Below are 56,289 nucleotides of genomic sequence, written 5' to 3'. Positions count from 1 at the left end.
TTGCAGATGAGCTTCGTCTGCTTTGGTGTATTTTCGGTTACTTCGCAGTATTAAACGATGTATATTTCTTTAGTACATCGCACTTTTCATATTATTTTTAGCGTTCCATCATTTATAATTCATATACGAGCAAAAATGATAAATTTGGGATCTGCTCAAGCTCAAAAATTCTTCAACTGCAACGGAAAAAAACAAAATCCCGCCAACAAACAATGGCGAAGTAGTTCCGAATTTGTGAAAATTGCGGTGGCGCGCTCGGGAAGATTCGAACTCCCGACCCCCAGATTCGTAGTCTGGTGCTCTATCCAGCTGAGCTACGAGCGCGTCGGCGGAGGGCAATGCCTGTCCGCGAGGCGTCTAACTAATCCTTTCGATGGCGGAATGCAAGCGCTGTCGTGCGAATTTTTTCGACTATTTCGACAAAGCCGGAAACGGTGCTTCGACGGGTGCGGTTTCCCACCCCCGCGTTGCGAACCGGCCTATTCTCCAACCTCTTTCATGGCGACGGGTTCGGCCGGGTCGGGGCAGATGCCGGCGCCGTTCTGGTTCGGCAGCGTTATGCGGAACCGCGTTCCGGAGCCTGCCTTGTCCACGAGTTCGATGGTACCGCCATGGGCACGCACCAGCTCGTTGGCAATGGCAAGGCCAAGGCCCGTGCCGCCGGAGCGCGCAGAACCGTGGAACGCGGTAAACAGGTTTTCGCGCGCCTTTGGCGGCATTCCGGGACCGGTGTCGTCGATATCGATGGTAGCCGTTCCGTTTTCGACCGCCGCAGATACCGTAATCCTGCGCACAATGGCGAGATCATCCGCACCGTCTGCCGTGAGCGCCTGAACGGCGTTGCGGCACAGATTGTGAATGACCCGGAAGAACTGTTCGCTGTCGACCTCGAGTTCAAGCCCCTGCGGCACGTCAATGACAAAGTCGATGCCGGCACTGCCCGAGGCCTGTTCGCCTTCGGGCCGCAATTCGGTTTCGACGATCAGCATGTCGCGCACATCCGCAACAAGCGCCGCGAAATCGATCAGCCGCCGATTGGGTTCAGCCTCGCTGGCACGGCCATAATCGAGCACCTCGCGGGTATAGGCGACGGCCCGGTCCATGGTGCGCAGGAGCTTCGGCGCAAACCGCTTGACCACCGGATCGTCGACCATCGCCAGCCGGTCGGACATCAGCTGCGCGGAGGCGAGAATGTTGCGCATGTCGTGGTTGATTTTGGAAACGGCGAGGCCGAGATTGGCCAGGTGCTGCTGTTTTTTCAGCGTGCCTTGCAGTTCGCTCTGCATTTCCTCCAGATGCCGTTCGGCAATGCCTATTTCATCGTTGGTCGCACGCGGCTCGATGATGCGCGCCGGATCGCCGGGATCGCGCGAAAAATCCTGCATGCTGGAGGTCATCCTGCGGATCGGGCGGATCATCATTGAATTGATGGCGACGAAGACCAGTCCGGCGGTGAAAAACGAAATCAGCAACGACAGGAAAAACACGTTGCGGCCATAGATCAGCATGGCATTGCGCAACGGGTCCTCCTCCATGACGATATCGATCATCATGGTGCTGTCGCCGACCGGCCCGTAGACGCGGATGATCCGGTCGTCGGAAAAAAGCGTCACAAAGGCGTCGCGTATGGCGGCAAATGCCGAAACGGACGACAGGTTATATTGCTGATCGACCTTCGGCGGCATGTCGGATGTGGCAATTAGCCGGCTCATGTCGCCGGTTTTCAGGGCGATAGACTTGGTGCCGGTGGCCATCAGCGCGTCGTTCTGGATGGGACGCGGCAGCTCCATGTCCTCCCAGCCCTCGACGACAAGGCTGGCCGCGGCGGCGGTGCGCAGCCGGTCTTCCAGCCAGCGCATGCGCATATTGGCAACGGAAGGCACAAAGATCAGCACTTCCGCCACCATGACGAACAGAACCGTCAAAAGCAGCAGCTTTCCGGACAGGCTGTGCCACGGCTTTTGCTTGCCATTGGCATCCACCTTATGGAGCTTGTCCTTGTTTTCGCCCGAATCCATCACACTTCCCGGTTCACATCAGAACTCTTGGAGCAGGTTGTGCATACCATCTCAACCGCCGCTGGTTTGTGGGCATTGCTACACAAAAGGATGGGGCGTGCCTATCCAAATCGACGCATAAACCCGATAATACGGCGAACAAACGGTTTGCGTGTCATTGGACTATAATAGGTAATCGCAGCACGCTTTCCAATCTCGGCCATTGTCGGATAAGGGGGGACGTAGCCGCGCACATCCGAAAGCCGCATTTTATTGACGATCGCCAATGCCCACATATTGATCATCTCGCCGGCCCCGGCGCCGGCTATCGAGACGCCAACAATCCTGCCCTTTTTGTTGGTGATCAGCTTGATCAGCCCGTCGGTTTTGCGTTCCGCCAGTGCGCGATCGTTTTCCGCATAGGGCCAGCGCAGGACATGAATTTGGCCATGCTGCTTTCGCGCCTCCTCCTCGCTGAGACCGACATGGGCAAGCTCGGGATCGGTATAGGTCGCCCAGGGAACAATGCCGCGGTTTTCCTTTGCCGGCGCACGAAACAGGATCTGCTGCACCACGAGCCCGGCATGATAGCCGGCTACATGGGTAAACTGCAGGCCTCCGGCGACATCGCCGATTGCATAGACGCGCTTGTTGCTGGTGCGAAGATTCTTTCCGACCTTGATGCCGCCGCGGTCATAATCGATGCCGGCTTCCTTCAGCCCGATGCCTTCGACATTGGCCGCCCGGCCGGTTGCCACCAGTATGTGCGAGCCGGTCACCGTCTTTTCCTCTTCCGTATCGGTTTTGACCGTTACGCGCACGCCTGACTTGCCGTGTTTCCTGACTTCGGTGACGGTGGCGCCTTCCATGATCTCGACGCCCTCGGAGCGGATGCGCTCAAGCACGATCGCGGCGAGTTCCGGGTCGTCCTTGCCGAGCGCCTTCAGCCCCTCGATCACAGTGACTTCGGAACCCAGCCTGCGATGGGCCTGGGCCATTTCCATGCCGATCGGGCCACCGCCGATGACAATCAGGTGGCGGGCCTTCTGGGTGCGATCAAAGAGGGTCTCGTTGGTCAGATAATCAACCGTATCGATGCCGGGAATGGGCGGCACGAATGCGGATGACCCGGTGGCGACCACGAAGCGGCGCGCCTTTATCTCATAGTCGCCGGCAATAACGGTTTCGGGATCGGTGAATGCGGCGGCGTCCTCGATCACCTTGACGCCAAGGGCGGTGAAGCGCTCGACAGAATCGTTCGGGGCAATGGCACCGATGACCGAATGGATGTGCGCGTGAACCTTTCGGTAGTCAACCTTCACGTCGCCGCTGCTGACCCCGAAATGCGGCGCCTCGGCAATGGCGTGGGCATGTTTGCCGGCGGCAATGATCGCCTTTGAGGGAACGCAGCCATAGTTGAGGCAGTCGCCACCCATCTTGCCCTTTTCGATCAGCACCACCTCGACGCCGAAGGAGGCGGCGGCCGCTGCGACGGTCAATCCGCCTGATCCGGCTCCGATGACGCAGATATCGGGACGAAGCGTGGTGGTCATGACAACCTCTCCATTGGTGCGAAATGAGCCAGAGTATATGCGGTTCGCTTCGGTAAAGTGAACCGAGCCGAAAAAGACCCTGCGGATGAATAATCAGATTTGACGGCCCGAACGGACCTTTTTGATGATGAACGGAATAGCCGCGACGGCAGCGAGCGCGGCAAAGGCTATGGTCAGTTCCGCGGTCACCAGGTCGGAGAGCGATACGTCCTGTCCGGCTTCCTTGGCGGACAGGATAACGCTGTCGAGCCCCTGCCCGAGATAGGCATAAGCGTAGGTGCCGGGAAGGATGCCGAGAAAAGTAGCGGCCACATAAATACGCAGCGGCACGTTGAACAATGCCGGGGCTATGTTGATGACAAAGAACGGAAAGACCGGAGCAAGTCTCAGGACCAGGAGAAAGCCGAAGGCGTTTTCCTCAAAACTGTGGGCGAGTTTGGAAACTCCGGGACCGGCCATTTTCTGAAGGAAATCACCAAGCGCCGTGCGGGCCGCGAGAAAGATGATGGATGCACCGATGGTGGCGGCAAATGCGGTCAGCGTGCCAGCCAGGAACCATCCGAATAGAAACCCGCCCAGAATGGTCAGCCATGAGGCCGCCGGAAACGAGAACGCGACAGCAGCGATATAGACGCCGAGGTAAACGGCACTCGCCATGACGATATTGTCCATGACATGCATCTTGAGCGCATCGCGATGCTGAATCAGTGATTCAAAGGTCAGGAACTCGTGGAGGCCGAAAAAATAACCTAGGCCGAGGCCGGCAAGGATGACGGCAATCGGCGCAAAACGTTTTGTCTTGCCGCTGGGGGTGCTCGCTTTTGCGTTGTCGTCTTCTTCAATTGCCATATGCTGGTCGGCCCGTGCGCCCATATCGTGATCGGCGGGTTTGCTGTCAATCGTCATGGAGCGCTCCTGGTATTTTGTTTTGGATCCGGAATGCCTCCTGAGTCTCCGGGTCCCGCGAACCTAAGCACCGCATGCGTAAACTACCAATGAATTCCACTCCCTTTTTCGAAAGTGTATGTGACCTTGAGGGCTCTCGCGCTCACAATGCCGTGAACGGTCGCGGGTGCGGCAGCGGACAATTGATTAGCCGTTTAAGCGGCGTCATTCAGTGACCAGTCATAGACAAAACGTCCAAGGGATGCGGCTCTGATCGCAGCGCCGTGCTGCGGCGCTGCAAAGGCACCCCAATGCTGCTTGAGGCGCGGCTTCCCGCCAAAATCGGCGGCATACCAGGAGTAGATCTTGGAGGAGGTTATGCGCCCCGAACGCACTGAAACGCCGCGTTCATGATTGACATAGTCCCGCGCATTGCGCTGCAGCAGACCATCAAGATTGCTGCCGGTATAAGCGCTTGTCACGAGGTTGGGGCAGGAATAGGAAGCACAGTTCAGACCGTAATGAGACATCGGATCGGAAAATATCGGCCTGACAATCCGGTGTTCGATGTCATCGAGAGACAGTGCAGTACCTTCGACAGACAGGAAACGGCGGGACCAGGGACCGGACCCGAACAGGCCGCCACCGCCGAGATTGATTTTCTTTATCGAAGTGACCGGATAGTGGTCGGTCACGACATCCAATGTCGCGGCATTGTAGAGATTGATCCAGTAGGCGTGCGCCTCGTTCGCGGAAAATGTCGACGGTTTCGCATTCTGCAATGTGCCGAGATAGGATTTCAGTGCACCGTGTCCCGCAGCTTTCAGACCCCGGTAGTCGATCGTGTTGTAACCATTCGCGTCGCGTCTGACATAAGCGCGAAGGATCGCGTCAAAAGCCGAATGGCCGATGCCGCCGTTTCCCCCTGGCCGGAACTTGCCGATAGGGCCTGCAGCCGTCACGGGACTGATGCCGCAAATAAACACAGCGGTGATGGTTGTCGTGCCGGTCAGAAGCTGGCGGCGTGAAATTCCGGTCATGCGAAATCCTTGGTTCCATAATCGAATCCGATGGCCTGCCGGACAGGCAGGCCTGGTTGGAAAACTACGCGGCACGGCGCCGGAGGCAATGGCACCGGCGGCCATCTCACCGGCATGTGATTCAAGGTGATCGCTATCGGGGTTCACGGACAGTTGCCGAAGTGCGCATAACGGCAATCACGATCGCCGCTGCGCGATTGACTTGAGCGGGTCTTTCTGCGTATAAGCCGCGCACGTTCGGGTTTGGCAGTCCGGCGCATGTTTTATTGTGCTTTCGCCACCCAGACGGCAATCGAAACGCTACTGTTTTAACGACAGTCCGAAGAAGGGCCGCACACCGCGGTGTTTAAATAAATGACCAAGCGTACCTATCAACCGTCCAAACTTGTGCGCAAGCGCCGCCATGGCTTCCGTGCACGTATCGCAACAAAGGGTGGCCGCAAGGTAATTGCCTCTCGCCGGGCACGCGGACGCAAGCGTCTGTCGGCATAGACCGGGACCCTATTTAAAACCCGAAGAAGGGCCCATGCCGCCTATCAGGCTATCGCCAGGAATCGGACGATTGAAAAAGCGATCCGAATTTCTAGCCGTTCGCAATGGTGAACGGCGAAAGGGCCCCTTTTTTCTGCTTGAAGTGCTGAACCGCGGTGCCCCGGATGAGGAACCGCGGGTTGGCTATACCGTCACCAAGCGGCAGGGCAACGCTGTTGAACGCAACAGAATCAGGCGGCGCCTCAAGGAGGCTATCCGCCTACAGGCGGGGTTTGATATGAAGCCCGGCCATGACTATGTGGTGGTAGCCAGACGCGATGCGCTGAACGCGCCCTTTGCAGAACTCACCAAATCGCTTGTATCGCGTATCGGCCGGCCGGCAGGGGAAAGCCGCAAGCAGCGCCGCGCATCAGCGCCAGACAACAGGACCGAATGATGGAACAGAACCGAAATTATTTCATTGCCATTGGCCTATCGGTGTTGATCCTCATTGCCTGGCAGTTTCTGTACGTCAATCCGAAAATAGAGCGCGAACGCGCTGCCCAGGAAGCGCTCCAGCAGCAGCAGACCGAACAGCAGACACAGCAAAGCACGCAGCCGGGATCAAATACGCCAACCACGTCATCGGACATTCCGCAGGCAGGCACAACAACGACCGGTCTTCCTGGTGCTGCTTCAAGCGGCGGTGCAACCACCACTATCAGCCGCGACGCCGCGCTCGGCCAGGCAAAGCGCATTACAATTGACACACCGGCACTTTCCGGATCGCTCAATCTTTCCGGCGCGCGCTTTGACGACCTGAAACTGAAAAATTACCACGAGACTGTCGACCCCACGAGCCCGATCATCGAACTCCTGTCGCCGGCCAATATGGAAGCGGGTTATTTTGCCGAGTTCGGCTATGCGGGCAATGAGCTGAGTGGACAGGTTCCCGGCCCCGACACCGTCTGGACCGTCGACGGCAATCCGAAACTCACACCGGCAACACCGGTCGTGCTTTCCTGGACCAATGACAAGGGATTGACCTTTGAGCGCACCGTCAGCGTCGATGAAAACTACATGTTCTCGATCGCCGATGCGGTCACCAATAATTCCGAAGCCGCCGTTTCGGTGTCGCCTTACGGACGCATCACCCGGCTCTACAAGCCGCATCTGACCGGCATCTACGTTCTGCACGAAGGCATGCTCGGCGTTATCGGCGAAGAAGGCCTCAAGGAAATCGACTATGACGATGTCGAGGAAGACCGCACGATCGCGCCTGCGAAGGCGAGCACGGGCTGGATGGGCATTACCGACAAATACTGGGCAACGGCGCTGATTCCGGCGCAGGGCCAGCCGTTCCAGACACGCTTTTCCTACTATCAGGACGGACGTGCCCGCTATCAGACCGATTACTTAAGCGACGCCATCACCATCAATCCTGGCCAGACACAGACGACGGAGAAGCATCTTTTCGCCGGCGCCAAGCAGGTCCCGATCATCAATGCCTATGAGGAATCGTTCAATATCGAGAACTTCAACAAGATGATCGACTGGGGGTGGTTCCACTTCATCACCCGACCGATGTTCTGGGTGCTCGACTTCTTCTACAAATTCTTCGGCAATTTCGGCGTCGCAATCCTGGCAACAACCGTCCTTTTGAAGCTGTTCTTCTTCCCGCTGGCCAACAAGTCGTACAAATCGATGGCCAACATGAAGAAGGTCCAGCCGAAGATGGAGGAGATCAAGGCCAAGTATGGCGACGACCGGCAGGCCCAGCAAAAGGCCATGATGGAGCTGTACAAGAAAGAAAAGATCAATCCGGTGGCCGGCTGCTGGCCGGTGCTTCTTCAGATTCCGGTCTTTTTCGCGCTCTACAAGGTCCTCTACATCACAATCGAAATGCGGCATGCGCCGTTCTTCGGCTGGATCCAGGACCTTTCCGCACCCGATCCGACGACAATATTCAACCTGTTCGGGCTTATTCCGTTCGATCCGCCGACCTTCCTGATGATCGGCGTGTGGCCGCTTCTGATGGGCATCACCATGTTCCTGCAAATGCGCATGAACCCGACACCGCCCGATCCGACGCAGGCGATGATCTTCACCTGGATGCCGGTTGTCTTCACCTTCATGCTGGCGACCTTCCCGGCCGGTCTTGTCATCTACTGGGCATGGAACAACTTCCTGTCGATCATCCAGCAGGGCGTCATCATGAAACGTCAGGGCGTCAAGATCGAGCTATGGGACAATCTTGCCGGGCTTGTGAAAAAGAAACCGAAGGCGGCCGAATAGCCACCGCCGGATCCGATCATGACCGGTCAATTGCAAGACGTTTCCAGCGCCAAAACCCTGTTCGCGCGGCCTTGGGTGTTTATTCGCGGCGTGCCGGCAATGAAATTCCTGCCACCGGAAGGGCCGCCCGAAATCGCCTTCGCGGGACGCTCCAATGTTGGCAAGTCCTCGCTGATCAATGCGGTGGTCGGGCAAAAGGGCCTCGCGCGCACGTCCAACACGCCGGGACGGACCCAGGAACTGAACTACTTCGTTCCGGACGGCTATTCGGGGGCTGAGGGCAATCTTCCTCCAATGGCGCTTGTCGACATGCCCGGTTATGGGTTTGCCAAGGCGCCAAAATCTCAAGTGGATCAATGGACCAGGCTCGTCTTCGATTATCTGCGCGGCAGGGCGACGCTGAAACGCGTCTATGTGCTGATCGATGCGCGCCACGGCATCAAGGCCAATGACGAGGACGTGCTGAAGCTTCTGGACGTTGCCGCCGTTTCCTATCAGATCGTCCTGACCAAAATCGACAAGATCAAGGCTGCCGGCGTTCCCAGGCTGATGGAGCGCACCAGTGCGCAGATTGCAAAGCGCCCGGCCGCCTATCCTGAAATCATCGCCACATCTTCGGAAAAATCGTCCGGTATCGATGAATTGCGGCATGCGATCGTCGAAGCCACGCGCGGATAACACCCGATTTTATTTACGAATTTGTGGTATTGTCCGGCTGGTTGTCGACAGTGAAGGGTAGAAGATGGGCGACGGCGGCATGGACGACCAGAAGGGCGACAAGCACGAACCACAACAGGTGGCAATGGCCTGGGCGGTGCATGCGTTCACGGCCTCGGGAATTGTGCTCGGTTTTCTGGCTCTCGTTGCCATTTTGGACAATGACAAGACCGCCGTTTTCATGTGGCTGGGTCTGGCGCTATTTGTCGACGGCATAGACGGCACGCTTGCCCGCAAGGTGCGGGTCCGTGAAGTCACGCCGCAGCTTGACGGCACGACGCTCGACAACGTCATCGACTATTTCACCTATGTGGCGGTTCCGGCAATGATGGTCTACTGGTTCGGCCTGGTGCCGCCCGGCTGGGAAACCGTGACCGCGGCGACCATCATGGCGGTCTCATGCTATACATTCGCCAATACGGGCATGAAAACGTCGGACTACTACTTCTCCGGATTTCCGGCGCTATGGAATGTGGTGGTGCTCTATTTTCACATCCTGCAGACAAGCCCCTGGACCAATCTGATCGTCATCGCGGTCTGTGCGGTTCTGACTTTCATTCCGCTGAAATATGTCCACCCGTTCCGGGTCGCCGACTGGCGCAACGTCACCATTCCGATGACTGTCCTGTGGGCCGCGACAACCTTGCGTCTCGTGCTTATTCCATCGGATGTGACTACGGAGCAGAAAGCCTCGTCAATATTCTTCTGGCTCTGGGTGCTGTCGTCGCTCTATTTCATCGGCCTGTCGCTGTGGCGGTCGTTCAAGCCCGAGCCAAAGGATGATGAGGACGGTCAGGCGGCCTGAGCTTCAAAAACCATCGCAATGCCGTTGATGCAGTGGCGCAGGCCCGTCGGCGGCGGACCATCATTGAATATGTGGCCAAGATGTCCCCCGCAGCGGCGGCAGTGAACCTCCGTGCGCGGTATGAACAGCTTGAAATCGCGCCTGGTGCCGACGGCATCCGGCAGGGATTCGTAAAAGCTGGGCCAGCCGGTTCCACTGTCGAACTTGGTGTTCGAAGCATAGAGCGGCAGCGCACAGCCGGCACAATTGTATGTGCCTTCGCGCTTTTCGTAGAGAAGTTCGCTGGTAAAGGGCCGTTCGGTGGCTTCCTCGCGCAGAACGGCATACTGGTCCGGCGAAAGCAGTGTGCGCCACTCTTGCGGCGTGTAGGTAACCTCAAAAACCTCGTCTTCAGCCAGCGCCTCGGAGTTTGACGGTTTGAGGGCATAAAGGCCGCCCATGGAAGCAAGCGCGGCGCCGGAAAGCAGGAAAGTACGGCGGTTCATAGCAGACCTTTCAAAAACTGGTGTCGCCAATATAGCGGCTCACGCGATGAACTGCCCATGAACTTTTCGCGAGCATCGCGCGCCTTTCGGTGACAAAACGGTAATTGCCCTCATTGGGCTTTGCCGCTAAAACGCACAGGATTCAGAGGGATACCCATGACTGACACCGAAGCCGAGAACAGCGAGATCCAGGCAAAGCTGCTGTCGCAGGCCCTGCCCTATATGCAGCGCTACGAAGACTGCACCATCGTGGTCAAATATGGCGGTCACGCCATGGGCGATCCGGAGCTCGGCCAGGCCTTTGCACGGGACGTGGCCCTTCTAAAACAGTCCGGCGTCAACCCGATCGTGGTCCATGGCGGCGGGCCCCAGATTGCGGCGATGCTGACGCAGATCGGCATTGAATCCAAATTCGAGGGCGGCCTTCGCGTTACGGATGAAAAGACGGTCGAGATCGTCGAAATGGTGCTCGCCGGCTCCATCAACAAGGAAATTGTCGCGATGATCAACGCAGAGGGCGAATGGGCCATCGGCTTGTGCGGCAAGGACGGCAATATGGTGTTTGCCGAAAAGGCACACAAAACCGTCGTCGATCCCGATTCCAACATCGAGCGCATACTCGATCTCGGTTTCGTTGGCGATATCGTCGAGGTCGACCGCACCTTGATCGACCTCCTGGCGAAATCGGAAATGATCCCCGTCATCGCGCCGGTAGCACCGGGACGCGACGGCCATACCTACAACATCAACGCCGACATCTTCGCCGGCGCCATCGCCGGAGCTCTTTCGGCAACGAGGCTGCTGTTCCTGACCGATGTTCCCGGTGTCCTCGACGGCGACGGCAATCTGATCAAGCAGCTTTCCGTTGCAGAGGCGCGTGCGCTGATAGCCGACGGAACCATATCCGGTGGCATGATCCCCAAGGTCGAAACCTGCATCGAGGCGATTGAATCGGGTGTCGAGGGTGTCGTCATCCTCAACGGCAAGACGGCCCACGCCGTGCTGCTCGAGATCTTCACCAAGCACGGCGCGGGAACGCTCATCGTCCGCTGATTTCGGCAGGTTGCGTTTTTTGCACTTGCGGCTCACCCCTGGCGGCGGCGCCGACGGTCTTCATGAAATCATCCTTCATCAGGTATGATTTCATCGCCGGAAGTCCGATGGCCCGCAGCGTGATGACACCGGCCACGATGAGGGCGGCAGATGCGAGCGCGTCGAGGAACCATCCGACAAAGGGTGAAAGCGGCCCCCAATAGCCCGGAAGAGACGCCAGCGCCGGGATTGTCCACAATCCTGTGGCGGCATGCAGGGCAAGCGCAATCCAGAATCCGGCGCAATAGGCGCAGCGCCACTGCGCGTAAAGGGTCTGAAGCGGCTGCGGCAATTTGCCGAGCAGAGTGTTGAACCAGGTGCCCCACTCCGGCAGCTTCTCCCATACAAGGATGTGTATCGAAATACCGATCAGTACCAATTCAAAAGACATGTTTTCTCCTGTGTTTAAAGTTAGTTTGCTTGACTAACTATTTTGGCCAAATAAAAAGTCAGCTGTTTCGGGTTTCCGGCGGGATCGTGTCGACGTGCCCTTCAAGCTTTCTGTCCATGAATTCCGAACGCAACGCACCGGCCGCGGCTTCGTATATCCCTTCGCCAAGCTGCAGAAATTCCATACCTTTTTCCGTCAGAAGGATGTGCTGGGCCCGTGCGTCCATGCGGCACGGAACCCGCTCCACCAGACCGCGCTTTTCAAGCTTGACGATCATTGCACTGGCCGATGCCTTTCTAATGCCCATGGCGGCGACAACATCCTGGAGATGCTGGCCATGACCGTCCCCGCAGACTTTTTCCCCTTCCCGGTCCTTTATCGCACGCAGATATTCGAATTCGCTGTGGCTGATACCAAGGCGCGCGCCATCGACGATCCACTGGCGGTGTATCGCGCGATGAATATCTTCCAGCACTCTTGCGAATTTCATGACAGGCTCTATGTTAGTTAGGCATCCTAACTAATTTTCATTGCCTTCGGAGTCAAGACGGTTTTCCAGAAACCGGCAAATTTGTTGGCGGGAGTGGAGACAGATGAAGGATAAGGACCCTCAGCGAATAAACTGCCGCTTCGAGACAGAACGCCTTGTTGTGGCACCTTGGGACGAAAGCCTGGGCGATGGCACAAAATTCGCTGCAGAACTGTCGCCGCTCCTGGAACCACGGGTCCTGAAATACCTTCCCGCCCCCCTGCAGTGCGATACCGGCCCCGGAGCGGTCGAGCGCTGGATTGCGGCCCGGCACGCAGAAAGTGATGTTTTTACAGTGCGCGCCTCGCAAACGTCCGACCTGTTGGGGCTGCTCATTCTCGCGCCGTTCCCGGAAGACGACACAAATCTGACCATTCATCTCGGCTATCTCTTTGCCGAATGCGCCTGGGGCAAGGGTTATGCAACCGAACTCATAACAGGACTGGTGCAGTGGAGCGCGGGACAGCCCATTCAGATCCGGTTTCTCGGCGGCGTGGAAAGGGGAAACAGCGCTTCTGCCGCAGTCTTGCTCAAGGCCGGATTTGAAAAAACGGACGCGCTGTCGTCGGATGAGGCGGATATTTACGGGCTGCAATTGCACGGCAAAGGCGCCCGTTCGTGAGCATCAGGCCAATAGAACGAGAACGATCACGCCGGCCACAATCAGCACCGTCCCGGTGATTTCCAGACGGTTGACCGTTTCCTTGAAAATGAACACTGACGAGGCGAAGGTGAAGATAATCTCCACTTGCGCCAGAACCTTCACATAGGCTGCCTGCTGAAGCGTCATGGCCATGAACCAGCCGAACGAGGCTGTCGCGCCGGCCGCGCCCACAATGAAAGCAGGCTTCCAGGCGCGGCCTATGCGAACGATCTCACCGCGATCGCGCCATATCATCCATATGAGCATGACAAGTGTCTGGAAAATGATGACGAAGGCCAGCGTTACCGCGGCCTGCATCATGAAATTCGGCCCGCCAAGCGACAGTGACGCACCTCGATAGGCGACGGCGGCGATGCCGAACGCCATGCCGGACGCAAGTCCGATCAGCGCATTTCGGCTGAATACGGAGGTAATCAGGCTTTTCCAGCTGACCGCGCTTCGGGCGACCGAAATGAGCATGACGCCGATCACCGAGATGGCTATGGCGAACAGGCTGCCGCTTGTCACAGTCTCGGAAAGAAATATGAGGCCGAAGAGCGCCGCCTGCGCCGGCTCCGTGCGTGAATAGGCTGTGCCGACGGTGAAATTGCGGAACGAAAACAGGTAGACGAGCAGCATCGTACCGGCGATCTGCGCAATACCACCGACAAGCGCCCAAAAGACGAAGACCCGGTTCCAGGCGGGCAGTTCCATGCCGATGCCGAAATGCAGCACCGCGACGAAGAACAGCGCAAAAGGCGCGCCGAAGCCGAACCGCACAAAGGTCGCGCCCGTCGTACCCATGACACCCTTAAGGTGCTTTTGCATGGCGGAGCGTATGTTTTGCAGGAAAGCCGCAGCGATCGTGATGGGAATCCACAATTCCATGCGTGCCGTCTATCACGCCGACTAACAAATCTCCAATGCAAATGAAGATGCGCACGCCGCACATTTGTGCAATAAGGCCCCATGCCAAATCATCTGCCTGATATTGACGAATTCGATCACGTCACCGAATGGGTCTTCGACCTCGACAACACGCTCTATCCGCGTCACACGGATCTGTTTTCGCAGATCGACAAGAACATGACCTCCTATGTGGCGGATCTGTTGCGCCTGCCGCGCGAGGAGGCCCGCAAGGTTCAAAAGGAATATTACCGCGACTACGGGACAACGCTGAACGGACTGATGAACATTCACGGCATCGATGCCAACGACTTTCTGGAGAAAGTCCACGACATCGATTATTCCTGGGTCAATCCGGACCCGGATCTCGGCAAGGCGATCCGCGCCCTGCCCGGCCGCAAGTTCATTTTCACGAACGGCGATGTCGGCCATGCGGAACGGACCGCGACGGCGCTCGGCATTCTCGATCACTTTGACGAGATTTTCGACATTCTTGCTGCCGACCTCACACCAAAGCCGGCGGCCGAAACCTATGACCGGTTTTTGTCGCAACACAAGATCAACAGCAGCGAGGCGGCGATGTTCGAGGATCTGCCGCGCAATCTGACGGTGCCGAAATCACTCGGAATGCGCACGGTACTGATCGTGCCGCACAATTTCGACGAGGCAATGGGCGAGACCTGGGAGCAGGAAGGGCGCGACGGAGAGCATATCGACTATGTGACCGACAACCTTTCGGGCTTTCTCGGCCACTTTCTTGACGCCAGAGGCTGACAGAAGGACCGGCGCCGTTTGGCGCCGGGCCGTAATTCGACGGATCAGTTGGTCTTCGGTCCGTGATTCATCTTGCCATGGTCCATCGCCTTTGTTCCCGCCGGCATGACGGGCAGCATCAGCTCCACATCACCGGCCTTTTCAAAGGTCAGCACGACGGGCACCATAGCGCCTTCCTTGAAGGGTTCCTCGACGGCCATGAACATCAAGTGAAAGCTGCCGGGCTTCAATTTGACGGTTTCACCGGCTGGCACCGGCAGGCCATCGGCGAGCGGGCGCATTTTCATGACATCATCGACGATGGCCATTTCGTGGATTTCAGCACGGTCGGTTGTCGGTGTCTTGACCGCGACGAGCCGATCGTCCTCACCGCCCTTATTGGTGATTGTGACGAAACCGCCACCGACTTTCTGGCCGGGCAGCATGGCGCGCGTCCATTGTCCTGAAAGATGGATGTCACCCACCATCACCACCTCGGCCTTCATGTCATGTTTGTCATGGCTGTCGGCATTGGCGGAGTTTGCGGAGAGAGCCGCGACACCGATGACGGCGGCAGCAAGAAGTGTTTTTGAAATACGCATAATCGTTTCCGTTTGATCAGATCCATAGTTGCCGCAATCTGCGGCCTTGTTCGCTGTGATCAGACCGGCAAGGGAGGACCGCGTATATCGTAGGCGTCCGCCGGCGCATCGTCGCCGAGCGACCGGGACGGGCTCGCCAGCAACCAGCCGGAACCCAGATGGAGCTGTGGAAGTGTTTCCGCAGAACCCGTGTGAAGCGCCTTGAGGAGCTTTCCGGCAGCGAACATGCTGCACGACACGACGCAGGGGCAATCCTGCGGCATGGTGTCGGGAAGTCCGGACCCCGGGTCAGGAACGATGCCGGCTTGCGTGCATATGACAATATCCAGCCCGTTCTCTACCGCATGCGCCCGGGCAATCGGCTGTACAAGCGGGATTGCAAGCACCATCGCGCATAAAATGGCGAACGTCGCCATTTCCGCGCGCAATGCAGACATCAGTGTCGGCCGGTTGGTCATGCCGCTACCTATAGCGGCACGATTTCATCTTGCCAAAGGACAAATTGCAGCAGGCTGCCTATAGCTCGTAGTGATCCGCTATGATCTGCCAGGCTTCGTCTGCCGTTTCGACAAAACTGATCAGATCGAGATCCTCCGGCGAAATGGTGCCGAAATCCGCCAGTTCCTGAAAATCGACCACCTTGTGCCAAAAATCGGTGCCGAACAGTATGAAGGGTACACGCTCCATGCGTCCGGTCTGTATGAGGGTGAGCGATTCAAACATCTCATCCATCGTGCCGAAGCCGCCCGGAAAAACGGTTATCGCCTTGGCGCGCATCAGAAAATGCATCTTTCGAACCGCGAAGTAGTGAAAATTGAAGCACAATTCCGGAGACACATATTCGTTCGGAGCCTGCTCGTGCGGCAAAATGATGTTGAGTCCGATAGATGGCGCCGATTCCTCTGCAGCACCCCAGTTTCCGGCTTCCATGACACCCGGGCCGCCGCCGGTGACGACGACGAATTCACGGTTGTAGGTCTCGGTGGAATGGCGTGAACACAGCTGTGCAAATTTCTTTGCCTCGGCATAGTATTTCGATGCCGCCGTCAGATTTTTGCGCTGGGTTTCGTTTTTCGCCGCCCAGGCATCCTTGCCGGGCTCGGGAATACGTGCGCCGCCGAACATGACGACTGTTGACTTGATGCCACGCTCGCTCAACAGCATTTCCGGCTTCAGCAACTCAAGCTGGAGCCTTACGGGGCGCAAATCCTCCCGGCACATGAAGTCGTCATCGGCAAAGGCGAGTCGGTATGCCGGTGCTTCCGTTTGCGGTGTGCGCGGCACTTCGCGCGCGCGGATCCGGTCCGTTTTGTTGTCGAATAAGGGGTCCCAGACATCATCTTGGCGTTTTGCACCCATGTGTTCACTTTCACTCGTTTACCAATGACTGGCCGTCGCCGCCCGATTGACGACCCGTCGTTCCTCGCTTAGAGCATGTCCGGATAATGCTAACTTGCTTATCCGGACCGCCACTACGCCGCAAATGCACAAGCAAAAAAAGGCGCAGTACTACAGAATATGACATTGCCGGGGGGCAACAATGGCTTCCCACTACAATAATGCGTGACCGTTAAGGAATAACTCCAAGGACCTTCCCATGAGCAGAATCGACCTCGCCGAACTTGAATCAACGATCGACACCGCATTTGACGGCCGCGACAGCATCAATACCGGCACCCGTGGCCAAGTTCGCGATGCGGTTGACGAAGCGCTCAATCTGCTCGACCGCGGGGCAGTCAGGGTGGCTGAAAAGGGCGAAGACGGCAACTGGAAGGTGAACCAATGGTTAAAAAAGGCTGTTCTGCTTTCGTTCCGCCTGAATCCGATGGATGTCATCAGGGGCGGGCCGGGAGAGGCCAGCTGGTGGGACAAGGTGCCTTCAAAATTCGACGGCTGGAGCACCCATGAGTTCGAAAAGGCTGGTTTTCGCGCCGTGCCCAACTGCACCGTGCGACGCTCGGCCTATATTGCGCCAAATGTGGTTTTGATGCCGTCTTTCGTCAATCTCGGCGCTTATGTGGATGAGGGCACGATGGTCGACACGTGGGCGACCGTCGGTTCCTGTGCGCAAATCGGCAAGAACGTCCACCTTTCAGGCGGCGTCGGCATAGGCGGCGTGCTTGAGCCATTGCAGGCCGGCCCGGTGGTTATCGAGGACAATTGCTTCATCGGCGCACGCTCCGAGGTCGTCGAAGGCTGTATCGTGCGCGAGGGTGCGGTTCTCGGCATGGGCGTTTTCATCGGCCAGTCAACCAAGATTGTCGACCGTGAAACCGGTGAAGTCTCCTACGGCGAAGTGCCGCCCTACTCCGTCGTCGTCGCCGGCTCCATGCCCGGCAGCAAGCCGATGGGCGACGGCAAGCCTGCACCGCATCTTTACTGCGCGGTCATCGTCAAGCGCGTCGACGAAAAGACCCGCTCCAAGACCGCCATCAACGAGCTGCTTCGCGACTAAAAAAATGGACAAGATCCCGCAGGCGAAGAACAATCCGACCGCGCCGTCGATGCGCTGGTTTTTCTTCAGCCTGTCGGGACGTATCGGCCGGCTGCCCTATCTGCTGGGCAGCCTGTTCTTGACGGCGATCTTCGGAATTCTTGTCAGCCAGCTCGTGGCCTATCCGGAAGAAAGCGGACAATTTGCAGCCTGGAGCCTTGTTTTTGCCGGCTTTTCGCTTGTGTCGGTGTGGATGACCATTGCCATGTCGGTCAAGCGGCTGCACGACATGAATATTCCGGGCCCGGTGGTACTGTGCCTGTTTGTGCCCGCCGTATCCATTATCGCGTTCATTGTCATGTGCGTGTGGAAAGGCACTGACGGGCCTAACGACCACGGCGACGAGTACAACCGGCCAAAGAGCTGACTGCGTTGCAACATCACACGATTTGGTAGCATCACGGTTCTTTCCACCCGTGACAAAGCGCGCCGATTTGTCTAAGCCTCGGACATGACCGATCCTATCGCAAATCTGTCCGCCCTCATCCATTGCGCCTCCGTCACTCCGAAGGATGACGGCGCGCTCGGTGTGCTTGAAAACATACTCAGGCCGCTTGGATTCGCGGTGGAGCGCATCACATTTGAGGAAGACGGCACCGAACCGGTCGACAATCTTTATGCGCGGCTCGGAACCAGGGGGCCGCATATCATGTTCGCCGGCCATACGGATGTGGTTCCGGCCGGAGATCCCGACGATTGGTCGCATCCGCCATTTGGTGCAAAGATTGCCGGTGGCGAAATGTATGGCCGCGGAGCTGTCGACATGAAGGGCGGCATTGCCTGCTTTGCCGCTGCAGTCGCGCGTCATATCGAAAACCACGGACAGCCGGATGGCTCCATTTCGCTGCTGATTACCGGAGACGAGGAGGCTGCGGCGATCAATGGCACGGTCAAGCTGGTCGAATGGGCAGCGCAAAAAGGGGAAAGCTGGGACGGATGCATTGTCGGTGAACCGACAAACCCCAACGCTCTGGGCGATATGATCAAGATCGGCCGGCGCGGATCGCTAGCCGGGTCCATCCTTGTGCACGGCGTGCAGGGGCATGTCGCCTATCCGCATCTGGCCGATAACCCCGTCGGCGCCCTGCTGCCGATGCTCGAATGCCTGATCGATCCGCCCTTTGACGCGGGAACCGACAGGTTTCCCCCGACCAATCTGGAAATCACAACGGTTGATATAGGCAATCCGGCGGTCAATGTGATTCCGGCGAAAGCCACCGCGTCTTTCAATGTACGTTTCAACGATTGCTGGTCGGCGGACACGCTGAAGGCAGAGATCATCAACCGTCTCGACGCTGCTTCCGGGAACGACCGGTTCCGGCCGGGCCGCGACAAGGCCGCCTACGAGATTAGCTGGCGGGAGCGCCCGGCTCCCGTCTTCCTGACCCGCGACGAAGCGCTGATCGACACCCTTTCTGCCGCCGTGGAGGCGCGTACGGGCCGCAAACCGGAGCTATCGACCACTGGCGGGACGTCCGATGCCCGCTTTATCAAGAACTATTGTCCGGTTGTGGAATTCGGCCTTGTCGGACAGACCATGCACATGGTGGACGAGCGCGTGGCGCTTTCAGACCTGGAAGGGCTGACCGGCATCTATGAGGAATTCCTCCAACGCTGGTTTGACCGGTGACTATACCGTCACTCAATGAGGTGGCCGCCTATCTGACGGGCGTCGTCAAGATGGTGCGCGGCGAGACGGAGGGATTGAATTATCTCGACCTGTCGTGGCGCGGCTTCTGGCGCTCGTTCTGGGCGTTCGCATTTTCACTTCCCGCCTATGGCGTCTTCTGGATGTCGGAACGTAACAGCCTCCTTGCCAGCAGTCCCGATATCGAACTCGGCGCAGGCTTTTTCCTCAGGGCAGCGGTCTCGGATGTAGCTGGGGTGATCGCCGCAATTTGTGCCGTGGCAATTGCCGCGCGTCCGCTTGGCATCTCCGACCGTTTCGTTCAGTGGGTGGTCGCCGGGAACTGGCTGTCTTTGCCGCTATCTTATGCCACCGCCGCAGTGACGCTCGTTTCACTCGGCGCTGTTGGATCGCAAGGCGCGGCAGCGCCTCTTTTGCTGATCGTCGTCCTGGTTTCGCTGGTTATCACATGGCGCGTTTATCGTGTTGCGTTGGATGGCGACGGTCTGCTGGCGCTTATTCTGCTGGTCATATCGGAATTCGTTTTTGTTCTCGTCTCGCTGGTAATCAGCTGACGCGATAACGGAAACACCGGTTCCGTTTTGCGGACAGCTCTGCTTGTGCACTGGCAACCAAACGGTTTATCGTCAGCCGGTGGCGGAGGTTGGTGCATGAGTGACGGTTACATACAGACAGACTACGAAGCTGTTGACTGGATAGCCCACCACGCAGCCGCAACTCCCGACAAAACGGCGATGATCGAGCTGCCAAGCGGCCGGCGTCTGAGCTATGCACAGGTGGACAATCGGGTTGGCAGGCTGGCCGCGCATCTCAAACACATTGGAATAAGACAAGGCGACCGGGTCGGGTTTCTGGCCCTCAATACCACAGATATACTGGAACTTGCCTTCGCCACCTGGCGCCTCGGCGGCATCGTTCTGGCGTTGAATTTCCGCCTCACCGCGTCCGAGCTTGAATTCATTGTCGAAGACTCATCGCCGCGTGTCATTATTCACGACGGAGCACTGCCGGAGGTGCTTGCCGAACTGCAGCAGCGCACCAGTGTAGACCACTGGATCGAGACTAAAGGCGACGGCAGTGACAGCGCTTATGAACGGGCGATTGCGGACGCACCAGCCAGTATTGACGAACGGACCCCGCAGCCGCTGAATGCCCAGTGCATGCTTATGTATTCGTCAGGCACGACGGGAAAGCCGAAGGGCGTGATCATCACCCACGGCATGCTTGCCTTTTCTGCAACGGCCGGAGCCGGGCCCGGTAACAACAGCCGCTCAAGCGTTTCCCTTGCCGTCATGCCGCTCTTTCATATTGCGGCCATGAATGTCAGCTGTCTTCCGGCGCTCTTTATCGGTGCAACAACGGTCGTAATGCGCAGCTTCGAACCCGGAGCCGTGCTCGCAGCCATTGGAGATCAAGCGCTTGGCGTGACCCACTTCTTCGCTGTGCCATCGGCTTTCAACGTCCTTCGCCAGCACCCGGATGCCGAAACAACGGATTTCTCCCGGCTTGTCATTGCGGTTTCGGGCGCGGAAACAGTGCCGCCGCCGCTTGTTTCCTGGTGGGCGGAGCGCGGTGTGGTGCTGCAGGAAGGCTACGGACTTACGGAAACAGCGGGCCAGGGCTGCCTGCTGGCAAGCGAGGATGTCGCCCGCAAGCCCGGCTCGGCCGGCAAACCGCTGATGCACAGCCGAATGAAAATCATGAAGGACGAACACACGGAGGCGCGTGACGGAGAGACAGGCGAAATCTGGATGCGCGGTGCTGTGGTCACGCCTGGCTATTGGGGCCGACCGGAAGCCACGGAGGACGCCTTTAGCGGCGGCTGGTTCAAAACAGGAGACATCGGCACAAGGGATGCGGAAGGATATTTTTATATCGAGGACCGGTTGAAGGACATGTACATCTCCGGTGGGGAGAACGTCTATCCCGCCGAGATCGAGGGTGTCCTATACGGTATCGACGCGATTGCAGAGGTCGCCGTCATCGGTGTCTTTGACGAGCAGTGGGGAGAGATTGGCTGCGCCGTCGTGGCACTCAAGCCGGGCTTTGAACTCGAGCTGGCCGAATTGATCGACCATTGCGAAGATCGGCTGGCAAAATACAAGCATCCGGCGCACCTGACCATAGTTGAGGCCCTGCCCCGCAATGCCACGGGCAAAGTCCTGAAATTCGAGTTGAGACAGACGATACCGCAACAACTCGGCCTGAAATCATGAGTTCCGGCCGGTGTCCGGATCCGGTTGGCCTGTTTCGAGCACGAACTGCTCGATTTCCATGATCAGCCGATTTGCCGATGGCGGCAGTGCATGGCCCTCGAGGTGCGCAATGATGCCGGGTATTGCCGAATCGATCGGGAATCCTTCGATATCGAGCCGTGTCAGCTGTCCTGTGTCGAGCCCTTCCTGAACAAGCGATTTCGGTTTCAGCGCGATGGCATCGGTCAAATACAGCAAGCGACGCAAAAGCCCGAGATCCTGCGACGTCAGGAAAATTGACCGCAGCGTTTCAATGGATCCGAATTCATCAGGATAAGCGGACAGTATCCGTTTCAGGAACCAGTCCGGAACATCGCCTCCTATGAAGGGATACCGGCTGGCATCGCTCACCGTCAATCCGGTGCGTCCGGCCAGAGGGTGTGCGCTGCGACAGACGATTACCGGCGGCTGAACCGGCAGATCGACGCGGTGGATGCCGCCGGATAGCCGGTCGGGCTGCATTCCAAGATAAAGATCGATCACCTTTTTCTGCAATCGTTCGTTTGCCTGGTGCCAGGCGCAGATTTCCACCCGGAATTTCAATTTCGGATGGGTGTTCATGAGATTTGCAAGCGGTGGCGCCAGAACACTTTCGCAGACATTCGGATCAACGCCGATCACCAAACCGCCGCTCTCGAGGTTCTGCATCAGCTGTATGTCGCGGGTGGCGCGATCCATCTCATTGACAGCGGCCTCGGCAAATTCGATTATCCGCAAACCATATGCTGTCGGCACCGTTTCATTGCTCAGCCGGCTGAACAATTCGACGCCGTATACCTTTTCCATCTTGGCAATGGTCTGGCTGACTGCAGAATGCGAAATACCCAGTTGCTCGCCTGCCTTGCGGTAGTTTCCGGTTTCGGCAAGCGCCAGGAGCTGACGCAAATGACTGAGTCGTTCCATAGATTATCCCTGAGAATCGGTAAGTTTTTCTTGCATTTTTTGCAGGTTAATCAAGAACAGGCAAGTACAACCAAAGTGGTAGAGGCGACACAAGATGGATAATTTTGGTGGCAAGACGGCGTTCATAACCGGAGGCGCGGGCGGCATCGGCCTTTCCATGGCCCGCAGCCTGGCACGGCACGGCGCCAACATCATGCTTGCTGATGTGGACGAAGACCAACTCGCAGCCGCCAGAGCCGACCTGGAGCAAATGGAGGCAAATGTAGCGACGGTGGCATGTGACGTCGCCAAGGCCGAAGACGTTGAAATGGCCGCACAGCGTACGCTCGACTGTTTTGGCAAAGTTCATATCGTCATCAACAATGCCGGTGTCAGCCTTGGCGGCCGGACCGGCGCCGTTTCTCTTGAAGACTGGCGCTGGATCGTCGACATCAATCTCATGGGCGTGGTGCATGGTGTCGAAATATTTACACCACTGATACGTTGCCAGGGCGAAGGCGGCCATTTCGTCAATACAGCGTCCATGGCCGGCCATTGGGCAGCAAAGAACCTCGGTCCCTACAACGCAACAAAATTCGCGGTCGTCGGCTATTCCGAAACAATGCGCCAGGAACTCGCCGATGACGGGATCGGTGTCAGCGTGCTCTGCCCGGGCTGGGTGCGCACCAACATTCACAAGGCTTCACTGAAACGACCATCGGCCGCAGACTATGAATCTACCAGCACCGACGCGCTTACCTATTCGCAGGCAGCCGCAGCGGTTGAATCCGGTATTGATCCGGATATTGTGGGCGACTGGGTTGTGGATTGCATCAGAGCGGAAAGGTTCTACATTTTCACCCATCCCGAAATGCTGCCCGCCATCGATGCACGGGCGGATATGATCAAGGCCGACTATGCTGCCTGCGCTGCCGATTTCAGGTTCAAATACGCATGAATGAGACCGTAATGGCCGACGACGAATTGCTGGACGTGCTGATCATCGGCGCGGGATTTGCCGGCGTCTGCGCGGCGATCAAACTGAAGCAGGCCGGGATAAACAATATCCGCATCTATGAAAAGGCCGATGGCGTTGGCGGAACCTGGTGGAACAATACCTATCCGGGCGCCGCCTGCGATATCCCGTCCCATTTCTACTGTTTTTCATTCGAGCCCAACCCGAACTGGACGCGGTTGTTTTCACCGCAACCGGAAATCCAGTCCTACATCGAACATTGCGTCGACAAATACGGGCTTCGTCCGCACCTCCATCTTGGACGGAAGGTCCATTCGATGGCATTTGATGAGGGATCGGCGACCTGGCATACGGTATTCGAAGACGGCGAAAGCGTGCGCTCACGGTTCGTCATCAACGGGTCCGGCGGGCTGCACCAGCCGAAGACGCCAGAGTTTGATGGCGCGGACCGATTCGCCGGCACCGCCATGCACACTGCAAACTGGGACAGCGCATTTGATCCGGTCGGCAAAGACATTGCGATCATCGGCAGCGCTGCCAGCGCTATTCAGGTATTGCCCGCCATTGCGCCACTTGCCCGTTCCGTGAGCCTTTACCAGCGCACACCGAACTACATCGTGCCACGCAAAGACTTTGCCTATCCGGATCGCTGGAAACGGCTTTTTGCGCGATTCCCGATTCTTACCTGGCTGCATCGTCAGCTGATCTTCTACCGGCTGGAACTGCTGCTTTACCCGATTGTCATGCGCGAGAGCTTCCGAGCCAAGCGGGCGGAAGAGGCAAAGCGCTATATCAAGGTTATGACCAGGGGCCGGAAAACGCGCGCCGCCATGGTGCCGACCTATGAGATGGGTTGCAAGCGCATCCTGATATCGGACGATTTCTTTGACGCGCTCAACCGCGACAATGTCGAACTTGTTACTGAACCGATCGACCATATGACCGAATCCGGCATTGTCGGCGTCGAAGGCAATGCAAGATCATTTGATGCCATTGTCTACGCGACCGGATTCGACCTTGAAGGCCACCTTTACAGTATCGATATTTCCGGTGCGGGCGGACTGTCGCTGCGCCAGGCATGGAAGGATGGCGCGGAAGCCTATCGCGGCGTCATGGTACCGGGCTTTCCAAACTATTTCATGGTGACCGGCCCCAATACCGGCGTCGGCACCACATCGGTCGTCTTCATGATCGAACAAACGGTGGGATGGATCATGAAGTGCATCAAAAAAGCCGGAAAGAACAAGACCGTGTCGGTAACGATGGATGCGACCGCCGCCTACAATCGGCAGCTCCAGTCGACATTTCCGGACACCGTATGGGCGTCGGGCTGCCAGAGCTGGTACCGTAAATCGGACGGCAGTATCGAAACGCTCTACCCTCACAATGCGCGCGCGTTCCGCAGGCAGATGCGCCGTGTCGACCGCAGGCACATCCACTTCACGGCCCCCGCCAAACAGGCATCCAAAACGCTTGAGGCGGCTCAATGAATGTAACGCGAGCGATTGGCGCAAACGCCCGCGTCGAGGGCTTTTGCGACCCTGCGTTTCAGCCGGTTCTCGACGCATTTCTAAACAACTTCGAAGTCCATGGCGAGGTGGGCGCGAGCGTGTGCATCCATGTGGGCGACCGGATTGCGGTCGACCTTTGGGGCGGCCATTGCGACCGCGACAGGCAGAAACCGTGGGACAGGGACACCGTTTCGGTGGTCTTTTCCTGCACCAAGGCGGCGACCGCGTTATGCGCACAATTGCTGGTCGATCGCGGGGCCCTGGATCTCGACGCAAAAGTTTCACGCTACTGGCCGGAATTTGCCCAGGCCGGCAAGGAGGACGCGACGGTCCTCATGATGCTCAATCACTCCGCCGGCGTGCCTGCCCTGCGCGAGCCGCTGAAGCAGGGTGCCTTTTACGACTGGGATTACATGACCGGGCGCCTTGCCGAGGAAGAGCCCTTCTGGCGTCCGGGTACCAAATCCGGTTATCACATGACCTCATTCGGCTGGACCGTCGGAGAGCTTGTGCGGCGTGTTTCGGGCAAATCGCTCGGTGCCTTTTTCAGGGACGAGTTTGCCGTCCCGCTGGGCCTTGATTTTCAGATCGGGTTGCCGGCGACGACGACCAAGCAAATCGCGCCGATCATCCTTTACAAACCCGGTCCCGACACGCAGCTGACAGAGTTCATCATGGCGCTGGTCGGTGCGCCGACATCGATCTCGCATCTGTCCTATATGAACAATGGCGGCCACGATCCCAACAGCGGCCTGGCCCACGCGGCCGAGATCGGCGGCGCAGGCGGAATAGCAAACGCCAGGGCGCTGGCGGATATGTACAGGCCGCTTGCAGGCAGCGGATCCGTGCTGTCGCAGGAGCGCATAGACGACATGTCACGCGTTTCCACCGAGACCGATCGTGACGAAACCCTGCTCATCCCGACGCGCTTCGGCCAGGGTTTCATGCTGTCGATGGACAATAGCAGCCTGCCGCCCGGAAGCTCCGTTATCATTGGCCGGCATGCGTTCGGCCATGTCGGCATGGGCGGCAGCATCGGCTTTGCCGACCGCGACCGGGGCCTCGCCTTCGGCTACACCATGAACAAGCTCGGCGGCGGCATCCTGCTCAATGAGCGCGGGCAGGCGCTGGTCGATGCGGCCTATGGCTGCATGGGCTGATTTATCTGCCTGACGTCACCCGCCTGGCGGAGCGGACACGCTTCAGCCTTGCACGCCGGGCCATCATGTTGAGTGTCTCGACCAGCGCCGAAAAGCCCATCGCGGCGTAGATGTAGCCGCGCGGAATGTGGACGCCGAAGCCGTCTGCGATAAGCGCTGTGCCGATCAGAAGCAGAAAGCCCAGAGCCAGCATGACAATGGTCGGATTGCGCTGGACGAAAATCGCCAGCGGATCGGCAGCGATCAGCATTGCGCCCACCGCGAAAACCACGGCGATCATCATGATCGGAATATGCGGCGTCATGCCGACGGCGGTGATGATGCTGTCGATCGAAAAGACCAGGTCCAGAGCCAGGATTTGCATGATCGCGGCGGCAAATCCGATGACGGCTGCTCTTGTGCCAGCAGTCCGCGCCGGACTCGGATCGACCAGGTGATGGATTTCCATCGTCGCTTTCCAGACCAGGAAGAGGCCGCCGGAAATCAAAATGATATCGCGCCATGAGAGTTCGGCATCGGCAAATTCGAGAACCGGTGCCGTCAGCCGCATGATCGCTGCGATCATCGTCAAAAGCGCCAGCCTGAGAACAAGGGCGAGACCAATACCGATCCTGCGGGCCCGCGACCTTTGAGCCTCGGGAAGCTTGTTGGTCAGGATGGCAATGAAAACGAGGTTGTCGATGCCAAGCACGACTTCCATGACGATCAGGGTCGCGAGCGCTGCCCAGGACACCGGATCGGAAAATATAGCGAATAATTCTTCCATTTTTGTGTTTCTGCCATGCGCGTGCATGGCGATCGTCCATCGCGGATATTCTCACCGACGGTGACGCCTCGGGAAACCTCCCTTCATGGCAGCCGCGCGGAACAAATGCGGGAGCGCATGTGGGAGGTGGATGGCTGGATTGCAACGGAAGACGGCGGGGATCCGTGTTCACATCGTTGTGACCGGTGATGCTTCCCCTGCCGCTGAACGCCTATTTCGAAGCGCTTTCAAGCAGGTCGTAGACCTTTTCCTTGGGTCGGCAGAGCGCGGCGCCTAGATCGGTGACAACAACGGGGCGGTTCATCAGGATCGGATGGGCGACGATAAAGTCGATCAGTTCGTCATCGGTCCATTTTTCATCGCCAAGGCCGAGTTCGTCATAGGGAGAACCCTTCTGGCGCAGCAATTCGCGGACCGGAATATCCATCGCGGCGATCAGATCGACGAGCTTTTCGCGGCTAGGCGGGGATTGCAGATATTCGATAATTTCAGGCTCGATCCCCGCCTCGCGGATAATTGCCAGCGTGTTGCGCGACGTGCCGCAATTGGGATTGTGATAGATGGTCACCGACATATCAGCTTTCCTCCGAACCATATTCGACTTTCATGAAATAGAGCCCTTCCGGCCCGGCGACAGGCCCGCAGGCGGACCGGTCCTTCGCCTCCAGCGCTGCCTCAACGTCGTCGGCGGTCCACTCACCCTCGCCCACCATGCGCAGCGTTCCGGCAAACGAGCGGATCTGATTGTGCAGAAAGGACTGCGCAGTGGCGAAGATTTCGATGAGATCGCCGGTGCGCCTCACATCCAGCCGGTCAAGCGTGCGCACGGGGTTTTTCGCCTGGCAATGGGACGAGCGGAAGGTGGTAAAATCATGCCGGCCGATCAGGCGCTGCGCAGCCTCATGCATGGCGTCCGCGTCAAGCTTTTTCGATACCCATAGCGCCCGGTTCCGCTCGATCGCCAGCGGCACCCGGCGGTTGATGATGCGGTAGAGATAGTGGCGTCTGGTGGCTGAAAACCTGGCGTCGAACTCGTCATCGACGGCTTCGGCCTGCAGGATTACAACCCGCTCGCCGGCCTGCCCCAGATAGGAATTGATGGCGTTGCGGACGGTTTCGGCGGACCAGGCCTTTTCGAAATCAACATGCGCGACCTGGCCGAAGGCATGAACGCCGGCATCCGTGCGCCCGGCACCGCGCACCGACAACGCATGGCCGCAGAAATTTTTACCCGCAGCCTCGATTGCACCCTGCACCGACCTGCCGTTGTTCTGGCGCTGCCAGCCGACATAGGGCGTTCCGTCATATTCGATTGTCAGCTTGTAGCGCTGCATCAGCCCATAACCGTTCCAGCTTCCAGAGGATTGCCGCGCAGGAATTCATCCGCATTCATTGCCTTGCCGCCGGCCTTTTGCAGCCGCAGCAGGCGCACCGCGCCGGAACCACAGGCAATCGTCAGCCTGTCATCGAGCACGGAGCCGGCCGGCCCTTCTGCTTTGGCAATGCCCGACCGCAGTATCTTGACCCGTTCCCTCTTGCCGCCCAGCAGCATTTCGCACCAGGCGCCCGGAAACGGCGACAGGCCGCGGATATGGTTGTGAACGGCAGCGGCGTCTTTGGAAAAATCGATGCGCGTCTCGCCCTTGCTGATCTTTGCGGCGTAGGCGACACCTTCCTCGGGCTGCGGCGTCAGGGTCAGGGAGTCGCGCTCCAGCGCCGCCATTGCCCGTTGCATCAGATCGCCGCCGATCAGCATCAGCTTGTCGTGCAACTCGCCCGCCGTCATCTCCGGGCTTATTGCAACACGCTCTTCCATGGCGATGGGGCCGGTATCGAGGCCGGCATCCATTTTCATCACCATGATGCCGGTCTCGGTGTCGCCGGCCATGATGGCGCGCTGGATAGGCGCGGCGCCGCGCCAGCGCGGCAGAAGCGATGCGTGGCCGTTGTAGCAGCCAAGGCGCGTTCCGGTGAGGATGGCCTCAGGCAAGAGCTGGCCATAGGCAACGACGACGGCCACATCGGCGCCGAGGGCTCTGAACTTTTCCTGTTCGCCCGCATCCCTGAGGCTTTCAGGGGTATGAACCGGAAAGCCCAGAATCTCGGACTGCCGATGCACCGGCGACTTAACGACCTCAAGTCCACGCCGTCCGGCCGGGCGCGGCGGCTGCGTGTAGACCGCGACTATCTCGTGGCCGTAACCGGCAAGGGATGCGAGTGTCGGCACAGCAAATTCCGGCGTTCCCATGAAGATGATACGCAAGACGTCTCTCCTGCCCTTTGCCGTCAATCAGCGTCTGTTCCGGTTTGAAATCAAAGCCGCGTTCCACCCCGGCTTTTGGCCAGCTTGGTGAACTTCTTAATCACCATGTTCCGCTTCAGCTTGGAAATGTGGTCGATGAACAGGACGCCGTTCAGATGATCGATTTCATGCTGCAGGCAGGTTGCAAGCAGGCCGTCGGCCTCGATCTGCTGTTCCTTGCCCTCGCGGTCGAGATAATCGACCGTCACCTGCGCAGGCCGTTCCACCTCGGCGTAGTAGTCGGGGATCGAAAGACAGCCTTCCTCATAGGTGGAGCGTTCCTCCGAACTTGCGACGATTTTCGGATTGATGAAGACCAGCGGCGCGTTCTCCTCCTCTTCCTTCGAGCAGTCGATCACCAGAAGACGGCGCGGAATGCCCACCTGTATGGCTGCAAGCCCGATGCCGGGCGCATCATACATCGTTTCCAGCATATCATCGGCGAGCTTTTTCAGATCCTCGTCGACACGCTCGATCGGATCGGATTCGGCGCGCAGGATCGGGTCGGGAAGAAGAACAAGCGGTTTTATTGTCATGGCATGCATCTACGCATTCGAAAGCGCAACGTCAATTCGGGAGATGGCCCGTGTTCCTGTTTTGATCTGGCATATATCAGAGAATCATATAAGCTTGCGCCATGGATGCGGTACAACTTTCTTTCGACACCCCGGTCGCGCAGATCGGCCAGACACTCATTACATTGGGCAACCTTGTCACCGCAGCGGCTGTGGTGCTGCTGCTGGTGGTGTTTGCAGGTGTCTGGGCGGGCCGGCGCTCCAGCCGGATAAAGGCCGCGGCACTTGAAGAGGCGGAACAGGCGGCAGCCAAACGCGCCAGCGAAATGGAAGCACGTTTTGCCGAAATCATGGGTGCGCAGTCCGAGATGCAGGGGCGCATGGCGACGATTGCGGAAGTGTTCGGCTCGCGGCAGAGCGAAATCAACAAATCCATCAATGAGCGGCTCGACGGCATGGGCCAGCGGCTCGGCAACACCATCAACGAACAGACCAAGGCAACCCATGAAAATCTGACAAAGCTGCAGGAAAGGCTTGCCGTCATCGACACCGCCCAGAACAATATCCAGGCGTTGGCCAAGGATGTTGTCGGCCTGCAGGCGATCCTGTCCAACAAGCAGACACGCGGTGCGTTCGGCCAGGCACGCATGGAAACCATCATTGCCGATGGCCTGCCCTCGAACGGCTTTGCCTTCCAGCCGACGCTCTCAAACGGCAGCCGGCCCGACTGCCTTGTCTATATGCCCAACCAGGCGCCGGCGCTCGTGGTCGACGCCAAGTTTCCGCTGGAAGCCTGGAACAGCATTCGCGATGCCGACGGCGTCGAAATGCAAAAGCGGGCGACCCAGCAGTTCCGGCGCGATATCGAAGTGCATATCAAGGATATTTCCGACAAGTATCTGCTGAAGGGCGAGACCCAGGACACAGCCTTCATGTTCGTGCCGTCGGAGTCGATTTTTGCGGAGATACACGAGAATTTCGAAGGGCTGGTGCAAAAGGCTCACCGGGCGCGCATTGTTATCGTATCGCCGTCGCTGCTGATGCTGTCTCTGCAGGTCGTCCAGGCCGTGCTCAAGGACGCACGCATGCGCGAACAGGCACATCTCATCCAGGGCGAAGTGGTGCGGCTGATGGACGATGTCATGCGCCTTGATGACCGGGTGCGTAAATTGCAGACCCATTTCGGACAGGCGCAGCGCGACATCGACCAGATTCTGACCTCAGCGGACAAGGTGACGAAACGCGGCGCTAAAATTGAAGCGCTGGAGATCGAACCGGATGGTGATGCGGGTACGGAACCGGAAAAACCCAGTGTGGTTTCCGCACCGGACGGCGCTGGGCGGCTCAAGCTTCACGTCAACGAGTAAAGCAGGACCGAACTTTACGTTTCAGGCAATCAGGAAGATTTGCGGCGCAGGCGCACAACCACATCTATGTGGGCGATTTCCATGCCTTCGGGAATTTCCGGCAGACCGCCGACAGAAAGCTCGCCGGTCGGAATATCCATCACCTCGTTTTCCCCTTCGACGAAGAAATGCTGGTGATCGGACGTGTTGGTGTCGAAATAGGTCTTTGATGATTCAACCGCGAGCACACGCAGCATGCCGGCATCGGTAAACTGGTGCAGTGTGTTGTAGACGGTTGCAAGCGAAACAGGAACGCCGGCCCCGACGGCTTCCTCATGCAGTTCCTCGGCCGTCAGGTGACGGTCGCCCTTGGCAAACAACAGACCGGCCAGCGCAATCCTCTGGCGCGTCGGGCGCAAACCGACCGACCGCAGGCGATCGCCGGCTAAACGTGTTGGACAAGGTAGGTGTTCCGACTTGCTGTACATGGCTTCATCTTGACTGGCACCCGGGAATGGGCAATTGGACGTTATATAACTTTAGACGTGACATCTTTCAATAGTGGAGTTTAAAGGTCCAATTTATTTTACACGCCTCCGCGCGGCCCAAATTGGATCAATTGGTGTTGTAAGTTCGCATCGGACCCCATATTTGGTTTCCGGTGCTTTTCGCCAGCAAACAAGCTGTGTTAGGGTCACGTTGCATCAGCGCCGCATGCGCGCGAATTCGGGAGTTTGGAATTTACATGAATGATAGGCAGTCAAGCTTCGGTTATGAAGACATTTTGACCTGCGGACACGGCAAAATGTTCGGCCCGGGCAACGCACAACTCCCGCTCCCGCCCATGTTGATGTTTCACCGCATCACTGAGATATCGGAAACCGGCGGCGAATACGGCAAGGGCTATATTCGTGCTGAATTCGACGTGACCCCGGATTTGTGGTTCTTCGGCTGCCATTTCGAAGGTGACCCGGTCATGCCGGGCTGTCTCGGTCTCGATGCACTTTGGCAGATGACCGGGTTTTATCTCGGCTGGCTTGGAGAGCCAGGAAAGGGACGCGCGATTTCCGTCGGTGAAGTCAGGCTGGCCGCCATGGTGACGCCTAAGACCAAACTTGTTGAGTTTGGCGTCGATTTCAAGCGGGTCAGGCGCGGCAGGCTTGTGCTGGGCATTGGCGATGGCTGGGCAAAGGCAGACGGCGAACCGTCCTATAAAGCAAACGACCTGCGAGTCGGCCTGTTCCAGGAAAACGCTGAATAACAATTGACGGTATGAGCGCGCGGCGCCAACTCCATTTTGAAAACCGCAGTTTCTGTGGAAAGGAAACCGTATGAAACGTGTTGTAGTCACCGGAATGGGGATCATTTCCTCCATTGGCAATGACGCGCAGGAAGTCACCGAATCGCTGCGCCATGCCAAATCCGGCATTTCATTTTCAGAGGACTTCGCAGAACACGGGTTCCGCTGTCAGGTCTGGGGCGCTCCGACGCTCGACCCGACCGACCTCGTCGACCGCCGGGCCATGCGGTTTTTGAGCAAAGGCGGTGCATGGAACCATGTTGCCATGCAGCAAGCCATTTCTGATTCCGGCCTTGAGGAATCCGATATTTCAAACATTCGTACCGGCATAGTCATGGGATCGGGCGGCCCTTCCACGCGGACTATCGTGGAAGCAGCCGACACGACCCGCGAAAAGGGCAGCCCGAAAAGGATCGGACCGTTCGCTGTTCCCAAAGCCATGTCATCGACCGCTTCGGCGACGCTCGCCACCTGGTTCAAGATTCACGGTGTCAATTACTCCATCTCATCGGCCTGTTCGACCTCCGCCCATTGCATCGGCAATGGCTATGAGCTCATTCAGATGGGCAAGCAGGATATCGTCTTTGCAGGCGGCCATGAGGACCTCGACTGGACCATGTCGAACCTGTTTGACGCCATGGGCGCCATGTCCTCCAAATATAACGGCAATGGGCCTGAGACGGCTTCGCGCGCCTACGACGCAGACCGGGACGGCTTCGTGATAGCCGGTGGTGCAGGGGTGCTGGTTCTGGAAGAGCTGGAACATGCCAAAGCGCGCGGCGCCAAGATCTATGGCGAGATCGTCGGCTACGGGGCGACGTCCGACGGCTATGACATGGTCGCTCCTTCCGGTGAAGGCGCGGTGCGCTGCATGAAGTTGGCGCTTTCCACCGTCGAGGGTCCGGTGGATTACATCAATACGCACGGAACCTCGACGCCAATCGGCGACAGCCGCGAAATTGGCGCAATCCGCGAGGTTTTCGGGGAGGAAATGCCGCATATCGCTTCGACGAAATCGCTGACGGGGCATTCCCTGGGGGCCACGGGCGTTCAGGAATCCATTTATTCGCTGCTGATGATGAAAGAGGGCTTCATCGGCGAAAGCGCGCATATCAAAAACCTGGATCCGGAATTCGATGGCGTGCCGATCGTCCGCGAGCGGATTGACAACGCCAAAATCGATACGGTCCTGTCCAATTCCTTTGGATTTGGGGGAACCAACGCAACACTGGTATTCAGGCGCCACGAGGGGTAGTTAGACCGTTTTATGGTTAGCTTGAAGCATTTGATGGCGGACAAACGGTTCACTCGGCTAGGCGCGTTGCGCAGCGCGATGTGGTGCATCGGGCAAGGGGCGCAACGACGCCGATGGGCCGATTGTCCGTCACCCTTGAAAGGACGAAGTTGGTGATATTCAGAGATGAATGGGCCGGGTGTTTTTGCCCGCTGACTGCGTTTGCTCGCACTTGTGGTGGGGATGCACCACGGCGTGCAACCCGCCTTGTCAGCGACCAAAAACACTCCGGTCAAATGATTCAATCTAACCAAGAAACGGTCTGGTCTCGATGGGTGAACTGATGAAGGGCAAGCGCGGCCTCATTATGGGGGTCGCCAATGATCATTCGATTGCCTGGGGCATTGCCCGGGCGCTTCATGCGGAAGGCGCCAAACTGGCCTTTACCTATCAGGGCGAGGGTTTCGGCAAACGCGTCAGGCCGCTGGCCGAGCAGCTCGGCTCGGACATTGTCATACCCTGCGATGTCGAGGACATAGAAACGGTCGACAATGCATTCTCAGTCCTCAAGGACAAATGGGGCAGCATCGATTTTATTGTCCATGCGATCGGCTTTTCCGACCGCAATGAGCTGAAGGGACTTTACGCGGATACCACACGCGAAAACTTTTCGCGCACCATGGTCATTTCCTGCTTTTCGTTCACCGAGATCGCCAAGCGCGCAGCAGCGCTGATGACGCAAGGCGGTTCGATGATAACCCTGACCTATGCGGGATCGACCCGGGTCATGCCGAACTACAATGTCATGGGTGTGGCAAAGGCTGCCCTCGAGGCAAGCGTGCGCTATCTGGCCGCCGATTACGGCCCGAGCGATATCCGCGTCAACGCAATCTCGGCCGGACCTGTGCGCACCCTGGCGGGCGCGGGCGTAAAGGACGCGCGCGAAATGTACAATTACCAGCAGAGAAACTCGCCGATGCGGCGCAACGTGACGATCGACGATGTCGGCGGTTCAGCACTTTATCTGCTGTCGGACCTTTCAAAGGGTGTTACCGGGGAAGTCCACTTCGTCGATTCGGGCTATCACGTCACATCGATGCCGGTCCTCGACGAACTCAAGACCCAGTGGTCGAACGGCAACGGCAAATAGCCACCGGTCCGGCAATCACCCAAATCCGCATTTCAGACAGTACCGACCGGTGAACCTATTATTCATCGGTCGGCCTGACGGCTTGTCCCGGCACAGGATGAGGTCCGGCGGCGCTGCTTGTGCGTCAAAAATCCGTGCGTTAAGCTCATCGATGGCAGGTGGAAGGCAGGCCGTATTTGCCGGCCCTGCACCGCTGCATGATGCCTCAGCGCAAGACAATTCGCATAATTGCCATCAATTTCAACATCGAGGACGACCTAGATGATCAAGTCAGCATTTGCGGTAATTCTGTCTGTGTTTTCCACCGCCGCCCTGGCGGTCGATTTGCCGGAATCCTTTGATTACATCGGCCCTACGGTATCGGCTCTGGAAGAGGCCGATGGAAAGACACTCTACTATATCGACGAAGGCGAAAAGGACTGGACGCCTGTCGTCTTTTTTGGCGGCTCCGGCACCTCGGTCGCGGTTTTTGGAATAACCGAGTTCCTGCGCACCCTGCGCAAGGACCTCAAGCTGCGGATAATCTCGGTCGAGCGCGACGGGTTCGGCCAGACGGCGCTGACCGAGGGACATACCTATCAGGACTACGCGAATGAGGTCGTACGCGTTCTGGACCATCTTGGCGTTGAAAAAGCGGCCCTGGTGGGAATTTCCGGCGGCGGTCCGTATCTGGCGGCAACGGCGGAAAAGATGGGAGACCGGGTGACATCGGTGCATATGCTTGCCACGTACAGCCAGTACGACCCTGAAATCCCGGATACGAGCGGCCTTTGTAAATTGTCGGAAGCCGAAATTGTCGGGGCGGCTGCCTACTACGCAGGCGATCCCGTCGCCTGGTGGACATTGGGCGAGAACAGCCCGACTGCCAAAATACCGGGCTTTACCGATGCAAGCCGCAACGACGGCGCCCGGACCTTCTCCATGCGAGGCCAAAAAATGGATGGCGCGGCGCTGCTGGCCGAATTCAACCGGTTCTGCACAGCCAGGGTCGCCGATCTGACGGGCGTGAACGCACCGGCCTTTATCTATTACGGCGAAGCGGACGCCACTGTGAAGCCCGTGCATGCCGAGTTCTGGCAGGGTGCCTTTCCGAATATCGCCAAGGTGCGGGCCTATGCGGGCGAAGGACACGACATTCAGTATCGGCACTGGGACCAGGTGCTGCTTGATATGGCAGGAATGGACGATCAGATCGCCATGTGCGTCGACGGCTCCTCGGTGCTGGTCAGCGAAGCCGATGCGGGATCGGCGAAGGACAGCGGCGGCTCAATCGGCATTTGCGCGTGGAAGGACTGAATACCGCATATACAAATAAGAAAACCCGCTGCCGTTAAGCAGCGGGTTTTTTTGTTGTCATCGCAACCGGAGATTATTCAGCCGGTTCGCGCGGAATTTCCTGGCCTGATTCCTGATCGACGACCTTCATGGAAAGGCGAACCTTGCCGCGATCGTCGAAGCCGAGAAGTTTGACGAAGACCTTGTCGCCTTCCTTGACGACGTCCGAGGTCTTGCCGACGCGCTCCTGTGCAAGCTGGGAAATATGCACCAGGCCGTCACGCGGGCCGAAGAAGTTCACGAATGCGCCGAAATCGGCAACCTTCACGACCGTACCTTCGTAGATGACGCCGACTTCCGGTTCTGCAACGATCGAGTGGACCCACTTTTTGGCCGCTTCGATTTCCTTGGCGGAAGACGAAGCGAATTTGATGGTGCCGTCGTCATCGATGTTGATCTTGGCGCCGGTCTTTTCGACAATCTCGCGGATGACCTTGCCGCCGGAGCCGATGACGTCACGGATCTTGTCGACCGGGATGTTCATGACTTCGATGCGCGGTGCGAACTCGCCGAGCTCTTCGCGGCTTTCATTGATGGCTTTACCCATCTCGCCGAGAATGTGCAGGCGGCCGCCCTTGGCCTGATCGAGAGCGATCTGCATGATCTCCTCGGTGATGCCGGTGATTTTGATGTCCATCTGCAGCGAGGTGATGCCGTCCTTGGTGCCAGCGACCTTGAAGTCCATGTCGCCGAGGTGGTCTTCATCGCCGAGGATGTCGGAAAGAACCGCGAAGCGCTCATCTTCCTTGATAAGGCCCATGGCAATACCGGCGACCGGCTTTGCCAGCGGAACGCCGGCATCCATCAGTGCAAGCGAGGTGCCGCAGACGGTTGCCATTGAGGACGAGCCGTTGGATTCGGTGATTTCAGAAACCACACGCAACGTGTAGGGAAACTGCTCGCCTGTCGGCAGCATCGGATGGATGGCCCGCCATGCCAGCTTTCCGTGACCGATTTCGCGGCGGCCGGGCGATCCGATACGGCCGGTTTCACCAACCGAGAACGGCGGGAAGTTGTAATGCAGCATGAAGTTTTCTTTGTACATGCCGGTCAGGCTGTCGACATACTGCTCGTCTTCGCCGGTTCCAAGCGTCGCAACAACGATGGCCTGGGTCTCGCCGCGGGTAAACACGGACGAGCCGTGGGTACGCGGAAGAACACCGACTTCGGCTGAAATGGCGCGAACGGTGTCCAGTTCGCGGCCATCGATACGGCTCTTGGTGTCGAGAATGTTCCAGCGAACGATCTTTGCCTGAAGCGATTTGAAAACGGCGCCGATCTGTTCGGGGGCGTATTCGGGCTCTTCCTCACCTTCGGGAAGGAAGTGCGCAACGACCTTTTCCTTGACCGCGTCAACCGCGTCATAACGCTCGGCCTTGTCGATGATCTTGTAGGCATCACGCAACTCATCTTCGGCAAGCTTGAGCATCGCGTCTTCGAGCGCCGACAGATCTTCCGGCTCGAATTCACGCGGCTCCTTGGCAGCAACTTCGGCGAGCTTGATGATCGCGTCGATGACCGGCTGGAAGCTCTTGTGACCGAACATGACGGCGCCAAGCATGACATCTTCGGCCAGCTCGCTGGCTTCCGATTCAACCATCAAAACGGCGTCCTGCGTTCCGGCAACAACCAGATCGAGGGAAGATTCAGGCATTTCGTCGACATGCGGATTGAGAATGTACTCGCCACTGATATAGCCGACGCGCGCGCCGCCGATCGGGCCCATGAACGGGACACCGGACAGGGTGAGCGCCGCTGATGTGGCGATCATGGACAGCACATCCGGATTGTTTTCCAGATCGTGCTGCATCACCGTGATGATGACCTGCGTGTCGTTCTTGTAGCCGTTCGGAAACAGCGGACGGATCGGGCGGTCGATGAGCCGGCACACCAGCGTTTCGTTTTCGCTCGGACGGCCTTCACGCTTGAAATAGCCACCCGGGATCTTGCCGGCGGCGTAGGTCTTTTCCTGGTAATTCACGGTCAGCGGGAAAAAGTCCCGGCCGGGTGTCGGCTGCTTGGCGGAGACGACCGTCGCAAGAACGACGCTTTCGCCATAGGTGGCGAGTACCGCACCATCAGCCTGCCGGGCGATCTTGCCCGTTTCGAGAATGAGCGGACGTCCGCCCCATTCGATTTCTACCTTGTGGGTATTGAACATATCTTGTCCTTCGTATGGAAACAGCATGAACCCTTTTCACACTGCCCCGTTTGATAACGTACACGGCCCAACCGTTGGGCCTTTTCGGTATTATCGTCACGGGCAAGACAGCAGGTGGCTTTGCATGCTCAAGCAACCGGCAATCCTGCCCCGTGACCGTTCCATCGCGCACACCATTGTGCCCGGAAACGAAACCGGCGGGGCACGCAAAGTCCCCGCCGGAAAAACCTAACGGCGAATACCGAGGCTCGCGATAAGCTTTTTATACCGCTCTTCGTCCTTCTTCTTCAGGTAATCGAGAAGAGAACGGCGGCTAGAAACCATTTTCAGCAGGCCACGGCGGGAATGATTGTCCTTTTTGTGGTCCTTGAAATGTTCCGTCAGATTGGAAATGCGCTCTGTCAGAATGGCCACCTGAACCTCTGGAGATCCGGTATCGCCTTCCTTGGTTGCATATTCCGTCATCAGTTCTGCTTTGCGTTCAGCAGTAATCGACATCGTGCCTTCCTTTCATTTTGGAGGGATAAGACGCCCATGGCCGAGATGTCGTCCAGCCTGGGCCGCGTTTTACGGTGACATATGCCCCGTATCGCGCAGCATATAAGTCAGAAAATCGCAAAATGCCAGTTTTATTTCATTTGTGCGCATTGACGATCCGCGGCACAGCCGTGGGCCGGCGATGACCGCTATCCGCCGAATACGCGCCGCGGATGAAACTCCCCTTGGGCTATCTCACCTATGGCCACGAGTTTGCCGTTCCGGGTCGCATAGGCCTCGTCGGTCGGCAAGGGCGCATCGCGACCGCGCAACAGGATCGGATTGCCGCACCGCAGGCGCTGCGCCTGCTGATCGTTTACCGCCAGGTGCGGCAACAGCGCCAGTGCCTCGCCGGTATCGATAATGTGCGCATCCAGAGCCGCCAGGCGCTCGGCATCGTCTTCGACCTTTTCAAGCGCGACGAGTTCCTCGAGCGTCACCATGTCGTCTTCTCCGAACGGTGCGACATAGGTGCGGCGCAATGCGCAGATATGGCCGAAGCAGCCGAGATCACGGCCCATGTCGCGCGCCAGCGCCCGCACATAGGTCCCCTTGCCGCATTCGACTTCAAAAAGCGCCGTATTTTCATCCGGGCAGGCAATGAGATCGAGCCGATGGATTTCAACCTCACGGGCCGGGATTTCAACGGCCTCGCCCTCGCGGGCAAGGTCATAGGCGCGGTTGCCGTCGATCTTGACGGCGGAAAACTGCGGCGGGATCTGCTCGATGACACCCGTATAATCGGGCAAAAGCGCGCGAATATCGGTTTCCCGCGGGCGCAGATCACTGCTGTTGCTGACATCGCCTTCAAGGTCGTCCGTCGTGCGTTCCTCGCCCCAACGTACGGTAAACTGATAGATCTTACGCCCGTCCATGACATAGGGGACCGTCTTCGTCGCATCACCGAGCGCGATCGGCAGCATGCCGGAGGCCAGCGGATCAAGCGTGCCTGCGTGTCCAGCTTTCTGGGCTTTGAACAGCCAGCGGATTTTGGAGACTGCTTCGGTCGACCCGAAATCGACGGGCTTGTCCAATATGAGCCATCCGGATACCGGGCGGCCCTTCTTTTTACCGCGCCGCGCCATTATTCATCGACCTCGTCGTCGCGCTCAAGGTCGCGCATGACTTCGGGCGAGCGCAACAGGTCGTCGATCTTCTGATAATTGTCGAAACTGGTGTCGTCGCGAAATCGCAGATCCGGCATGTACTTCATCTGCCGAAGAGCCGGTGTAACCCGTTTGCGGATGTAGCGCGCATTGCGGTTCAGCGCATCGACAATCGATGCGTGATCGGTATCGCCAAGCGGCGTGATATAGGCCGTCGCGATTTTCAGATCCGGCGACATGCGCACTTCCGAAATGGCAATGACGGTTTTTTCAATCTGCGGATCGCGCACTTCGCCACGCTGCAAAACAGTGGTGATGGCGGCACGGACCTGTTCACCGACACGCAGCTGGCGCTGCGAGGGCCCGGACGACGAAAAGCGGGACATTTATTTAACCTTTTCAAACATTTGCGCCGGGATAGGACCGTTCGCGAATGAAAGCAAACCGACTGGCGCCGTTTCGGCGCCAGCCTCAATACAACCGGCAGCTCTTAGAGCGTGCGTGTTATGTGCTCGACGCGGAAGCACTCGATCACATCGCCGGCGCGGATATCCTCGTAGTTTTCGAAGGCCATGCCGCATTCCTGGCCGGCATTGACTTCGGCGACCTCATCCTTGAAGCGCTTGAGGGTCTTCAGGCTGCCTTCATGGATGACCACGCTGTCGCGGATCAGGCGTACACCGGAGCCACGCTCGACCTTGCCTTCGGTAATGCGGCAACCGGCGACCTTGCCGACCTTGGTGATGTTGAACACCTCAAGGATTTCGGCATTGCCGAGGAATGTTTCCCTGCGCTCGGGCGAAAGCATGCCGGACATTGCCGCTTTCACATCGTCGACGAGATCGTAGATGATGTTGTAGTAGCGGATTTCGATGCCGGCGGCCGCGGCAGCGTCGCGCGCCTGGGTGTTGGCGCGAACGTTGAAGCCGATGATGGCGGCGTCCGAGGCCTCGGCCAGCGAAATATCCGATTCGGTTATGCCGCCTGCGCCCGAATGGACGATACGGGCGCGCACCTCATCGGTGCCCAGCTTGTCCAGCGCGCCGGCAATGGCTTCGATCGAACCCTGCACGTCACCTTTGATAACCAGCGGGAATTCCTTGACGCCGGCATCCTGAAGCTGCGTCATCATCTGCTCGAGCGAACCGCGGGTACCGGCCTGTCTTGCGACCGCCTTTTCACGGGCGATGCGCTGGCGGTATTCAGCAATTTCACGGGCGCGGGCCTCGTTTTCAACGACGGCGAAGCGGTCGCCGGCCTGCGGTGTTCCCTGCAGGCCGAGCACCTCGACCGGCATAGCGGGACCAGCTTCCTTGACCTGTTTGCCGTGGTCATCGACCAATGCGCGTACACGGCCCCATTCGTCGCCGGCAACGACAATGTCACCGGTGTGAAGCGTGCCGGCTTCAACGAGCACGGTCGCGACGGAACCCCTGCCACGGTCGAGCTGCGCTTCGATGACTGTGCCTTCGGCGGTACGATCCGGATTGGCTTTCAGATCGAGGATTTCGGCCTGCAGCAGGATTGCTTCCAGCAATTTGTCGAGATTGGTGCCCTTGATGGCCGAAACCTCGACATCGAGCACTTCACCGCCCATCGATTCGACAAACACTTCATGCTGCAGAAGCTCGGTGCGCACTTTGTTGGCGTCGGCTTCCGGCTTGTCGATCTTGTTGATGGCAACGATGATCGGCACTTCGGCCGCCTTGGCATGATTGATCGATTCAATCGTTTGCGGCATGACGCTGTCGTCGGCCGCAACAACCAGGATAGCGATGTCGGTCGCCTGCGCGCCGCGGGCGCGCATTGCGGTAAAGGCCGCATGGCCCGGCGTGTCGATAAATGTGATCTTCTGACCGTTCTGCTCAACCTGATAGGCGCCGATATGCTGGGTAATGCCGCCCGCCTCGCCGGAAACAACGTTGGCGTTGCGGATGGCATCGAGCAGCGACGTCTTGCCGTGGTCGACGTGCCCCATGATCGTGACAACCGGCGGGCGCGGCTTGAGCGTGCTCTCGTCGTCGCTGATATCGAAGATGCCTTCCTCGATGTCGGACTCGGCCACGCGCTTGACCGTATGGCCGAATTCACCGGCGATCAGCTCAGCCAGATCAGCATCGATCACATCGCCCGGCTTCATCATCTGACCTTCCTTCATCAGAAACTTGATGACGTCGACAGACCGTTCAGCCATCCGCTGGGAAAGTTCCTGAATGGTGATCGTCTCGGGCAGCGTAACTTCGCGGGCAATCTTTTCGCGCGGCTCCTGCATCTGCGCGCGCTTCATCTTTTCCTGACGACGACGCATGGCAGACAGGGAGCGGCCGCGCTGGTTGCCGTCTTCGTTGAGAGCGGCATTGAGCGTCAGTTTTCCGCGCCGGCGCGAATCGTCACCACGCGGGCGCGACGGCTTCGGCGTTTCGGGGCGGGAAGGTTTGCCACGCTGTGGCTGCGGCTTGCCGCGTGAAGCGGAATCTCCGGCTTCTTCCTGGCGCTGCGCGCGCGCCGGTCGTTCCACAGGGGCAGGCACAGGTTCCGGTGCAATCGGTTGCTCCGGTTCGGCCACGGCTTCGGCTTCGGCGCTTTCGGCCGCCCGCTTTTCCTCGTCCGCTTTCAGGCGCGCATCTTCTTCGGCCTGACGCTTGGCTTCCTCTTCCAGCTCAACCTTGCGGCGTGCTTCCTCCTCCGCACGCACCTTGGCTTCTTCCTCGGCACGCTGACGCTCCTCGGCATCGCGGATCTTGGCGTTTTCGAGGGCGCGCTTGCGGGCATCCATCTCATTGGCGGACAGTTCGTTGAGAACGGACGCCTTCTTGGACTGTTCGCGTTTCTGCTCGGCAGGCGCCTTGGGCGCAGGCTTCTCGGCGGAAGCGGGCTTCGGCTTGATACCGGCTGCCAGCGACGCGGGCTTTTCGTCCTCGGGCCGGGAGATCCGCCTTTTACGCGTTTCGACAACCACAGCCTTGGTCCGGCCGCGCCCCATATCCTGGCGCACCGTCCCCTGCTCCACACCGGAGCGCTTCAGCGTCAGTGTCTTCTTGCCCGACACGCTGATGGTTTTGTCGTCCTTGGTCTCGCTCATTCCGTATCCGTTTCCTCTGCGGGATCGCCCGCTATCTGACCGTTTTCCGCTCTATTGCGGTACCGGTCAAGCATCCTTGCGCGTTTCACTACACCCTCACCGGCCTGCCCTGCAAGCGCTGCGAGGTGGATTGTGTTGCCGCCGGCCATCACAATGGCCATTTCTTCTCCCGACAGGAGGCGAAATGAACTGATCTCGTCGCCTCCGGACGCGGCCCACGCGTGGCGGGCCTGATCTATTTTCCTTACGCCATCGGCCGCGGCATCCGTCGAATGGAATACCGCAAGAGCCTGACCCGATCGGACGGCGGCGTCCACCTTTCCCGATCCTGCGACCATCTGACCGGCCTTCCTCGCCAGGGCGATCATGCCGGTAAGGGCCGAGACGAGCAGCGCATCGACCGTTGCGTCCAACTCCACGGGCACCGTGACTTTCGCCTTCAGCGCCCGCGCGAACAGGTTCTTTTTCATCGCCTGTCGGACAAGGCGCCTATCGGCTGTCACCCAGCAACCACGCCCGGGCAATTGCGCCTTCAGGTCGGGAACAACGACACCCTGCGGATCGGCCACAAACCGAATCATCCGGTCCGACGGCCCGCTTTGACGCGTTACGATACAGGTCCGGTCGTTCACCTCTGCGCGCAACCCCATTCAACAAGCCGCCCGGCCCAAAAATCAGGCCTGCGCTACCTCGTCCGTTGCCGTTTCGGCTTCGCCGGTCTCACCTTCCTCGACTTCTTCGCCTTCTTCGCCCTCAGCGGCCTCCTGCTCTTGCTGGATCAGATCCTCCTCGGTGATCCAACCGGCCGCCAGCCTCGCCGCAACAATCATTTGCTCGGCATCGGCGCGCGATACATCCAGATTGGAGAACAGGCCCTCGAATTTCGTCGTTTCACCGTCCTTGCGTTCCGTCCAGCCGACAAGGTCATCGGCGGCGCAACCGGCAAAATCGTCCATCGTCTTGATGCCGTCTTCGCCAACCGCAACCATCATGGCCGTGGTCATGCCCGGGATTGCACGCAATTCGTCGGAAACGCCCAGTTCAACACGCTTTTCTTCGAGTTCTGCCTCAATCGCTTCAAGATATTCGCGGGCGCGGCTCTGGATTTCCTCAGCCGTCTCCTCGTCAAACCCTTCAATCGACGCGATTTCCTCCAGGTCGACATAAGCGACTTCCTCAACCTGGGAGAAGCCTTCCGATGCCAGAACCTGGCCGACCATCTCGTCGACATTGAGCGCATTCATGAAGAGTTCGGTACGCTCGTTGAATTCCTTCTGGCGGCGCTCCGATTCTTCCTGTTCCGTCAGGATGTCGATATCCCAGCCGGTAAGCTGCGATGCGAGCCGTACATTCTGGCCGCGACGGCCAATGGCAAGCGAAAGCTGATCATCCGGGACGACCACTTCAATCCGCTCCGCATCTTCGTCAAGCACCACCTTGGCGACTTCCGCCGGCTGCAGGGCATTGACGATGAACGACGCCGGATCCATCGACCACGGGATGATGTCGATCTTTTCACCCTGCAGTTCACCGACAACGGCCTGAACGCGGCTGCCGCGCATGCCCACGCAGGCCCCGACCGGGTCGATGGAACTGTCGTTGGAGATCACCGCGATCTTGGCGCGGGAGCCCGGGTCGCGGGCAACGGATCTGATCTCGATGATACCGTCGTAGATTTCCGGAACTTCCATCGTGAACAGCTTGACCATGAACTGCGGATGGGTACGCGACAGGAAGATCTGCGGACCGCGCTGTTCGCGGCGCACGTCATAAACGAATGCACGCACCCGGTCGCCATAGCGGAAATTTTCACGCGGGATCAGCTCGTCGCGGCGAATAATCGCTTCGCCCCGGCCAAGATCGACGATCACGTTGCCGTATTCGACACGCTTGACGGTGCCGTTGACAATCTCGCCGACGCGGTCCTTGAATTCTTCGTACTGGCGATCACGCTCGGCCTCACGGACCTTCTGCACAATCACCTGTTTTGCCGACTGGGCGGCGATGCGGCCAAAATCCATAGGCGGCAGAGGTTCGGCAATAAAATCGCCCAGCTGCGCTTCCGGGTTGCGGTCGCGTGCCAGTTCAATGGCGATCTGCGTCGAGTAGTCTTCGACGGCCTCAACCACTTCGAGCAGGCGCTGAAGCTTGATCTCGCCGGTCTTCGGATTGATATCGGCACGAATGTTGGATTCAGAGCCATAGCGCGAACGGGCCGCCTTCTGGATGGCATCCGCCATTGCATCTATGACGATATCGCGGTCGATCGCCTTCTCGCGGGCGACTGCGTCCGCGATCTGAAGAAGTTCGAGCCTGTTTGCACTCACTGCCATTTTGCTCTCCATCACATGGCATGGCGCGGCACCTGCCGCCGCCGTTTATATTCTAGTTGCCTTTATCTTCGGCATTTTCCTCATTCGCACGCGCTGCCTTTGCGGCCTTGTCGGCGGCAAGTGCGTCGCGAATAAGGTCATCGGTTAAAATCAGTTTGGCCTCGCTGAGCGCGTCGAAGGGAATGCGCACTACTGGCTCGTCGCCGTAGCTTGCCTGGTCCCGTTGCAGAACAAAGCCATCACCGTCAACTTCGGCGATCTTGCCGCGAAAACGCTTGCGTTCAGCCACCATGACCGAGGTTTCGCATTTGACGAGATGTCCGCACCAGCGCTCGAAATCGGATTTGCGCACCATCGGGCGGTCGATGCCCGGTGACGAAATCTCCAGATGGTAGGCCCGGTCGATGGGATCTTCGACGTCAAGCACCGGCGACAGGGCCCGTGACAGGGCTTCGCAGTCCTCGACCGTCATGGTTCCGTCGTTGCGCTCGGCCATAATCTGAAGGGTCAGGCCGTTCTGGCCGGACAAACGAACGCGCACAAGCCGGAAATCCATCGATTCGAGAACCGGTTCGATAATGGCCGCAACACGTGCGTCAAGTCCCGTCTCGGTTATCAGACGGCCTTCTACCGTGGTTCCGCCAATGGCTGCTTCGTCGGACAATCGCTGCCTCATAACGCGGGCCCGCAAGGACCCCAACTAACAAAAAAGAGCGGGTCCGGGTGGCCCACTCTTGCTCTGGATGATCAAGATTTTCGCTTGATATACTCCCGAAGCCGACCGATTGCAAGGTCAATACAGGGTGAACGCACAATCGTGTTCTAGCGTCGCTGGAATGTGAGGTAGGCCGGCACGCGACCTTCCCGCAAAGCCTTTGCCTCGTAACGCGTTCCCGGCCACCCCTCATAGGGTTGTTGCCAATCGACAGCACTTGTTGCCTGCCAGTCAAATGCAGGATGCCGTCGGCAGTGCTGCAGCGTCCAGTTCACATAGGTATCTATATCGGATGCAAAACAAAACAGGCCACCCGGTTTCAGCACACGAGCCAGGCGGTCAAGATTGACGTCTGATACGAACCGGCGCTTCCAATGCCTCTTTTTCGGCCATGGATCAGGATAGAGAAGATCGACATGGTCAATGGACGCTTCGGGAAGCCAGTCCAGAATGCGGGTCGCATCATCGTCATAGAGCCTGATATTTTTCAGCGGATCGGCAGCAAGCGCACTGACGCATTTGGCCAGTCCGTTGACGAAGGGCTCAACGCCGATAAAGCCGGTATCGGTACCGGCCCGGGCCCGGTAAAGCAGATGCTCGCCACCGCCAAAGCCGATTTCGAGGCGATATCGGGGATAGTCCCTGTCGAAAAGATCGGCGAGACGATCGGGCGGCGCGGCATCAGGGTCAAGCCGCAGTTTCGGCAACAGCGTCTTCATTGCCTCCGCCTGAGCGGCACGCAGCGTCTTTCCCTTGCGGCGACCGAAAAACGCTTCCGTCGCACGTTTGGGATGTTCAGACGACATGTTCAATCATCCTTGAAAGAACAGACCTGGCTGCAAAATACCGATCTGCAGCTAGGCAACCACGGTTGCTGCGGCAGCTCCGTTCGTGGTCTTCGCTCTCAGTGCACCCTTCAGGGGTTTGACGAGGTCCGTCTTCTCCCAGGAGAACGAGCCGTCGCGTCCGCCCTTGCGGCCAAAATGGCCGTAAGCGGCGGTTTTGGCGTAAATCGGCTTATTGAGATCAAGGTGACGGCGAATGCCGGTCGGCGAAAGGTCGACCAGGTTCGGGATGATGCCTTCAACCAGTTCCTCGGACACTTTTCCGGTCTCGTGGAAATTGAGATAGATCGACAGCGGCTGAGCGACGCCAATTGCGTAGGAAAGCTGGATTGTGCACCTGTCGGCAAGTTTCGCAGCCACGATGTTCTTGGCTAGATAACGCGCCATATAGGCGGCGGAACGGTCGACCTTGGTGGTGTCCTTGCCCGAGAATGCACCACCGCCATGGGGCGCAGCGCCGCCATAGGTATCGACGATGATCTTGCGCCCGGTCAGTCCGGCATCGCCGTCGGGGCCGCCAATGACGAATTTGCCCGTCGGGTTGATGTACCAGTTGCAATCGTCCGCAATGGGCAGATCCCCCAGCGCTTCTCGGATATAGGGCTCGACAACCTGCCGCACCTTGTCGGATTCCCAGCTGTCATCGAGATGCTGCGTCGACAGGACGATCTGCGTAACCTCGTGGGGTTTTCCATCGATATAACGCACGGTCACCTGGCTCTTGCTGTCTGGCCCGAGGGAGGCGGCCTCGCCTTCACCACTCTTGCGCGCATCGGCAAGCAGGCGCAGGATCTGGTGGGAATAGTAAATGGGCGCCGGCATAAGGTCCGGCGTCTCGTTGCAGGCATATCCGAACATGATGCCCTGATCGCCCGCGCCTTCATCGCCCTGCTGGTCGGCGGCGTTGTCCACGCCCTGGGCAATGTCGGCAGACTGGCTGTGCAACAGCACATCGATGCGGGCGGTCTTCCAGTGGAAACCGTCCTGCTCATAACCGATATCGCGAATGGCGCGGCGTGCGGCCGAACGGAATCGGGACGGATTGATCACGTCGTTTCCGTGCTTGTCTTTCTTCATCAGCGTCGGGGGCACGCGAACCTCGCCCGCAATCACGACGCGGTTTGTGGTCGCCAGCGTCTCCGCGGCAATCCGGACGCTCCAGGGATCGACCCCCGTCTTGCGTGCTTCCTTGTAAATCAGATCGACAATTTCGTCCGAAATCCGGTCACAAACCTTGTCCGGATGTCCTTCAGATACCGATTCACTCGTGAAGAGATAATTGCTGCGCGCCATACCCGCCTCTCAGAACTGCACGTTGATGTCGTCTAGTTATTTAAAACGGACGGCAAATACAAGCGCAGAACGATATAAATATATCTTGATATGATCGAAATCTGGGGGTTGGCCAGGGCACAGGCCGTTTTTGCGGTCGCAGGTATGCTGGAGCATGGGGAGAAACTTGCTGGGGCTTAGCTTGTTTCTTGACCGGCGGTCAGAATGACGGGAAAGGCGCGGGCCAATGTAATTTGGCCATTTCCCGAAACACTGATTTACTCTGAGTCTGCTGCCAGAGCCTTGACAAGATCGACGATCTTGCGACGCACCTTGGGGTCGTCGATTTTTACAAATGCGCGGTTCAGCTGAAGGCCTTCGGATGATGAGAGAAAGTCGACAACATAGTTTGAGCTGGACGCTTCAGATGCGCCCGGCTGTCCGGTTGACGGATCGCCCGGAGCGTCTTCGAAGAAAAAGGAAACCGGAACATTCAGTATGGACGAAATATTCTGCAGACGGCTTGCGCCCACACGGTTGGTACCCTTTTCATACTTCTGGATCTGCTGAAAAGTAATGCCGAGGCTCTCGCCCAATTTTTCTTGACTCATACCGAGCATAGTACGGCGCAACCGGATGCGGCTGCCTACGTGTATGTCGATGGGATTTGGTTTCTTTTTGCTAACAATGGTGTTCATAATCAATATCCCGCAGATGTGACGGCACCTGCCACGTGTTTGTTGACACTGGCGCTGCTAAAGTATTGGCCTCCATCGCCTCAATTGGAAGACGTACTGAGCTGAAACACCAGCAGTTCAAATTTACAGTTATATTCTATGCAATTTTAGGGGTTTTTCGTCAATTGCTGGTCCGAATAAAACTGTAGCGTGAAACGGTCGCCCCAATCAAAAGTAAAGCGATAATCAACCAGAAGGCTAGATTAGCGCTCCAATTACTTCCGACTGCGTGTATTTTTTTTGGCAACTTGACGTCGACATAGCCAATCACGTTTTGTGACAATCCCGAGAGAACTCGCCCCCTGGCATCCGTGACTGCAGAAATCCCGTTATTTGCCGCCCGTACAAGCGGAATCCCGGCCTCAACCGCACGCAATTGGGCCTGGCGGAAATGCTGGTATGGACCCGGTGTGTTGCCGTACCAGGCATCATTCGTCACGTTGACGATAAAGTCGGCGGGCGGGCCTTCCGCTGCCATTTTCGCGGGAAAAATGACCTCGTAGCAAACCATTGGCAAAAAGTACTTATTTTCTTGTACAGGCACAGTATAACGGCGACTTCCGGCTGAAAAACTCCCGGGAGTATTTGCAATCGTATCAAGGCCTGCGCTTTTCAGGAGCGATGCAAATGGCAGGTATTCGCCGAACGGGACCAGGTGAAGCTTGTCGGCCGCGGCCGCAATCTGTCCCTTGTCGTCGATGACAAAAATCGAGTTATAGTATCGTGGCGCCTGCCCGGCCTGGACGCTCTCCTCACGCACGGCGCCTGTTATGAGGGTCTGTCCCTCAGTCAGCGTCTGCCCGATCATGGTCAGCGCCGCCGGGTTGCTGGTCAGGAGGAACGGCACCGATGTCTCGGGCCAGATGATATAGGTGGGCTGGACACCAGTATCGGACGGCCTTGCGGTCAGTGAAAGCAGGGTTTCAAAGATCTGTTTGCGTTCGCCGTCGTCCCATTTCTTCGACTGATCGACTGAGGGCTGGACGATGCGCACGATGATGTCGTCCTCAGCACCAGGCAAGGGGCCGGAAAGCCGCCAGTATCCGAAACCGAGATGGGCGGTCAGCAACAGCACCGCGATAACCAGGCCCGGCGCCAAGCCCCGGCGCGTTGCGATCAGTGCGGGAACCGAAAACACAAACACAGCCAGCGCCGACATGCCGAATATGCCAATCAGCGCCGATGACTGCATCATCAGCGGAACCGGCATCGCACCATAGCCGATGGCATTCCATGGAAAACCCGTGAGCACGAAGCTGCGCAGCCATTCGGCAAGTCCAAAACCGCATGCAAGTGCACATATGCGCCCAAGTCCGTCGGACCAAAGAGCCCGTGCAAAGGCGGTTGCAAGGCCGTAGAACAGCGCAAGCAGGGCCGGGAGACCGAAAACCGCCAGTGGAAGAGCCCAGGCGAATTCCTCAGCCTCGATCAGGAGCGCATTGCCCAGCCACCACAATCCGCCGGTAAAATACCCGAAGCCAAACCACCATCCGGTCCAGAAGGCCGGCCTCAGGCGTCCCAGAATACCTGCCTCGGCATTTCCGCTGGCGCCATCCAACAGCCAGACAAGAACGGTGAAGGAGACAAAAAGTACCGCAAAAAAATCAAATGGCGGCTGGGAAAGAACGCCCAGAGCGCCGGCAAGAAATGAAACAGCCCACCGCCTTGCTCCCCAAAGCAGCATGATTTTTCCGGCCAAACGCTCCATAACCCCTCCATATGCCGGTGAACGCAGCCACCGATACGCAACGTAGCGCTGCCGGCGGTCAGGCAATAATCCAGCCGGACAGGCCCGATCCGCGAATCAGGCGCACAGGGATTTATAGCAAAGGAACCGGTTATTGACCCGTTTCAAACGGCTGGCCGCCCAGAGGGTTCCAAACGGAGCTTGTTTATTTCACACCTTGTCCGGGCGGGGCTTCAAGCACCTTGCCCTTTTTTTGGCCCGCGGACGGTTCGCTGCGGTCAGTTTCCGACTTTTGCGGCCGGCGGCGGCGTTCCACCATCTTGCGGCGAACAATGCGCACGCGCTTAATGCGCCGCGGATCGGCATCGAGGACGTGGAATTCGAACTGCGGCAAAGCTCTCACCACCTCGCCGCGTGCCGGAATGCGGCCTATGGCGGAAAAGATAAGACCGCCGAGCGTATCGACATCTTCGGCCTTGTCGCCGAAATCGAAATCCTTGCCGACAACCTTGGCAATGTCCTCAAGCTCGGCGCGGGCGTCGGCAACAAACACATCTTCGGACGTGCTGGTGATCATGTCGGCTTCGTCGTCATGCTCGTCCTCGATGTCGCCGACCACCATTTCAACGATGTCTTCCAGCGACACGAGGCCGTCGGTGCCGCCATATTCGTCGATCACCAATGCCATCTGCGTGCGCATGGCCTGCATGCGCTGCATCAGATCGGATGCCAGCATGGAGGGCGGAACAAACAGGACATCGCGGATGATGCCCGCATCCTGAACCGTCTTTGTCAGCTCGACCCGTGCCAGATCAAACTGGCCTGCCTTAACGGGTTTGTCCTTCTTGGCGGCGGCCGAGCCATTGGCCGTTTTTGCCGAACCGTTGCGGGCGGCGCGCCGGCGATTGCGTGCCTGTTTTGTTATGTAGGCCACCAGGTCGCGGATGTGGACCATGCCGCGCGGGTCGTCCAGAGTCTCACCATAGACCGGCATGCGTGAATGGCCCGACTCCTCGAACATCACCATCAGCTCGTCCAGCGTGATGTCACAATCGGCGGCCCGTATTTCCGCCCGCGGCACCATGACATCCTCGACGCGCACTTCGCGCAGCCTGAGGATATTGTGCAGCATGGCCCGTTCCTCGGGCGTAAAGGCAGCGCCGAACGCCCCGTCCGACGACAGCGCGTCGGTCAGGTCCTCTCGGAGGCTGTGCTCATCTGATGCCCGGAACAACCGTAATATCCGTGACCACCAACTGTGGCCGTTTCGCTCTGTTGGGCGAACTAGAACGGGAAGTTGCCTACTTCCGGGGTCCTCGCCGCTGTCCGCTTCCTGTGAACCGGAAGACGCGTCAACCGGCGCCTCGGTACTGGTATGCTGATTCATCGCTTATCAGACTGGAAATGTGTTTTCATAGGGGTCAGATAGGTCAAGCGTCGCCAAAATGCGAGTCTCCAGACCTTCCATTACGTCTGCATCCTCATCGTCATCATGATCATAGCCTAACAGATGCAAAAATCCATGCACGAGAAGATGCGTCAGATGGTTATCAAACGGGATGCCGAGATCGGCTGCTTCACGCTCTATGGTTTCACGGGCGAACAGAATATCACCGAGCATCGGGCCCGGCATTCCCTGGGGTTCCACGGGAAAGGCCGGAAATGACAAGACATTGGTCGGCTTGTCCTGCTCGCGCCATTGCTGATTGATCGCGCGCATCGCGTCATCATCGGAAAACAAAAGTGATAACTCGCAACCGCCGACAGGAAACGGCTGGCCGGTTTCGCTCGCCAAATATGCCGCCGCCGCATCGATTGTCGTTTTGCTCAGTGCTTCGAGCGTGTCGGCGTCCGGCCAGCCCGGCGTCTCCACCGATATCTGGATGTCTATACCGCTCTCAAATGGCTCTTTGCCGGTCATTCGACGTCCGGTTTACCGCTTTCGGCTATCATCGTGTTTTCCGCGTCATAGGCAGCAACGATGCGCGCGACGAGCGGGTGGCGCACGACATCGGTGTCACGGAAACGGACGGTCACTACCCCTTCCACGCCCTTCAGTATGTGAAGCGATTCGACAAGACCCGATTTCACGCCGCGCGGCAGGTCGATCTGGCTGGGATCGCCGGTAACGATCATGCGGGCGTTCTCGCCCAACCGTGTCAGGAACATCTTCATCTGCATCGACGTCGTGTTCTGCGCTTCGTCGAGAATAACGGCGGCATTGGCTAGCGTGCGGCCGCGCATAAATGCCAGCGGCGCAATCTCGATAACGCCGGCGGTTATGGCCCGTTCCACCTTGTCGCCGGGGATCATGTCGTAAAGCGCGTCGTAGAGCGGACGCAGATAAGGGTCGACCTTTTCCTTCATGTCACCGGGCAGGTAGCCGAGCCGTTCTCCCGCCTCGACAGCGGGGCGCGACAGGATGATCTTTTCAATCAGGCCGCGCTCCAGCAGCTGCGCCGCGTGCGCGACGGCAAGATAGGTCTTGCCGGTACCGGCCGGCCCGATCCCGAACAGCAGCTCCGCGCGATCCATGGCGCGGATATAGGCGTCCTGATTGGGCGTGCGGGCCACAATGGTCTTCTTACGCGTCGAGACCTGCGCAAAGGCCATTTTTCCCTTGTTTTCCATGGTCGGCAGCGTCAGCTGGTCATCGGCGGCCACCGACATGCGGATTGCGCCTTCAACATCCGAGGTCTGGACCTCCTCGCCTTCCTGAAGCCGGTCATAGAGATAATCCAGCGCCCGGCGGGCCTGATTTGCGGAGGTCTCGTCACCCTGAATGGACACCTGATTGCCTCTGGCGCGTGCATCGACGCCCAGCTTCTGCTCGATCAGCGCAAGATTCTGGTCGAACTGGCCAAACAGCTCGCTTGCAAGACGGTTGTTTTCGAAGGTCAAGACAATATGCGTCGTGTCGGAAGCTCCGGCCCGGTTTGTGCCGGCCTTTTTCTTGATTGCCTCAGGTCTACTCAAATGGTTGAACTCCCGGATTCGCCCTGCAATATTTCGGCAAAAAGCGAATTTGTTCCTGTTTGCGTGATTCTCACCTTTATAATTTCACCGATTTGCGACGATTTTGCATCAATTATTACCGGCTGCAGCCAGGGTGAGCGGCCGATCAACTGTCCGGGCCGGCGTCCGGGCTTTTCCAAAAGCAGGTCGATTGTCATGCCGACACGGCTTTCAGCAAACTCCGTCTGGTGCTTGCGCAGCAATGCCTGCAGGCGTTCCAGCCGGTCCGATTTTACGTCTTCGGGGATGTGATCGTCCCGTTCTGCACCGGGCGTTCCAGGGCGCGGTGAATATTTGAACGAAAATGCCTGTGCATAACGGACGCGTTCGACAAGACGCAGCGTGTCCTCAAAATCCGCATCGGTTTCACCCGGGAAGCCGACGATGAAGTCGCCTGACAGGGCAATATCGGGCCGGGCCGCCCGGATGCGGTCGACAAGACGCAGGTAATCGTCTGCCGTGTGACGCCGGTTCATGGCTTTCAACACACTGTCCGAGCCGGCCTGTACGGGCAAGTGCAGGTAAGGCATCAGCTTGTCGAGATCACGGTGGGCGGCGATCAGCGCGTCGTCCATGTCGCGCGGATGGCTGGTGGTGTAACGAAGGCGCTCAAGACCTTCTATGCCAGCCAGCAGGCGAAGCAATTCACCCAGGCCCCATTCGCGGCCATCTTCGCCCTCGCCGTGCCAGGCGTTGACGTTCTGGCCCAAAAGCGTGATTTCCCGCACCCCGGCGGCCACCAGCTGACGGGCTTCGCGGGCGATCTGATCGACCGGGCGCGAGACTTCCGAACCGCGCGTATAGGGAACGACACAGAAGGTGCAGAACTTGTCGCAGCCCTCCTGCACAGTCAGGAACGCGGTTATACCGCGTGATGCGATCACCTTCTTTTCGGGCTCCGGAAGATGGTCGAACTTGTCCTCAATGGCGTATTCGGTCTCCACGACCTTTTCACCCTTGCGCGCCCTGGCGATTGCCTGCGGCAGGCGATGATAGGTCTGCGGACCGATCACCAGATCGACAATCGGCGCACGGCGGATGATCTCCTGACCTTCTGCCTGGGCGACACAGCCGGCGACCCCGACCATGAGCTCGGCGCCGTCCTCGGCACGCGCTTCCTTCAGCTTGCGGATCCGTCCGAGCTCCGAATAGACCTTCTCGGCGGCTTTTTCGCGGATGTGGCACGTGTTTAGCAGCAGAAGATCGGCTTCTTCCGGATTGTCGGTCGGCTGATAGCCGTCCTTTGACAGTGCATCTGCCATGCGCTCCGAATCATAGACATTCATCTGGCAGCCATAGGTTTTTACAAAAACCTTGCGCTTGTTCGTCCGAGTGTCTGTCCGCACGCCGTCAATCGTGTCTGTTTCTGCCTGTGTCTGCATTTAATCGTTCCCGAAGGGCAACGGCCCTTCATACCGCGTCCGGCCGGTTGCAGCCGGCCATATTCAAGGCGGTTCTACCAACTATATAGTTCAAAACACGCAATCGCGGCTGTTTGTGACAGAGTCAAGCCAATTCCGGGATATAATCGGCTGCAGAAGCGCCTTATTTGCAGCAATGACACACTCCGGCCCGTTCGAAACCGTCAATCCAGTGGTTTTCCGCCGCCATAGAGCTGCGCCTGAAGCATGCTGCGCACCTGGGCTTCCACGTCCCTGGTCACACGTTTGCGGTTGCTGCTTTCATCATATGTCACCGGTTCGCCGAAACAAACCTGGACATCAAATGCACCCTCCTTGAGTACGCCCATGAGGTGCGGGGTGAGTTCCGTGTCGCCGGGCCAGGCGGCAAGCGGCCTGCCAAAGCGGCCGAGCGGCACTCCATTGGCGTGGGTATAGGCAATCGCCACAGGCTGGATCGATACCGCGCCCGTCGGAGAGGCTTCAAGCGCATTTGCGGCAGCGCCGAAAAGCGAACTCTTGAAGTCAAGAAGCCGGTTGCCGTCGGACGTGGTGCCTTCGGCAAACAGCACGACGATCTCGCCGTCAGCAAGCCGTTTTGCCACCTCACTGACCTGTTCCCCGGTCTGGCGGCGCCTTTCACGCTCGATAAAGACCGTTCGCTGCCATTTGGCGAGCCAGCCGAAGACCGGCCAGTTTTTTACTTCAGACTTGGCAATGAAGACGACGTCGGCCACGGAAGAAAGCACAACAATGTCTTTCCAACTGCTGTGGTTGGCGGCGATCATCAGCGGGCGATGGGTATCGAGCTTTCCATGGATGACGACGCGTACGCCCAGAAGCCTGACGGCAACCCTGTGCCACCAGCGCGGCAGGTACCACGACAGCTTCCAGTTAAAGCGGTTGGATGTCAGTTGAACCGGCAGCAGGACGAGCGTCACCAGCACGATGACCGTCAGAACGATGGCAATCCTTATCCCCGCAATCATCTGAAGAGGCCACTCCCCGGCAGGCGGCCTTCAATCCCCTGAGCGAGCATTGTCAGTCTTTCGCCTTGCTGAGTGGGATTCCGTAGAGTTCAAGGCGGTGATCGACCAGTTTGAAACCGTGTTCGCGGGCGATTCTTTCCTGCAGCGCCTCGATTTCCTCGGACTGAAATTCGATGACCCTACCGCTCTTCAGATCGATCAGATGATCATGATGCTCGTCCGGCACCGTTTCGTAGCGCGACCGCCCGTCGCGAAAATCGTGACGCTCGATAATGCCGGTATCCTCGAAAAGCTTCACGGTGCGATAGACCGTTGAAATCGAGATGTTCGGATCAACCTCGGCGGAACGTCGGTAAAGCTCCTCCACGTCGG

57 protein-coding genes and 1 tRNA gene (1 of these 58 only partly in view) are annotated in these 56,289 nt (G+C 58.3%); 21 read left to right on the top strand and 37 right to left on the bottom strand.

The genetic code is table 11. The features are described from left to right. Positions 1-247: 247 nt before the first annotated feature. The 5 genes from ABVT35_RS22725 to ABVT35_RS22705 all read right to left on the bottom strand — a co-directional run bounded on the left by ABVT35_RS22725 (position 248) and on the right by ABVT35_RS22705 (position 5,475). Positions 248-324, bottom strand: a tRNA-Arg gene (locus ABVT35_RS22725). 155 nt (positions 325-479) lie between these two features. Continuing rightward, on the bottom strand, positions 480-2,018 hold the full coding sequence (locus ABVT35_RS22720) for an ATP-binding protein (protein WP_368469577.1): 1,539 nt from the start codon (positions 2,016-2,018) through the stop codon (positions 480-482). Between the two features lie 101 nt (positions 2,019-2,119). Beyond that, positions 2,120-3,550: an NAD(P)/FAD-dependent oxidoreductase gene (locus ABVT35_RS22715; RefSeq protein ID WP_368469576.1), complete on the bottom strand. Its 1,431-nt coding sequence runs from the start codon at positions 3,548-3,550 to the stop codon at positions 2,120-2,122. Positions 3,551-3,643: 93 nt separating this feature from the next. Beyond that, complete coding sequence (locus tag ABVT35_RS22710; RefSeq protein WP_368469575.1) at positions 3,644-4,456, bottom strand: TVP38/TMEM64 family protein; 813 nt, start codon at positions 4,454-4,456, stop codon at positions 3,644-3,646. Positions 4,457-4,650: 194 nt separating this feature from the next. Beyond that, the gene (locus ABVT35_RS22705) at positions 4,651-5,475 is read right to left on the bottom strand and encodes a DUF547 domain-containing protein (protein ID WP_368469572.1); all 825 of its coding nucleotides are present in this window, start codon (positions 5,473-5,475) and stop codon (positions 4,651-4,653) included. 354 nt (positions 5,476-5,829) lie between these two features. Between ABVT35_RS22705 and rpmH the strand changes: the two genes are divergently transcribed. From rpmH to ABVT35_RS22680, 5 genes are all read left to right on the top strand, one after another. Next, positions 5,830-5,967 (top strand): 50S ribosomal protein L34, encoded by a 138-nt coding sequence (gene rpmH / locus ABVT35_RS22700; RefSeq protein WP_368469570.1) that lies wholly within the window; start codon positions 5,830-5,832, stop codon positions 5,965-5,967. 34 nt (positions 5,968-6,001) lie between these two features. Then, positions 6,002-6,403 (top strand): ribonuclease P protein component, encoded by a 402-nt coding sequence (rnpA, locus tag ABVT35_RS22695; RefSeq protein WP_368469568.1) that lies wholly within the window; start codon positions 6,002-6,004, stop codon positions 6,401-6,403. Then, on the top strand, positions 6,403-8,241 hold the full coding sequence (yidC, locus tag ABVT35_RS22690) for a membrane protein insertase YidC (protein WP_368469715.1): 1,839 nt from the start codon (positions 6,403-6,405) through the stop codon (positions 8,239-8,241). Before rnpA ends, yidC begins: the two co-directional genes overlap by 1 nt. An 18-nt stretch (positions 8,242-8,259) precedes the next feature. Beyond that, positions 8,260-8,919, top strand: a complete 660-nt coding sequence (yihA, locus tag ABVT35_RS22685) for a ribosome biogenesis GTP-binding protein YihA/YsxC (protein WP_368469566.1) — start codon at positions 8,260-8,262, stop codon at positions 8,917-8,919. A 64-nt stretch (positions 8,920-8,983) separates the two neighbouring features. Beyond that, positions 8,984-9,763, top strand: a complete 780-nt coding sequence (locus ABVT35_RS22680; protein ID WP_368469565.1) for a phosphatidylcholine/phosphatidylserine synthase — start codon at positions 8,984-8,986, stop codon at positions 9,761-9,763. On the opposite strand, the gene msrB is transcribed toward ABVT35_RS22680, so the two are convergent. After that, complete coding sequence (msrB, locus tag ABVT35_RS22675; RefSeq protein ID WP_368469564.1) at positions 9,751-10,248, bottom strand: peptide-methionine (R)-S-oxide reductase MsrB; 498 nt, start codon at positions 10,246-10,248, stop codon at positions 9,751-9,753. The two genes, ABVT35_RS22680 and msrB, sit on opposite strands and share 13 nt — an antisense overlap. A 156-nt stretch (positions 10,249-10,404) precedes the next feature. On the opposite strand from msrB, the gene argB reads away from it, so the two are divergent. Then, positions 10,405-11,301: an acetylglutamate kinase gene (gene argB / locus ABVT35_RS22670; RefSeq protein ID WP_368469563.1), complete on the top strand. Its 897-nt coding sequence runs from the start codon at positions 10,405-10,407 to the stop codon at positions 11,299-11,301. Here the strand turns inward: argB and ABVT35_RS22665 are convergent. Both ABVT35_RS22665 and ABVT35_RS22660 read right to left on the bottom strand, forming a co-directional pair. Continuing rightward, positions 11,288-11,731 carry a hypothetical protein gene (locus ABVT35_RS22665; RefSeq protein ID WP_368469562.1) on the bottom strand — a complete coding sequence of 148 codons (444 nt, stop codon included), beginning with the start codon at positions 11,729-11,731 and terminating at the stop codon, positions 11,288-11,290. The genes argB and ABVT35_RS22665 overlap by 14 nt on opposite strands. A 58-nt stretch (positions 11,732-11,789) precedes the next feature. Continuing rightward, positions 11,790-12,221: a MarR family winged helix-turn-helix transcriptional regulator gene (locus tag ABVT35_RS22660; RefSeq protein ID WP_368469560.1), complete on the bottom strand. Its 432-nt coding sequence runs from the start codon at positions 12,219-12,221 to the stop codon at positions 11,790-11,792. A gap of 103 nt (positions 12,222-12,324) precedes the next feature. On the opposite strand from ABVT35_RS22660, the gene ABVT35_RS22655 reads away from it, so the two are divergent. Continuing rightward, positions 12,325-12,882, top strand: a complete 558-nt coding sequence (locus tag ABVT35_RS22655) for a GNAT family N-acetyltransferase (protein ID WP_368469558.1) — start codon at positions 12,325-12,327, stop codon at positions 12,880-12,882. A 3-nt stretch (positions 12,883-12,885) separates the two neighbouring features. Here the strand turns inward: ABVT35_RS22655 and ABVT35_RS22650 are convergent, their stop codons facing one another. Beyond that, on the bottom strand, positions 12,886-13,791 hold the full coding sequence (locus ABVT35_RS22650) for an EamA family transporter (protein ID WP_368469556.1): 906 nt from the start codon (positions 13,789-13,791) through the stop codon (positions 12,886-12,888). A gap of 81 nt (positions 13,792-13,872) precedes the next feature. On the opposite strand from ABVT35_RS22650, the gene ABVT35_RS22645 reads away from it, so the two are divergent. Further along, positions 13,873-14,583: a pyrimidine 5'-nucleotidase gene (locus tag ABVT35_RS22645; protein WP_368469555.1), complete on the top strand. Its 711-nt coding sequence runs from the start codon at positions 13,873-13,875 to the stop codon at positions 14,581-14,583. Between the two features lie 44 nt (positions 14,584-14,627). Here ABVT35_RS22645 and ABVT35_RS22640 read toward each other — a convergent pair whose 3' ends face one another. The 3 genes from ABVT35_RS22640 to ABVT35_RS22630 are packed head-to-tail and all read right to left on the bottom strand — an operon-like array spanning position 14,628 to position 16,523. Then, complete coding sequence (locus ABVT35_RS22640) at positions 14,628-15,164, bottom strand: copper chaperone PCu(A)C (protein WP_368469554.1); 537 nt, start codon at positions 15,162-15,164, stop codon at positions 14,628-14,630. A gap of 59 nt (positions 15,165-15,223) precedes the next feature. Then, a complete protein-coding gene (locus ABVT35_RS22635) occupies positions 15,224-15,622 on the bottom strand; it encodes a hypothetical protein (protein WP_368469553.1) in 399 nt (132 codons plus the stop codon). 58 nt (positions 15,623-15,680) lie between these two features. Then, a complete protein-coding gene (locus ABVT35_RS22630; RefSeq protein ID WP_368469551.1) occupies positions 15,681-16,523 on the bottom strand; it encodes an LOG family protein in 843 nt (280 codons plus the stop codon). A gap of 238 nt (positions 16,524-16,761) precedes the next feature. Between ABVT35_RS22630 and dapD the strand changes: the two genes are divergently transcribed. The 5 genes from dapD to ABVT35_RS22605 all read left to right on the top strand — a co-directional run bounded on the left by dapD (position 16,762) and on the right by ABVT35_RS22605 (position 21,522). Next, positions 16,762-17,619, top strand: a complete 858-nt coding sequence (gene dapD / locus ABVT35_RS22625) for a 2,3,4,5-tetrahydropyridine-2,6-dicarboxylate N-succinyltransferase (RefSeq protein ID WP_368469550.1) — start codon at positions 16,762-16,764, stop codon at positions 17,617-17,619. A 4-nt stretch (positions 17,620-17,623) separates the two neighbouring features. Then, on the top strand, positions 17,624-18,025 hold the full coding sequence (locus tag ABVT35_RS22620; protein ID WP_368469547.1) for a DUF805 domain-containing protein: 402 nt from the start codon (positions 17,624-17,626) through the stop codon (positions 18,023-18,025). An 84-nt stretch (positions 18,026-18,109) separates the two neighbouring features. Further along, entirely contained in the window at positions 18,110-19,288 is a 1,179-nt protein-coding gene (gene dapE / locus ABVT35_RS22615) for a succinyl-diaminopimelate desuccinylase (RefSeq protein ID WP_368469545.1), read from the top strand. Then, a complete protein-coding gene (locus ABVT35_RS22610) occupies positions 19,285-19,860 on the top strand; it encodes a hypothetical protein (RefSeq protein WP_368469543.1) in 576 nt (191 codons plus the stop codon). Before dapE ends, ABVT35_RS22610 begins: the two co-directional genes overlap by 4 nt. Positions 19,861-19,956: 96 nt before the next feature. Next, positions 19,957-21,522, top strand: coding sequence for a long-chain fatty acid--CoA ligase (locus ABVT35_RS22605; RefSeq protein WP_368469542.1), 1,566 nt, complete (start codon positions 19,957-19,959; stop codon positions 21,520-21,522). Here the strand turns inward: ABVT35_RS22605 and ABVT35_RS22600 are convergent. Beyond that, positions 21,517-22,464 carry a LysR family transcriptional regulator gene (locus ABVT35_RS22600; protein ID WP_368469541.1) on the bottom strand — a complete coding sequence of 316 codons (948 nt, stop codon included), beginning with the start codon at positions 22,462-22,464 and terminating at the stop codon, positions 21,517-21,519. The genes ABVT35_RS22605 and ABVT35_RS22600 overlap by 6 nt on opposite strands. Before the next feature lie 94 nt (positions 22,465-22,558). Here ABVT35_RS22600 and ABVT35_RS22595 point away from each other — a divergent pair, with 94 nt between their 5' ends. The 3 genes from ABVT35_RS22595 to ABVT35_RS22585 are packed head-to-tail and all read left to right on the top strand — an operon-like array spanning position 22,559 to position 26,090. Continuing rightward, the gene (locus ABVT35_RS22595; RefSeq protein WP_368469539.1) at positions 22,559-23,401 is read left to right on the top strand and encodes an SDR family NAD(P)-dependent oxidoreductase; all 843 of its coding nucleotides are present in this window, start codon (positions 22,559-22,561) and stop codon (positions 23,399-23,401) included. Next, positions 23,398-24,909 carry a flavin-containing monooxygenase gene (locus ABVT35_RS22590; RefSeq protein ID WP_368469538.1) on the top strand — a complete coding sequence of 504 codons (1,512 nt, stop codon included), beginning with the start codon at positions 23,398-23,400 and terminating at the stop codon, positions 24,907-24,909. Before ABVT35_RS22595 ends, ABVT35_RS22590 begins: the two co-directional genes overlap by 4 nt. Next, the gene (locus ABVT35_RS22585; RefSeq protein WP_368469536.1) at positions 24,906-26,090 is read left to right on the top strand and encodes a serine hydrolase domain-containing protein; all 1,185 of its coding nucleotides are present in this window, start codon (positions 24,906-24,908) and stop codon (positions 26,088-26,090) included. Before ABVT35_RS22590 ends, ABVT35_RS22585 begins: the two co-directional genes overlap by 4 nt. Before the next feature lies 1 nt (position 26,091). Here ABVT35_RS22585 and ABVT35_RS22580 read toward each other — a convergent pair whose 3' ends face one another. The 5 genes from ABVT35_RS22580 to def form a co-directional block, all read right to left on the bottom strand. Beyond that, entirely contained in the window at positions 26,092-26,856 is a 765-nt protein-coding gene (locus ABVT35_RS22580) for a TerC family protein (RefSeq protein ID WP_368469534.1), read from the bottom strand. Positions 26,857-27,067: 211 nt separating this feature from the next. Next, the gene (gene arsC / locus ABVT35_RS22575) at positions 27,068-27,430 is read right to left on the bottom strand and encodes an arsenate reductase (glutaredoxin) (RefSeq protein WP_368469533.1); all 363 of its coding nucleotides are present in this window, start codon (positions 27,428-27,430) and stop codon (positions 27,068-27,070) included. Position 27,431: 1 nt separating this feature from the next. Next, complete coding sequence (gene truA / locus ABVT35_RS22570; protein WP_368469531.1) at positions 27,432-28,190, bottom strand: tRNA pseudouridine(38-40) synthase TruA; 759 nt, start codon at positions 28,188-28,190, stop codon at positions 27,432-27,434. Beyond that, the gene (gene fmt, locus ABVT35_RS22565; protein WP_368469529.1) at positions 28,190-29,119 is read right to left on the bottom strand and encodes a methionyl-tRNA formyltransferase; all 930 of its coding nucleotides are present in this window, start codon (positions 29,117-29,119) and stop codon (positions 28,190-28,192) included. Before fmt ends, truA begins: the two co-directional genes overlap by 1 nt. Positions 29,120-29,169: 50 nt before the next feature. Next, positions 29,170-29,694: a peptide deformylase gene (gene def, locus ABVT35_RS22560; protein ID WP_368469527.1), complete on the bottom strand. Its 525-nt coding sequence runs from the start codon at positions 29,692-29,694 to the stop codon at positions 29,170-29,172. Between the two features lie 101 nt (positions 29,695-29,795). On the opposite strand from def, the gene ABVT35_RS22555 reads away from it, so the two are divergent. Continuing rightward, entirely contained in the window at positions 29,796-31,040 is a 1,245-nt protein-coding gene (locus ABVT35_RS22555; RefSeq protein WP_368469524.1) for a DNA recombination protein RmuC, read from the top strand. Between the two features lie 29 nt (positions 31,041-31,069). On the opposite strand, the gene irrA is transcribed toward ABVT35_RS22555, so the two are convergent. Beyond that, the gene (gene irrA, locus ABVT35_RS22550; protein ID WP_368469522.1) at positions 31,070-31,507 is read right to left on the bottom strand and encodes an iron response transcriptional regulator IrrA; all 438 of its coding nucleotides are present in this window, start codon (positions 31,505-31,507) and stop codon (positions 31,070-31,072) included. 257 nt (positions 31,508-31,764) lie between these two features. On the opposite strand from irrA, the gene fabA reads away from it, so the two are divergent. From fabA to ABVT35_RS22530, 4 genes are all read left to right on the top strand, one after another. Then, positions 31,765-32,280 carry a 3-hydroxyacyl-[acyl-carrier-protein] dehydratase FabA gene (gene fabA / locus ABVT35_RS22545; protein WP_368469519.1) on the top strand — a complete coding sequence of 172 codons (516 nt, stop codon included), beginning with the start codon at positions 31,765-31,767 and terminating at the stop codon, positions 32,278-32,280. A 70-nt stretch (positions 32,281-32,350) separates the two neighbouring features. Further along, entirely contained in the window at positions 32,351-33,574 is a 1,224-nt protein-coding gene (fabB, locus tag ABVT35_RS22540; protein WP_368469518.1) for a beta-ketoacyl-ACP synthase I, read from the top strand. Between the two features lie 310 nt (positions 33,575-33,884). Further along, on the top strand, positions 33,885-34,703 hold the full coding sequence (gene fabI, locus ABVT35_RS22535) for an enoyl-ACP reductase FabI (protein WP_368469517.1): 819 nt from the start codon (positions 33,885-33,887) through the stop codon (positions 34,701-34,703). A gap of 261 nt (positions 34,704-34,964) precedes the next feature. Beyond that, positions 34,965-35,999 carry an alpha/beta fold hydrolase gene (locus ABVT35_RS22530; protein WP_368469515.1) on the top strand — a complete coding sequence of 345 codons (1,035 nt, stop codon included), beginning with the start codon at positions 34,965-34,967 and terminating at the stop codon, positions 35,997-35,999. A gap of 73 nt (positions 36,000-36,072) precedes the next feature. Here ABVT35_RS22530 and pnp read toward each other — a convergent pair whose 3' ends face one another. From pnp to ABVT35_RS22440, 18 genes are all read right to left on the bottom strand, one after another. After that, positions 36,073-38,199, bottom strand: a complete 2,127-nt coding sequence (pnp, locus tag ABVT35_RS22525; protein WP_368469514.1) for a polyribonucleotide nucleotidyltransferase — start codon at positions 38,197-38,199, stop codon at positions 36,073-36,075. Between the two features lie 228 nt (positions 38,200-38,427). After that, positions 38,428-38,697 (bottom strand): 30S ribosomal protein S15, encoded by a 270-nt coding sequence (gene rpsO / locus ABVT35_RS22520; RefSeq protein WP_368469511.1) that lies wholly within the window; start codon positions 38,695-38,697, stop codon positions 38,428-38,430. Positions 38,698-38,885: 188 nt separating this feature from the next. Further along, the gene (gene truB, locus ABVT35_RS22515; RefSeq protein WP_368469509.1) at positions 38,886-39,821 is read right to left on the bottom strand and encodes a tRNA pseudouridine(55) synthase TruB; all 936 of its coding nucleotides are present in this window, start codon (positions 39,819-39,821) and stop codon (positions 38,886-38,888) included. Next, a complete protein-coding gene (gene rbfA, locus ABVT35_RS22510; protein ID WP_368469507.1) occupies positions 39,821-40,228 on the bottom strand; it encodes a 30S ribosome-binding factor RbfA in 408 nt (135 codons plus the stop codon). The genes truB and rbfA overlap by 1 nt, the downstream gene beginning before the upstream one ends. Before the next feature lie 104 nt (positions 40,229-40,332). Continuing rightward, entirely contained in the window at positions 40,333-42,924 is a 2,592-nt protein-coding gene (gene infB / locus ABVT35_RS22505; RefSeq protein WP_368469506.1) for a translation initiation factor IF-2, read from the bottom strand. After that, on the bottom strand, positions 42,921-43,574 hold the full coding sequence (locus ABVT35_RS22500; protein ID WP_368469504.1) for an RNA-binding protein: 654 nt from the start codon (positions 43,572-43,574) through the stop codon (positions 42,921-42,923). Before ABVT35_RS22500 ends, infB begins: the two co-directional genes overlap by 4 nt. 24 nt (positions 43,575-43,598) lie before the next feature. Then, entirely contained in the window at positions 43,599-45,257 is a 1,659-nt protein-coding gene (gene nusA / locus ABVT35_RS22495; RefSeq protein WP_368469502.1) for a transcription termination factor NusA, read from the bottom strand. Between the two features lie 52 nt (positions 45,258-45,309). After that, a complete protein-coding gene (gene rimP / locus ABVT35_RS22490; protein WP_368469712.1) occupies positions 45,310-45,903 on the bottom strand; it encodes a ribosome maturation factor RimP in 594 nt (197 codons plus the stop codon). Positions 45,904-46,079: 176 nt separating this feature from the next. After that, positions 46,080-46,778 (bottom strand): tRNA (guanosine(46)-N(7))-methyltransferase TrmB, encoded by a 699-nt coding sequence (locus ABVT35_RS22485; protein WP_368469500.1) that lies wholly within the window; start codon positions 46,776-46,778, stop codon positions 46,080-46,082. 51 nt (positions 46,779-46,829) lie between these two features. Continuing rightward, complete coding sequence (gene metK, locus ABVT35_RS22480) at positions 46,830-48,110, bottom strand: methionine adenosyltransferase (protein WP_368469498.1); 1,281 nt, start codon at positions 48,108-48,110, stop codon at positions 46,830-46,832. Between the two features lie 257 nt (positions 48,111-48,367). Then, entirely contained in the window at positions 48,368-48,787 is a 420-nt protein-coding gene (locus tag ABVT35_RS22475; RefSeq protein ID WP_368469497.1) for a helix-turn-helix domain-containing protein, read from the bottom strand. Positions 48,788-48,947: 160 nt separating this feature from the next. After that, a complete protein-coding gene (gene lnt, locus ABVT35_RS22470; protein WP_368469495.1) occupies positions 48,948-50,534 on the bottom strand; it encodes an apolipoprotein N-acyltransferase in 1,587 nt (528 codons plus the stop codon). A gap of 184 nt (positions 50,535-50,718) precedes the next feature. Beyond that, the gene (locus ABVT35_RS22465) at positions 50,719-51,900 is read right to left on the bottom strand and encodes a hemolysin family protein (protein WP_368469493.1); all 1,182 of its coding nucleotides are present in this window, start codon (positions 51,898-51,900) and stop codon (positions 50,719-50,721) included. Positions 51,901-51,906: 6 nt separating this feature from the next. Then, the gene (ybeY, locus tag ABVT35_RS22460) at positions 51,907-52,434 is read right to left on the bottom strand and encodes an rRNA maturation RNase YbeY (RefSeq protein WP_368469491.1); all 528 of its coding nucleotides are present in this window, start codon (positions 52,432-52,434) and stop codon (positions 51,907-51,909) included. Continuing rightward, positions 52,431-53,489 carry a PhoH family protein gene (locus ABVT35_RS22455; RefSeq protein WP_368469490.1) on the bottom strand — a complete coding sequence of 353 codons (1,059 nt, stop codon included), beginning with the start codon at positions 53,487-53,489 and terminating at the stop codon, positions 52,431-52,433. The genes ybeY and ABVT35_RS22455 overlap by 4 nt, the downstream gene beginning before the upstream one ends. Beyond that, the gene (miaB, locus tag ABVT35_RS22450; protein ID WP_368469489.1) at positions 53,486-54,910 is read right to left on the bottom strand and encodes a tRNA (N6-isopentenyl adenosine(37)-C2)-methylthiotransferase MiaB; all 1,425 of its coding nucleotides are present in this window, start codon (positions 54,908-54,910) and stop codon (positions 53,486-53,488) included. The genes ABVT35_RS22455 and miaB overlap by 4 nt, the downstream gene beginning before the upstream one ends. 203 nt (positions 54,911-55,113) lie before the next feature. Next, positions 55,114-55,917, bottom strand: coding sequence for a lysophospholipid acyltransferase family protein (locus ABVT35_RS22445; RefSeq protein ID WP_368469488.1), 804 nt, complete (start codon positions 55,915-55,917; stop codon positions 55,114-55,116). A gap of 52 nt (positions 55,918-55,969) precedes the next feature. Continuing rightward, positions 55,970-56,289, bottom strand: the 3' portion of a protein-coding gene (locus tag ABVT35_RS22440; protein ID WP_368469487.1) for a Fur family transcriptional regulator. The gene runs 109 nt beyond the window's last position; 320 of the gene's 429 nt are visible here — the last part of the coding sequence; its start codon lies beyond the right edge, outside the window — the gene reads right to left on this strand; the stop codon is at positions 55,970-55,972.

Source organism: Hoeflea sp. TYP-13 (genome assembly GCF_040932035.1).
GTDB lineage: Bacteria > Pseudomonadota > Alphaproteobacteria > Rhizobiales > Rhizobiaceae > Hoeflea_A.
This window is presented reverse-complemented; position numbering and strand designations above follow the sequence as displayed.

What these genes read in the sequence shown, in the direction of transcription:
- ABVT35_RS22580 (WP_368469534.1), bottom strand. Translation starts at nt 26,856, where the DNA reads ATGGAAGAATTATTCGCTATATTTTCCGATCCGGTGTCCTGGGCAGCG.
- ABVT35_RS22585 (WP_368469536.1), top strand. Translation starts at nt 24,906, where the DNA reads ATGAATGTAACGCGAGCGATTGGCGCAAACGCCCGCGTCGAGGGCTTT.
- ABVT35_RS22650 (WP_368469556.1), bottom strand. Translation starts at nt 13,791, where the DNA reads ATGGAATTGTGGATTCCCATCACGATCGCTGCGGCTTTCCTGCAAAAC.
- ABVT35_RS22605 (WP_368469542.1), top strand. Translation starts at nt 19,957, where the DNA reads ATGAGTGACGGTTACATACAGACAGACTACGAAGCTGTTGACTGGATA.
- ABVT35_RS22655 (WP_368469558.1), top strand. Translation starts at nt 12,325, where the DNA reads ATGAAGGATAAGGACCCTCAGCGAATAAACTGCCGCTTCGAGACAGAA.
- ABVT35_RS22600 (WP_368469541.1), bottom strand. Translation starts at nt 22,464, where the DNA reads ATGGAACGACTCAGTCATTTGCGTCAGCTCCTGGCGCTTGCCGAAACC.
- fabA (WP_368469519.1), top strand. Translation starts at nt 31,765, where the DNA reads ATGAATGATAGGCAGTCAAGCTTCGGTTATGAAGACATTTTGACCTGC.
- metK (WP_368469498.1), bottom strand. Translation starts at nt 48,110, where the DNA reads ATGGCGCGCAGCAATTATCTCTTCACGAGTGAATCGGTATCTGAAGGA.
- rpsO (WP_368469511.1), bottom strand. Translation starts at nt 38,697, where the DNA reads ATGTCGATTACTGCTGAACGCAAAGCAGAACTGATGACGGAATATGCA.
- miaB (WP_368469489.1), bottom strand. Translation starts at nt 54,910, where the DNA reads ATGCAGACACAGGCAGAAACAGACACGATTGACGGCGTGCGGACAGAC.
- fabB (WP_368469518.1), top strand. Translation starts at nt 32,351, where the DNA reads ATGAAACGTGTTGTAGTCACCGGAATGGGGATCATTTCCTCCATTGGC.
- fabI (WP_368469517.1), top strand. Translation starts at nt 33,885, where the DNA reads ATGGGTGAACTGATGAAGGGCAAGCGCGGCCTCATTATGGGGGTCGCC.
- rbfA (WP_368469507.1), bottom strand. Translation starts at nt 40,228, where the DNA reads ATGTCCCGCTTTTCGTCGTCCGGGCCCTCGCAGCGCCAGCTGCGTGTC.
- ABVT35_RS22485 (WP_368469500.1), bottom strand. Translation starts at nt 46,778, where the DNA reads ATGTCGTCTGAACATCCCAAACGTGCGACGGAAGCGTTTTTCGGTCGC.
- rnpA (WP_368469568.1), top strand. Translation starts at nt 6,002, where the DNA reads ATGCCGCCTATCAGGCTATCGCCAGGAATCGGACGATTGAAAAAGCGA.
- yihA (WP_368469566.1), top strand. Translation starts at nt 8,260, where the DNA reads ATGACCGGTCAATTGCAAGACGTTTCCAGCGCCAAAACCCTGTTCGCG.
- ABVT35_RS22555 (WP_368469524.1), top strand. Translation starts at nt 29,796, where the DNA reads ATGGATGCGGTACAACTTTCTTTCGACACCCCGGTCGCGCAGATCGGC.
- ABVT35_RS22500 (WP_368469504.1), bottom strand. Translation starts at nt 43,574, where the DNA reads ATGGGGTTGCGCGCAGAGGTGAACGACCGGACCTGTATCGTAACGCGT.
- ABVT35_RS22630 (WP_368469551.1), bottom strand. Translation starts at nt 16,523, where the DNA reads ATGGGTGCAAAACGCCAAGATGATGTCTGGGACCCCTTATTCGACAAC.
- irrA (WP_368469522.1), bottom strand. Translation starts at nt 31,507, where the DNA reads ATGTACAGCAAGTCGGAACACCTACCTTGTCCAACACGTTTAGCCGGC.
- argB (WP_368469563.1), top strand. Translation starts at nt 10,405, where the DNA reads ATGACTGACACCGAAGCCGAGAACAGCGAGATCCAGGCAAAGCTGCTG.
- ABVT35_RS22590 (WP_368469538.1), top strand. Translation starts at nt 23,398, where the DNA reads ATGAATGAGACCGTAATGGCCGACGACGAATTGCTGGACGTGCTGATC.
- infB (WP_368469506.1), bottom strand. Translation starts at nt 42,924, where the DNA reads ATGAGCGAGACCAAGGACGACAAAACCATCAGCGTGTCGGGCAAGAAG.
- pnp (WP_368469514.1), bottom strand. Translation starts at nt 38,199, where the DNA reads ATGTTCAATACCCACAAGGTAGAAATCGAATGGGGCGGACGTCCGCTC.
- ABVT35_RS22635 (WP_368469553.1), bottom strand. Translation starts at nt 15,622, where the DNA reads ATGACCAACCGGCCGACACTGATGTCTGCATTGCGCGCGGAAATGGCG.
- ABVT35_RS22715 (WP_368469576.1), bottom strand. Translation starts at nt 3,550, where the DNA reads ATGACCACCACGCTTCGTCCCGATATCTGCGTCATCGGAGCCGGATCA.
- msrB (WP_368469564.1), bottom strand. Translation starts at nt 10,248, where the DNA reads ATGAACCGCCGTACTTTCCTGCTTTCCGGCGCCGCGCTTGCTTCCATG.
- dapE (WP_368469545.1), top strand. Translation starts at nt 18,110, where the DNA reads ATGACCGATCCTATCGCAAATCTGTCCGCCCTCATCCATTGCGCCTCC.
- ABVT35_RS22660 (WP_368469560.1), bottom strand. Translation starts at nt 12,221, where the DNA reads ATGAAATTCGCAAGAGTGCTGGAAGATATTCATCGCGCGATACACCGC.
- ABVT35_RS22475 (WP_368469497.1), bottom strand. Translation starts at nt 48,787, where the DNA reads ATGAACACCATTGTTAGCAAAAAGAAACCAAATCCCATCGACATACAC.
- truB (WP_368469509.1), bottom strand. Translation starts at nt 39,821, where the DNA reads ATGGCGCGGCGCGGTAAAAAGAAGGGCCGCCCGGTATCCGGATGGCTC.
- yidC (WP_368469715.1), top strand. Translation starts at nt 6,403, where the DNA reads ATGGAACAGAACCGAAATTATTTCATTGCCATTGGCCTATCGGTGTTG.
- truA (WP_368469531.1), bottom strand. Translation starts at nt 28,190, where the DNA reads ATGCAGCGCTACAAGCTGACAATCGAATATGACGGAACGCCCTATGTC.
- arsC (WP_368469533.1), bottom strand. Translation starts at nt 27,430, where the DNA reads ATGTCGGTGACCATCTATCACAATCCCAATTGCGGCACGTCGCGCAAC.
- ABVT35_RS22595 (WP_368469539.1), top strand. Translation starts at nt 22,559, where the DNA reads ATGGATAATTTTGGTGGCAAGACGGCGTTCATAACCGGAGGCGCGGGC.
- ABVT35_RS22680 (WP_368469565.1), top strand. Translation starts at nt 8,984, where the DNA reads ATGGGCGACGGCGGCATGGACGACCAGAAGGGCGACAAGCACGAACCA.
- ABVT35_RS22665 (WP_368469562.1), bottom strand. Translation starts at nt 11,731, where the DNA reads ATGTCTTTTGAATTGGTACTGATCGGTATTTCGATACACATCCTTGTA.
- ABVT35_RS22710 (WP_368469575.1), bottom strand. Translation starts at nt 4,456, where the DNA reads ATGACGATTGACAGCAAACCCGCCGATCACGATATGGGCGCACGGGCC.
- lnt (WP_368469495.1), bottom strand. Translation starts at nt 50,534, where the DNA reads ATGGAGCGTTTGGCCGGAAAAATCATGCTGCTTTGGGGAGCAAGGCGG.
- ABVT35_RS22445 (WP_368469488.1), bottom strand. Translation starts at nt 55,917, where the DNA reads ATGATTGCGGGGATAAGGATTGCCATCGTTCTGACGGTCATCGTGCTG.
- ABVT35_RS22640 (WP_368469554.1), bottom strand. Translation starts at nt 15,164, where the DNA reads ATGCGTATTTCAAAAACACTTCTTGCTGCCGCCGTCATCGGTGTCGCG.
- ABVT35_RS22530 (WP_368469515.1), top strand. Translation starts at nt 34,965, where the DNA reads ATGATCAAGTCAGCATTTGCGGTAATTCTGTCTGTGTTTTCCACCGCC.
- nusA (WP_368469502.1), bottom strand. Translation starts at nt 45,257, where the DNA reads ATGGCAGTGAGTGCAAACAGGCTCGAACTTCTTCAGATCGCGGACGCA.
- dapD (WP_368469550.1), top strand. Translation starts at nt 16,762, where the DNA reads ATGAGCAGAATCGACCTCGCCGAACTTGAATCAACGATCGACACCGCA.
- rpmH (WP_368469570.1), top strand. Translation starts at nt 5,830, where the DNA reads ATGACCAAGCGTACCTATCAACCGTCCAAACTTGTGCGCAAGCGCCGC.
- ABVT35_RS22720 (WP_368469577.1), bottom strand. Translation starts at nt 2,018, where the DNA reads ATGGATTCGGGCGAAAACAAGGACAAGCTCCATAAGGTGGATGCCAAT.
- ABVT35_RS22620 (WP_368469547.1), top strand. Translation starts at nt 17,624, where the DNA reads ATGGACAAGATCCCGCAGGCGAAGAACAATCCGACCGCGCCGTCGATG.
- ABVT35_RS22465 (WP_368469493.1), bottom strand. Translation starts at nt 51,900, where the DNA reads ATGAATCAGCATACCAGTACCGAGGCGCCGGTTGACGCGTCTTCCGGT.
- def (WP_368469527.1), bottom strand. Translation starts at nt 29,694, where the DNA reads ATGACAATAAAACCGCTTGTTCTTCTTCCCGACCCGATCCTGCGCGCC.
- ybeY (WP_368469491.1), bottom strand. Translation starts at nt 52,434, where the DNA reads ATGACCGGCAAAGAGCCATTTGAGAGCGGTATAGACATCCAGATATCG.
- ABVT35_RS22645 (WP_368469555.1), top strand. Translation starts at nt 13,873, where the DNA reads ATGCCAAATCATCTGCCTGATATTGACGAATTCGATCACGTCACCGAA.
- ABVT35_RS22705 (WP_368469572.1), bottom strand. Translation starts at nt 5,475, where the DNA reads ATGACCGGAATTTCACGCCGCCAGCTTCTGACCGGCACGACAACCATC.